At 58.8% G+C, this 56,886-nt stretch carries 50 protein-coding genes, 1 tRNA gene, 1 rRNA gene and 3 pseudogenes (1 of these 55 only partly in view); 33 read left to right on the forward strand and 22 right to left on the reverse strand.

The genetic code is table 11. The annotated features are described in order from the left end of the window. Positions 1-78 (forward strand): 5S ribosomal RNA (rrf, locus tag ACR1XY_RS09645); the annotation flags it as partial. Positions 79-199: 121 nt separating this feature from the next. Continuing rightward, positions 200-276 (forward strand) — tRNA-Met (locus tag ACR1XY_RS09650). 481 nt (positions 277-757) lie between these two features. On the opposite strand, the gene ACR1XY_RS09655 is transcribed toward ACR1XY_RS09650, so the two are convergent. The 3 genes from ACR1XY_RS09655 to ACR1XY_RS09665 all read right to left on the reverse strand — a co-directional run bounded on the left by ACR1XY_RS09655 (position 758) and on the right by ACR1XY_RS09665 (position 6,891). Beyond that, positions 758-2,503 carry an FkbM family methyltransferase gene (locus ACR1XY_RS09655; protein ID WP_480592572.1) on the reverse strand — a complete coding sequence of 582 codons (1,746 nt, stop codon included), beginning with the start codon at positions 2,501-2,503 and terminating at the stop codon, positions 758-760. Positions 2,504-2,881: 378 nt separating this feature from the next. After that, positions 2,882-6,262, reverse strand: coding sequence for an ATP-binding protein (locus tag ACR1XY_RS09660; RefSeq protein ID WP_480592574.1), 3,381 nt, complete (start codon positions 6,260-6,262; stop codon positions 2,882-2,884). A 158-nt stretch (positions 6,263-6,420) separates the two neighbouring features. Then, positions 6,421-6,891, reverse strand: coding sequence for an aminoacyl-tRNA deacylase (locus ACR1XY_RS09665; RefSeq protein WP_480592576.1), 471 nt, complete (start codon positions 6,889-6,891; stop codon positions 6,421-6,423). Positions 6,892-7,093: 202 nt separating this feature from the next. Between ACR1XY_RS09665 and ACR1XY_RS09670 the strand changes: the two are divergent. After that, a pseudogene (locus ACR1XY_RS09670) lies at positions 7,094-7,891 on the forward strand (formylglycine-generating enzyme family protein). Between the two features lie 129 nt (positions 7,892-8,020). Here ACR1XY_RS09670 and ACR1XY_RS09675 read toward each other — a convergent pair. Genes ACR1XY_RS09675 through ACR1XY_RS09695 form a run of 5 tightly spaced genes read right to left on the reverse strand, consistent with a single transcriptional unit; the run spans position 8,021 to position 11,991 of the window. Further along, positions 8,021-8,404 carry a carboxymuconolactone decarboxylase family protein gene (locus tag ACR1XY_RS09675; protein ID WP_480592578.1) on the reverse strand — a complete coding sequence of 128 codons (384 nt, stop codon included), beginning with the start codon at positions 8,402-8,404 and terminating at the stop codon, positions 8,021-8,023. Between the two features lie 17 nt (positions 8,405-8,421). Then, on the reverse strand, positions 8,422-9,162 hold the full coding sequence (locus ACR1XY_RS09680; RefSeq protein ID WP_480592580.1) for a sulfotransferase-like domain-containing protein: 741 nt from the start codon (positions 9,160-9,162) through the stop codon (positions 8,422-8,424). Positions 9,163-9,180: 18 nt separating this feature from the next. Continuing rightward, entirely contained in the window at positions 9,181-9,999 is an 819-nt protein-coding gene (locus tag ACR1XY_RS09685) for an aspartate racemase/maleate isomerase family protein (RefSeq protein ID WP_480592582.1), read from the reverse strand. A 19-nt stretch (positions 10,000-10,018) separates the two neighbouring features. Next, entirely contained in the window at positions 10,019-11,107 is a 1,089-nt protein-coding gene (locus tag ACR1XY_RS09690; protein ID WP_480592584.1) for an aromatic ring-hydroxylating oxygenase subunit alpha, read from the reverse strand. Next, complete coding sequence (locus ACR1XY_RS09695; RefSeq protein WP_480592586.1) at positions 11,104-11,991, reverse strand: MurR/RpiR family transcriptional regulator; 888 nt, start codon at positions 11,989-11,991, stop codon at positions 11,104-11,106. Before ACR1XY_RS09695 ends, ACR1XY_RS09690 begins: the two co-directional genes overlap by 4 nt. Before the next feature lie 68 nt (positions 11,992-12,059). Between ACR1XY_RS09695 and ACR1XY_RS09700 the strand changes: the two genes are divergently transcribed. From ACR1XY_RS09700 to ACR1XY_RS09730, 7 genes are read left to right on the forward strand one after another with little or no spacing between them, the layout of a single operon-like run. Beyond that, the gene (locus ACR1XY_RS09700; protein ID WP_480592588.1) at positions 12,060-14,513 is read left to right on the forward strand and encodes an FAD-dependent oxidoreductase; all 2,454 of its coding nucleotides are present in this window, start codon (positions 12,060-12,062) and stop codon (positions 14,511-14,513) included. Continuing rightward, a complete protein-coding gene (locus tag ACR1XY_RS09705) occupies positions 14,513-15,595 on the forward strand; it encodes an alcohol dehydrogenase family protein (RefSeq protein WP_480592590.1) in 1,083 nt (360 codons plus the stop codon). The genes ACR1XY_RS09700 and ACR1XY_RS09705 overlap by 1 nt, the downstream gene beginning before the upstream one ends. Then, the gene (locus tag ACR1XY_RS09710; protein WP_480592592.1) at positions 15,592-16,170 is read left to right on the forward strand and encodes a dimethylsulfonioproprionate lyase family protein; all 579 of its coding nucleotides are present in this window, start codon (positions 15,592-15,594) and stop codon (positions 16,168-16,170) included. The genes ACR1XY_RS09705 and ACR1XY_RS09710 overlap by 4 nt, the downstream gene beginning before the upstream one ends. Further along, positions 16,167-17,273, forward strand: a complete 1,107-nt coding sequence (locus ACR1XY_RS09715; RefSeq protein WP_480592594.1) for a mandelate racemase/muconate lactonizing enzyme family protein — start codon at positions 16,167-16,169, stop codon at positions 17,271-17,273. The genes ACR1XY_RS09710 and ACR1XY_RS09715 overlap by 4 nt, the downstream gene beginning before the upstream one ends. Continuing rightward, positions 17,270-18,376, forward strand: coding sequence for a mandelate racemase/muconate lactonizing enzyme family protein (locus ACR1XY_RS09720; protein WP_480592596.1), 1,107 nt, complete (start codon positions 17,270-17,272; stop codon positions 18,374-18,376). Before ACR1XY_RS09715 ends, ACR1XY_RS09720 begins: the two co-directional genes overlap by 4 nt. Further along, on the forward strand, positions 18,373-19,476 hold the full coding sequence (locus ACR1XY_RS09725) for a mandelate racemase/muconate lactonizing enzyme family protein (RefSeq protein ID WP_480592598.1): 1,104 nt from the start codon (positions 18,373-18,375) through the stop codon (positions 19,474-19,476). Before ACR1XY_RS09720 ends, ACR1XY_RS09725 begins: the two co-directional genes overlap by 4 nt. Before the next feature lies 1 nt (position 19,477). Further along, positions 19,478-20,755, forward strand: a complete 1,278-nt coding sequence (locus ACR1XY_RS09730) for an aspartate aminotransferase family protein (RefSeq protein WP_480592600.1) — start codon at positions 19,478-19,480, stop codon at positions 20,753-20,755. A gap of 221 nt (positions 20,756-20,976) precedes the next feature. Here the strand turns inward: ACR1XY_RS09730 and hemC are convergent, their stop codons facing one another. Then, positions 20,977-21,936: a hydroxymethylbilane synthase gene (gene hemC / locus ACR1XY_RS09735; protein WP_480592602.1), complete on the reverse strand. Its 960-nt coding sequence runs from the start codon at positions 21,934-21,936 to the stop codon at positions 20,977-20,979. A gap of 107 nt (positions 21,937-22,043) precedes the next feature. Here hemC and hemE point away from each other — a divergent pair, with 107 nt between their 5' ends. After that, entirely contained in the window at positions 22,044-23,078 is a 1,035-nt protein-coding gene (gene hemE, locus ACR1XY_RS09740; RefSeq protein WP_480592604.1) for a uroporphyrinogen decarboxylase, read from the forward strand. A gap of 58 nt (positions 23,079-23,136) precedes the next feature. Here the strand turns inward: hemE and ACR1XY_RS09745 are convergent, their stop codons facing one another. Beyond that, a complete protein-coding gene (locus tag ACR1XY_RS09745) occupies positions 23,137-24,246 on the reverse strand; it encodes a CaiB/BaiF CoA transferase family protein (RefSeq protein WP_480592606.1) in 1,110 nt (369 codons plus the stop codon). A gap of 170 nt (positions 24,247-24,416) precedes the next feature. Between ACR1XY_RS09745 and ACR1XY_RS09750 the strand changes: the two genes are divergently transcribed. From ACR1XY_RS09750 to uvrC, 6 genes and pseudogenes are all read left to right on the forward strand, one after another. Next, complete coding sequence (locus ACR1XY_RS09750; RefSeq protein WP_480592608.1) at positions 24,417-25,346, forward strand: ABC transporter ATP-binding protein; 930 nt, start codon at positions 24,417-24,419, stop codon at positions 25,344-25,346. Continuing rightward, complete coding sequence (locus ACR1XY_RS09755) at positions 25,343-26,104, forward strand: ABC transporter permease (protein WP_475207878.1); 762 nt, start codon at positions 25,343-25,345, stop codon at positions 26,102-26,104. The genes ACR1XY_RS09750 and ACR1XY_RS09755 overlap by 4 nt, the downstream gene beginning before the upstream one ends. A gap of 113 nt (positions 26,105-26,217) precedes the next feature. Continuing rightward, entirely contained in the window at positions 26,218-27,015 is a 798-nt protein-coding gene (locus tag ACR1XY_RS09760) for a S49 family peptidase (RefSeq protein ID WP_480592611.1), read from the forward strand. A gap of 168 nt (positions 27,016-27,183) precedes the next feature. Beyond that, positions 27,184-28,146 carry a calcium/sodium antiporter gene (locus tag ACR1XY_RS09765; protein WP_480592612.1) on the forward strand — a complete coding sequence of 321 codons (963 nt, stop codon included), beginning with the start codon at positions 27,184-27,186 and terminating at the stop codon, positions 28,144-28,146. Positions 28,147-28,161: 15 nt separating this feature from the next. Beyond that, a pseudogene (locus tag ACR1XY_RS09770) lies at positions 28,162-28,947 on the forward strand (SDR family oxidoreductase); the annotation flags it as partial. 290 nt (positions 28,948-29,237) lie between these two features. Beyond that, positions 29,238-31,112, forward strand: a complete 1,875-nt coding sequence (gene uvrC / locus ACR1XY_RS09775; RefSeq protein ID WP_480592617.1) for an excinuclease ABC subunit UvrC — start codon at positions 29,238-29,240, stop codon at positions 31,110-31,112. Here uvrC and ACR1XY_RS09780 read toward each other — a convergent pair. Continuing rightward, positions 31,109-31,993, reverse strand: coding sequence for a DMT family transporter (locus ACR1XY_RS09780; RefSeq protein WP_480592619.1), 885 nt, complete (start codon positions 31,991-31,993; stop codon positions 31,109-31,111). The genes uvrC and ACR1XY_RS09780 overlap by 4 nt on opposite strands. A 183-nt stretch (positions 31,994-32,176) precedes the next feature. On the opposite strand from ACR1XY_RS09780, the gene pgsA reads away from it, so the two are divergent. The 3 genes from pgsA to ACR1XY_RS09795 are packed head-to-tail and all read left to right on the forward strand — an operon-like array spanning position 32,177 to position 33,539. After that, entirely contained in the window at positions 32,177-32,845 is a 669-nt protein-coding gene (gene pgsA / locus ACR1XY_RS09785; protein WP_480592621.1) for a CDP-diacylglycerol--glycerol-3-phosphate 3-phosphatidyltransferase, read from the forward strand. Between the two features lie 3 nt (positions 32,846-32,848). Beyond that, positions 32,849-33,094: a molybdopterin converting factor subunit 1 gene (gene moaD / locus ACR1XY_RS09790; RefSeq protein ID WP_421597323.1), complete on the forward strand. Its 246-nt coding sequence runs from the start codon at positions 32,849-32,851 to the stop codon at positions 33,092-33,094. A 1-nt stretch (position 33,095) separates the two neighbouring features. Next, positions 33,096-33,539 (forward strand): molybdenum cofactor biosynthesis protein MoaE, encoded by a 444-nt coding sequence (locus tag ACR1XY_RS09795; protein ID WP_480592624.1) that lies wholly within the window; start codon positions 33,096-33,098, stop codon positions 33,537-33,539. 3 nt (positions 33,540-33,542) lie between these two features. On the opposite strand, the gene ACR1XY_RS09800 is transcribed toward ACR1XY_RS09795, so the two are convergent. The 3 genes from ACR1XY_RS09800 to ubiA all read right to left on the reverse strand — a co-directional run bounded on the left by ACR1XY_RS09800 (position 33,543) and on the right by ubiA (position 36,808). Further along, the gene (locus tag ACR1XY_RS09800) at positions 33,543-33,863 is read right to left on the reverse strand and encodes a hypothetical protein (RefSeq protein WP_480592626.1); all 321 of its coding nucleotides are present in this window, start codon (positions 33,861-33,863) and stop codon (positions 33,543-33,545) included. Position 33,864: 1 nt separating this feature from the next. Continuing rightward, a complete protein-coding gene (locus ACR1XY_RS09805; RefSeq protein WP_480592628.1) occupies positions 33,865-35,781 on the reverse strand; it encodes an OmpA family protein in 1,917 nt (638 codons plus the stop codon). Between the two features lie 64 nt (positions 35,782-35,845). Then, positions 35,846-36,808: a 4-hydroxybenzoate octaprenyltransferase gene (gene ubiA, locus ACR1XY_RS09810; protein WP_480592630.1), complete on the reverse strand. Its 963-nt coding sequence runs from the start codon at positions 36,806-36,808 to the stop codon at positions 35,846-35,848. Positions 36,809-36,820: 12 nt separating this feature from the next. Here ubiA and ACR1XY_RS09815 point away from each other — a divergent pair, with 12 nt between their 5' ends. The 8 genes from ACR1XY_RS09815 (at position 36,821) to pheT (ending at position 45,155) form a co-directional block, all read left to right on the forward strand. Next, positions 36,821-37,546 (forward strand): 16S rRNA (uracil(1498)-N(3))-methyltransferase, encoded by a 726-nt coding sequence (locus ACR1XY_RS09815; protein ID WP_480592632.1) that lies wholly within the window; start codon positions 36,821-36,823, stop codon positions 37,544-37,546. Next, positions 37,543-38,391, forward strand: a complete 849-nt coding sequence (locus ACR1XY_RS09820; RefSeq protein ID WP_480592634.1) for a GNAT family N-acetyltransferase — start codon at positions 37,543-37,545, stop codon at positions 38,389-38,391. Before ACR1XY_RS09815 ends, ACR1XY_RS09820 begins: the two co-directional genes overlap by 4 nt. Beyond that, positions 38,388-38,915, forward strand: coding sequence for a hypothetical protein (locus ACR1XY_RS09825; RefSeq protein WP_480592636.1), 528 nt, complete (start codon positions 38,388-38,390; stop codon positions 38,913-38,915). Before ACR1XY_RS09820 ends, ACR1XY_RS09825 begins: the two co-directional genes overlap by 4 nt. A 65-nt stretch (positions 38,916-38,980) precedes the next feature. Then, positions 38,981-40,351 (forward strand): glutamate--cysteine ligase, encoded by a 1,371-nt coding sequence (locus ACR1XY_RS09830; RefSeq protein ID WP_480592639.1) that lies wholly within the window; start codon positions 38,981-38,983, stop codon positions 40,349-40,351. 70 nt (positions 40,352-40,421) lie between these two features. Beyond that, positions 40,422-41,495 carry a phenylalanine--tRNA ligase subunit alpha gene (gene pheS / locus ACR1XY_RS09835; protein ID WP_480592642.1) on the forward strand — a complete coding sequence of 358 codons (1,074 nt, stop codon included), beginning with the start codon at positions 40,422-40,424 and terminating at the stop codon, positions 41,493-41,495. Next, on the forward strand, positions 41,496-41,813 hold the full coding sequence (locus ACR1XY_RS09840) for a hypothetical protein (protein ID WP_480592644.1): 318 nt from the start codon (positions 41,496-41,498) through the stop codon (positions 41,811-41,813). A gap of 72 nt (positions 41,814-41,885) precedes the next feature. Beyond that, the gene (locus ACR1XY_RS09845; RefSeq protein WP_480592646.1) at positions 41,886-42,680 is read left to right on the forward strand and encodes a CE1 family esterase; all 795 of its coding nucleotides are present in this window, start codon (positions 41,886-41,888) and stop codon (positions 42,678-42,680) included. Positions 42,681-42,758: 78 nt separating this feature from the next. After that, positions 42,759-45,155, forward strand: coding sequence for a phenylalanine--tRNA ligase subunit beta (gene pheT, locus ACR1XY_RS09850; protein WP_480592648.1), 2,397 nt, complete (start codon positions 42,759-42,761; stop codon positions 45,153-45,155). A 77-nt stretch (positions 45,156-45,232) separates the two neighbouring features. On the opposite strand, the gene ACR1XY_RS09855 is transcribed toward pheT, so the two are convergent. Together ACR1XY_RS09855 and ACR1XY_RS09860 are read right to left on the reverse strand one after the other, a co-directional pair. Further along, positions 45,233-45,502 (reverse strand): hypothetical protein, encoded by a 270-nt coding sequence (locus ACR1XY_RS09855; protein WP_480592650.1) that lies wholly within the window; start codon positions 45,500-45,502, stop codon positions 45,233-45,235. 48 nt (positions 45,503-45,550) lie between these two features. After that, positions 45,551-45,751: a hypothetical protein gene (locus ACR1XY_RS09860; protein WP_480592652.1), complete on the reverse strand. Its 201-nt coding sequence runs from the start codon at positions 45,749-45,751 to the stop codon at positions 45,551-45,553. A gap of 228 nt (positions 45,752-45,979) precedes the next feature. On the opposite strand from ACR1XY_RS09860, the gene ACR1XY_RS09865 reads away from it, so the two are divergent. Together ACR1XY_RS09865 and ACR1XY_RS09870 are read left to right on the forward strand one after the other, a co-directional pair. Further along, positions 45,980-46,429 (forward strand): YtoQ family protein, encoded by a 450-nt coding sequence (locus tag ACR1XY_RS09865; RefSeq protein WP_480592654.1) that lies wholly within the window; start codon positions 45,980-45,982, stop codon positions 46,427-46,429. A gap of 198 nt (positions 46,430-46,627) precedes the next feature. Next, on the forward strand, positions 46,628-47,434 hold the full coding sequence (locus ACR1XY_RS09870; RefSeq protein ID WP_480592656.1) for a mechanosensitive ion channel family protein: 807 nt from the start codon (positions 46,628-46,630) through the stop codon (positions 47,432-47,434). A gap of 133 nt (positions 47,435-47,567) precedes the next feature. On the opposite strand, the pseudogene ald reads toward ACR1XY_RS09870, so the two are convergent. Further along, positions 47,568-48,684: pseudogene (ald, locus tag ACR1XY_RS09875) on the reverse strand (alanine dehydrogenase). 138 nt (positions 48,685-48,822) lie between these two features. Here ald and ACR1XY_RS09880 point away from each other — a divergent pair. Next, entirely contained in the window at positions 48,823-49,281 is a 459-nt protein-coding gene (locus ACR1XY_RS09880) for an Lrp/AsnC family transcriptional regulator (RefSeq protein WP_480429839.1), read from the forward strand. A gap of 3 nt (positions 49,282-49,284) precedes the next feature. Here the strand turns inward: ACR1XY_RS09880 and ACR1XY_RS09885 are convergent, their stop codons facing one another. After that, a complete protein-coding gene (locus tag ACR1XY_RS09885; protein WP_480592661.1) occupies positions 49,285-50,124 on the reverse strand; it encodes a CPBP family intramembrane glutamic endopeptidase in 840 nt (279 codons plus the stop codon). Between the two features lie 283 nt (positions 50,125-50,407). Between ACR1XY_RS09885 and ppk2 the strand changes: the two genes are divergently transcribed. Beyond that, on the forward strand, positions 50,408-51,325 hold the full coding sequence (gene ppk2 / locus ACR1XY_RS09890) for a polyphosphate kinase 2 (protein ID WP_480592663.1): 918 nt from the start codon (positions 50,408-50,410) through the stop codon (positions 51,323-51,325). Between the two features lie 56 nt (positions 51,326-51,381). Here the strand turns inward: ppk2 and ACR1XY_RS09895 are convergent, their stop codons facing one another. The 4 genes from ACR1XY_RS09895 to rpsU form a co-directional block, all read right to left on the reverse strand. After that, positions 51,382-52,578 (reverse strand): CAP domain-containing protein, encoded by a 1,197-nt coding sequence (locus ACR1XY_RS09895; RefSeq protein ID WP_480592665.1) that lies wholly within the window; start codon positions 52,576-52,578, stop codon positions 51,382-51,384. Between the two features lie 203 nt (positions 52,579-52,781). Further along, complete coding sequence (locus tag ACR1XY_RS09900; protein WP_480592667.1) at positions 52,782-53,909, reverse strand: CAP domain-containing protein; 1,128 nt, start codon at positions 53,907-53,909, stop codon at positions 52,782-52,784. Between the two features lie 303 nt (positions 53,910-54,212). Further along, positions 54,213-55,814 (reverse strand): tetratricopeptide repeat protein, encoded by a 1,602-nt coding sequence (locus tag ACR1XY_RS09905; RefSeq protein ID WP_480592669.1) that lies wholly within the window; start codon positions 55,812-55,814, stop codon positions 54,213-54,215. Positions 55,815-56,006: 192 nt separating this feature from the next. After that, the gene (rpsU, locus tag ACR1XY_RS09910; protein WP_005614280.1) at positions 56,007-56,213 is read right to left on the reverse strand and encodes a 30S ribosomal protein S21; all 207 of its coding nucleotides are present in this window, start codon (positions 56,211-56,213) and stop codon (positions 56,007-56,009) included. 111 nt (positions 56,214-56,324) lie between these two features. Between rpsU and ACR1XY_RS09915 the strand changes: the two genes are divergently transcribed. After that, positions 56,325-56,886, forward strand: partial view of a COQ9 family protein gene (locus ACR1XY_RS09915; protein ID WP_480592671.1) — the 5' portion only. The gene runs 131 nt beyond the window's last position; only the first 562 of its 693 coding nucleotides appear in the window; it begins with the start codon at positions 56,325-56,327; the stop codon falls past the right edge of the window.

Below are 56,886 nucleotides of genomic sequence, written 5' to 3' on the forward strand. Positions count from 1 at the left end.
TCCCGAACCCGGAAGTTAAGCACTGCCGCGCCAATGGTACTTGGGCTTAAGCCCCGGGAGAGTAGGTCACCGCCAAACCTAGAAAAAGCCCACATCTCTCTAAACGATCAGCAGAACACGACCCGGCCTCAAGTAGCGTAAGCAACGGGCCAAAAATGGTCTCAAATAGCCGAATAGGCCGTAGACCAAACCAAAGTGTCGCGGGATGGAGCAGCCCGGTAGCTCGTCAGGCTCATAACCTGAAGGTCGCAGGTTCAAATCCTGCTCCCGCAACCAAACTAATCGGTCGGAAAACAAACACTTAGCCTCGCATCACGCGAGGCTTTTTGCTTTGCGCCAATCTCTCTGGAAGCACTGTGGAAGCAAACGGGTGCGAAAAAGCGTAAGCGTTGCATCCGGCCTCCTAGGGTCAGGACTCATAGCCAGTAAGTGACAAGGGCCGCGTCAAACGAGCCGCCTCAGGGCGGCTTTGTTCGTTCTTGGGCAATCCCAACGCAAGCAAAACCTCTTCGGTTTTGAGATTGGGTGCAAGAACTTGCCGAACCCGCACCGTGTTCCAAGTCCCCGACTGCGCTCGATAGGGCTACGGGCTGTCGTCCACCAACCCCGGAAACCGTCGTCCCGATGGTCCAAAAGCCGGTCACGCACCAACCCCTAATTGGACGACTCAGGTGGGCAGATCATGACTTGTTGGATGGCGCATAGAGCATGGCCGACTTGATACTGCACAAAGATTCGGTTGGTTATCGCCCGTCAGTTAACGCCTAACCCCAACTGGCAAAAGAGAGAAGTAGTGTTCACAATCTTTCGCGGCAATTTCTCCCCTGTCCTTAAGCTCCTCTAAACACAGACATGCAATGTCGAAAACCCCCATAACGTTGTCGGCTAAAACACACATTTTGGACAGTTGTTCATTCGTATACGTGTGAAGGAGTCTCAGGTCTCTTACAAAGAAAGCGTCACCGTCGACGACTTGCGAGAAAGCGCGTGGACGAAACTTTTTCCTCAGTGAACGGTTTCCAAGAACTTTATTGAGGGAGTCGAAACTGTGAAAAAGCAACTTCTGTTCGCGGAGTTCCTTTTCCAGATCGCCAAATCCGGGTTCTTTTTCATACAAGGGAAAAAACCGAACTTTGGTTTGCACAACAAGGGCTCGCGAGAGCTTATTGCGTGCATTGCAAATAACGTCCAACTCTCCGCCTTGAATACCTGTCTTCAGAAAATCCACGGGCGGCAAGAAGTCAAGGTCATCCAATCGGTGGGTTTCAATCACCTCTTTCCCTGTTACTTTCATATCCCCTCGGAAGCCGAGGTACTCACCACTTAGTTTGTTTGGCAGAAGCAGGGATGAGAACCCGGAAAGTCGCGTCGAATGAAGGTTCGCTCCGCCACCTCTACCAATTGCAAGACAATGATACTGTTCATTGGGGGCTGTCGATTTCGTCAGTTCTTTAAAGGCAGTTTTGTCGGGCTCAAAACCGATAAGGTTTGACTGCCCGGTTTCCAGCAAATGCGCGTAGTTTGCCTCCCCCTCTATCGGGATAGAACCGACATCGACCACTTCTATCGGATTTAGAGATTTCAACAGATTTATCAAACACCCCAATCTCTCGGTTTTTTCACTTGGGCTATTTGTCTTGGTACTTGGAAAACTTTTGGATCTCTCCCCCGCTCTAACCAAAGCTCTGCCAACGTGATCTGGGGCTTCGCGCATTACGCGTCTAAGCCTGTGTGTTGAGTAATTCTTGTTTCCACTCGATATCCGATCAAACACAGTGGCCACTGTCGCCACCGGGTGAAAAATGCGTTCACTGTCTTGGAAGTTCCGGACGGCCTCATACAAATGCGGGGGATTGGTTGCAAAGCAATTTCTGTCAAAAACCCGTTCGAAATCATACAGGTTCGTGCAGCTTGCACCAGTTGCATATGCGGTGGTGGCCAAAATCGCTTCGTCGTTAACCCGTAGCGACGTATGGTGGTTTTGAACCCGTTTTCTCAGCTTGAACATGTCTTCGATCAAACCCTTTTTTACGCGAGTAAACGGAAAAATGCATCCGTAGTTTGGGTTTTCGCCAATCTCAGCAAGATCTTTTGAGAACCGAGGCGGTTCTTCAAACCGTCGAAGATCAGCGGCCAAAACAGCATCTTCATTTCCTTGCAGAACTGACTTGACCGCCTGAAATCCTTTGCGTCCAAGATAAACATCCGTCTCAATCAAACAAAAGAAGTCAAAGTCGCCAGCTTTTTCTGCTGCCGCATAGTAGCAGTAGTCGCCACAAAACCATCCCCAGTTCCTTTCGTGCCGGGCAAACTTCCAATCGCTGATCACTGTAGGAGAAAGTGAAATCTTGGGCGTATCGGGAATATAGACACTGCCCGCGCTTTCATCGCAAACAACGAAAACGTTCTTGGACATGTGTTTCTTTAGGTCACTCAACAATTCCTGAACGTGCCAGTTGAATTTGTGGGTGCGAACAAGAAAAGCTGTACGGTCAATAGTCATGGGGAAGCTATGCAGTCAAACTTACCGCATCGCAACTTGATAGCAACGATAATCCGTTTGGTGCATCATGCCGAAAACGCCGGCCGATACTCTGAAGTTCGTTCGACTTACCCCAATCCCCGCAAGAGGCGCGAGGAGCCCTTTGTTGTCATTGCTAAGGGAGTTGGACAGCTTCGGCTGCATCAGGTTGGCTGTGGGCATGGAAGACTTTTGCGATTTTCTGGTCACTTGCGAGTTCACCCAAAGCTTAAGAGTTCATGATGCCTGTATCCTTTTTGAGGCATCAATAACTGCTCAGAAAAGCCTTATGAGGTGCAATTAAGGTGATCGGATGCAACGTTTAAGGATTATCTCAACGCAGAAACCAAGATCATACACTTAACTGGCTTTCGATTTTTCGAGGATTACACGGGCATTATTCACGTCGATCGTATCCTCTCCACCTATAACTTTCCGCAAGGCCGCACTTAGATCGGAAATCGCGGCAGGCGCCGACGCGCGTTTTCTGCACTGTCTAAAGCAGTCTACCGCAGTTCGAAGTTCGAACATTTTTGCTTGCTGTCGCCTCGCAGTCCTCAAAGCTTCACGAAACTCTGCTTCGGCGGGGGCGACCCCGGAACGCGCCAGCGCGTAGACCCGGTCCGTTTCGGCTTGTGCCCACCCCTCGTTTGTAAGGCTTTGGTGCTTGCGAGCTTCGGTCAAAAAACCCCTGGCGCCTTCCCGATCACCTGTTTCAAGAGTGAGTTCGGCAATCAAGGTAAGGAAAAACGGCTTGTAGTTCCCCGCTCCGCTGTTCCACCAAGCTTCTGCCGCATTTCGTAATACACGGATCGTTGCCGGGTCGGGCGAGACATAGGCATTCACCCAACTACGCCAGAGAGTTGCAGTCACGGACATGAACGTAAAGGAATGCCGTGCAGCCAGTTCCTCAAGTTGGTCCACAACCTCAACTACCTGTTCGGGTTCCCGGCGCAGAAGATGAAGCATGCACAGGTAGGTAAGTGATTGTGCGATGCTGTGTGCATGCTCAAGCTCTCGCGCGGCGGCAACCGCTTGCATTTGGATTTCCAGTGCTTTGTCCGGGGCTCCGCGCATCCAAACGGCCAAGCTCAAGAAACACGAGGTGATCGCTGCATGGTCCGACCCATAAATAAAAGCCAGATGTCCATCCCGCTTCGGGCTGTAGAGCTCGAATGCCCGTTTCAAGTGTTCGTAAGCTGGACCCAGTTCACCGATGTGAAACAGCACTGCCCCCATTGCACGATGAGCCACCATCTGATGCTGCGTTTCAGCGGTTGTCTCCGCCAGCTTCAGCAATTGTCCGGCAACATTCCTGGCCAGATCATATTCAGCACGCACCAAATGAAACGAATACAAACCGTTCAAAACCGGGAACAAGTGCCCTGTTTCTTCAATGCGTTCACACAGGTCTCGTATTCGTTCGTAAACAGAACCGGTCTCATCTGCGGCTATCCCGGCCGTTGATCGCAGAACACCCGCTCTGAGAACCTGTATCTCAATTTCTTTTCGGTCCCGTTCGTCGCTCTGGCTTTGCTCACGCAACTGCTCGATTGCCAGAGAGAGCTGTGTGTTTGCCTCGATGTTCGCTGAACGCTTAACCGCGTGCTGACCCGCGAGGTAACGGCAGTCGATAGCCTCCTTGCCCATTCCGGCCATCGTGTAGTGATGCGCCAGAATTTCCGGACTGGCATCCCCTATGTGAAGTGCATCTTGATTGAGCGTCTCGGCGACGCGCGCGTGCAGGACGCGTCGCTCGCTTTTCAAAAGACTGTTGTAGGCAGTGTCCCGAATAAGGGCATGACGATAGCTGAAGATTTCCAAACCATCCGATGCGGCCGTTGTAACAATGCCCGCGTCTGCCAAAAGCTCCAAACTAGAACGCAGCGCCTTTTCGCCAAAGCGGGAGACTTCGGCGATCAACGGATAGGAAAACTGAGGTCCGATTACCGCCCCGATCTGAGCCACTTCCTTGGCCGAACTCAGTCGGTCGAGACGTGCCATGAGCGCATCGTGTAATGTGCTGGGCACCGGGCTTGCCGAAGAAGATGCGCCCATTGGATGAGATACGTGGCCCTTGGTCAAAGCGCCTGATTCAAGAAGATCTTTCGTCACCTCTTCGACGTAAAGCGGTACACCATCTGATCTGGCGGCAATCAATTCGTACATTTCATCGGAGATTGTGTGACCTTGAGCAACTTCATCCACAATGCTTTTGACCTGGTGGAAATCCAGTTGCCGCAAAACAACTTTTGTAAGGCTCGATTGTAGCGCCCAGCCCGGATCGAATTCGGGCCTGAATGTCATCACCACCAGCACAGGAAGGTCTTTGATCCGATCCACGATCTGGTCCACCAGCAACTTGGTTGTCGGATCAACCCAATGCGCGTCCTCAAACAAGAGAAGCACCGGTTTTTCCGAAGCCAGAGATGTCAGCTTTTCCAGCAACATCTTCAGCGTCTGATCCATGATTTGCTGCGGTGTCAAATCCAAAGGTCCCAATTGCTCTTCGAATGGAACAGAGAGAAGTGATGCTGCCAACTTCAATACACCGCTGGGTGGATCACCCAGAACCGAGGAAATCTTCTTGAGCTTTGCTTCGTTGGACTCGTCAGACCGTAGTTTTGCGGCACCCTCGAATTGGCGAATGACAGGGTAAAACGCACTCGCGAAATGATAGGGTGAACACTGGTATCGAATTTGAGAATGCGGCACGCCCGAAGTATTTTGACGCAGTTCCTCAACCAGCCTAGATTTGCCAATTCCCGGTTCACCCGACACCAGCACCATCTGACCTTGACCACCACTGGCCAGCTTCCACTTTTCGTTCAGGATCTCATATTCAGCCGCGCGACCAACCAAAGGGTTCAGCAACACATCGTCCAGGGCCATGAAGCGACTAACAGTTTCTCGCGCTCCGGTCACTTGCCAGGCTTCGACCTCTTTTGCAAAACCCTTGAGCTTGAATGCGCCGCGCAAAACATACTCGAAAGCGTCACCGGCCAACTGATGCGTGCTGGGTGCGATAATCATCGTGCCAGGATCTGCCATTGTCTGAAGACGCGCGGCCAGATTAGGCGTCTCGCCCATTGCTGTTCCATCCTCAAACATCTTTTCGCCACGCAAATCACCGACGACTACGAGGCCGGTCGCGATCCCAATTCGGACATTCAGTTTCGCATGGGTCCGGATGGCGGGGATTTCCTTTATGATCCGCAGGCCCGCACGAACCGCACGCTCGGGGTCATCTTCATGGGCATGGGGAAACCCGAAAAAGACCATGATCCCGTCGCCGTAATAGCTTGCGATGTGACCATCAAAGGCGACAACAGATGCAGCACATGTTTCCTTGAAAAGGCGAAGGACTTCGGCCAGATCTTCCGGATCGACGCGCTGGGAAATTTCTGTAGATCCGACCAGATCGATAAACATGACGGTCAGTTGCCGTCGCTCTGCCACAATGGCAGGGCCCAGTGCTGTGTTTTGCGGGTGACGCCCTCCCTCTGCACCGGTACGAACAGCTTTCATAAAACGCCGTCTCGGACCCAGAGGAAGCCCGATCGTGACAAGGTCTTCGTCGGTCAACTCTGTCAGATCACCGAGTTCGATTTCGTGTTCTTCAAAGGCTCTGGCGTATTTGGACAAACCGTGGTTTTCCAGCCAGACCGCGATATCGGACATTATTGATTGTCTTGCTTGCTGCTTCAGCAGAGCCCTTGCCTGCATCCAGCCAGCTCGCATCCCCCTGTTTATTTGGTCTTTCCAGGACCCCCCATAGGTCCCGTCGAAATACGGAGTACTTCTTTCTCAATGAAGTACTCCGATGTGGTTTTGGTCAAGGGGGTCATCACCATTTACTGGGTTGGCCCGGTACCGGCTTGCCAGAATGCACCGGGTTCTTAGTGCATACAGCAGAATGCCCCATGAGGCGCATCTTTCATTAACGTGTCGAAATCCTTGCCGCGCATCTCGACCAGGGTTTTGTGGTCCCCTGCCTCGAACCAGATTTTGTCCAGCCCGGTCAGGCTGTCGTCGACAACAGTCGGCAAATCATAGGCTTCGCCCACAGGCGGCACCGCGCCCAGCGCGCAATCATCGAACAGACCATCCATTTCGGATTCCGGCGCCAAGCCAAGACGCCGGTTCATCATCGATTGCAGTGCGGTCAGGTCAACCCGGTGATTGCTGGGCAGAACAGCAAGCAGAGGTCCTTCCTCCATGTGGATCAGAACCGATTTGGCGAGGTGGTCACCGGGGACATGCGCCGCTTCGGCGCATTCGGCGGCGGTCGCGGCATAGGGATGGGGAACGATGTCAAACGGAAGCCCTTGGGCATCCAGATGATGTTTCAGACGAGTCGCAATGGTCATTTAGCCCTCCGTATCATCGAAGGCGTCCCGGTCGCGAAACGTGTGGCGGTGCGCAACTAGGGCGCAAGTGTGTGTGAGCCTTTATTGTGCGCCGATTGGCTGGATCGGGCAAGGGGGTAGGATGTGCGGTCGGCTGGAAGGGACTGGAATAGATCAGGTTTTAATCTGTCCAAATACACCTGACGACGGAGAACTTATGTAAATGGGTGGTCCTCCGGGTGAATCCAAGCAGAATGTCAAATTTGATGACGCTGGAAACTGGATACTTGTCACCCCGGATGATCCTTACATAGCGTTTCATGAGGGACCGGTTCACTCTGTCAAGATTGACTTGCCTGTCGCAATGGGACGCAACGAAGTCACCTATGATCAGTGGATGGCCTGCGTGGATGATGGCGGCTGCGGTGGGCACGAGCCGGAGGATTTCATTCGGTTACCAAAATTGCAGCGCGCGAAGGTCATTGGGAAAAACCCGGTCATCACTGTCTCTAACCTGGACGCGGCTTTGTACACAGATTGGTTGAACAGCAAGGTGGGGGCGGGTGTTTATCGCCTGCCAACCGAAGTCGAATGGGAATACACTGCCCGCGCCGGAACACAAACTCCTTTTGCCTAGGGCGAAGAGGTGACACCCGATCAGGTGAGCTTTCTGGGCATCTCGACCGAGATCATGTTGGGCGAAGAATTCCCAGACCTTGTCTCGCGCGGGAAACCTGTGCCGGTAGACACGCTTGATGCAGCCAATGCTTCGGGTCTGCGGCACATGTCCGGCAATGTCGTGGAAAGAACAATGTCCTGCTGGACCGACACGTATGCGGGGTGGGAGACGTCCAGCCTCTACTTGGAAAAGGCCCGCGAACCAAACTGTGAAAGACGCGTAACAAGGGGTGGGGCGTATCCGGCGGGCATGGATCACTCACGTGTTGCAGGACGGGGCAGCGGGTCGGAAGACACCCGAACAAGTGTGTCGGGGTTCCGTGTTTTGAGAGAGCTGAAGTGAGTGTTCTTGCCCGCCGGTGATGGGTACAGATAGGCTATCCTGCTACCTGACTGGAACGACAGAGGTGTGGGCAAGTACACGCAATCAGGCTTTCTGGTTTTCAGGATTGCCCGCAGAAGACGGGCGCAGTCACGTGTTCTCCAAAACCCGCCGCGCAACCCGAAAGCACTCCAGCGCCTGGGGTACGCCGCAGTAGATACCGATCACGTGGATGATGGCGCGAATCTCTTCTTTGGTCACGCCGTTGTTCAGCGCACCTTTGCAGTGAACCTCCCACTCGTGCATCTTTCCCAGTGCGCCGATCATCGAAAGATTCATCATCGACCGAGTTTTGGCGTCGATCACGTCGTCCCCCCAGCCAAAGCCCCAGCACCAGGCGGTCATCGCCTCTTGAAACGGACGGGTGAAATCATCCGCAGCCGCGAGGTTCTTTTCCACGTATTCCGCGCCTAGGGTGCCTTTGCGTTGTTCCAACCCTTTGAGGAAAAGGTCTTCGTCGAAAATATCTGCCATGTGAGGTCTCCGGTGCTTCAGCGCGTCAGGCGGTGTTTGTAGAGGTGATCATAATGCGGTTTCATCCGGCGATGCACCTGTTTCACCCGGTCCGGCGCGACGTCGATTTCAACATACTTGCGGGTCTGCGGCGCAAGACCGGTCGAGTTCGCAAGGTTGGCGTGGAAAGATCCCCCATCCCACCAACTGTGGGCCGAAGGGTCGCCGCCGGCCTCCCAACTCAGAGCGTCTTCGATGAAAGGAATGCCCACGGCGTCGCAGAACCTTTGCGTCATGGTGTGCGGGTCTTCCAGCAGGTCGTCGCTGTCGATCACTGGCGGCGGGGTGCCGTTCAACGCCGTCAACAAGTCAAACAGGGCGCGTTGTTCGGGAAAGCCGACCTCACCCTCGGCGAAGTCCGGCCAGCGTTTGTACATCGAAGTGATGGTTTTCGCCGGATCGCGGATCAGGAAGGCATGGTTGAAATGGGACAGGAACTCTGCATCCCACATGTGATTGATGTAATGCGGAAAGTCCTTGAGGAAGACCGGCCTCTTGTGGGCACGCGCCTGAATGTCCTGCCATACACTGTCCAATGTCAGGCCGGGCGTTGTCAAATCACCCGTCTTGAACCGGTGCCACAGCGGGTCTTCGCCCTGATACCAGGCCTCACCGAAAGGCTCGTGCAGACAATCCAGATCGCCACGTTGCCGCATCATCCATTCAAAGGCCGTAGAAGTGGACCGGGGCACCGCCCAAAGCGCGAGGATTTTGTGCATCTGTCTAGGACCTCCGGGCTAGAGCCGTTTCAAAAGCTGGCCATGCGGCGTTTCCGGCGACAGGCCAAGCGATTTGAATATGCGCCAATAGAGTGCGATGTCGTGGCCGATCACCGGCTTGCCAAGGGCCGTTTCCAGCTTATCCGCCAGATGCAGCGGGCGCTGTGGCAAACCGTTCGGGCCAGTTCGGAAATTGCACATCCCGTTGATAAGAATCGCATCGGCGTGCGGTGCCTGCTCGGCGACGTATTCGAAACTCTTGAGCGCCAAGTCACTGTCAAAGACCCAGCGATAGCTGTTTACTTCTTCCTGACTGGCGAACCACCCCTGATCGTGAAAATTGCCGGCATAGAGCACGTCGAACCCGGCCTCACGCAGGAAACCCACCGTGCCTTGCCACCATTCCGGCCAGTGATAGGCCGCGTTCAGCGCGACCTTTTCGACATTCATTTCTCGCAACGCCTCGACCATGGCGTAACCGGCCATGTGAAACTGCGTGCCGAATTTGTCGGACAGATCCGCGCAATGCTGACGGACGCCCTCAACCCCCAGCCCACAGGCATGGACCCAGTTGGACCCGATCTGCCCGCAGACATCGACACCATTGCGGGACATGCAATGGACGAAATCCTCGAGCATTCCGAAGTTCTGCTTTCGCTGGTCCAGCCCGTGCACATAGTCCGGCACATGCAGCATCCACCCATGCACCCCGACCGTTTCAGGGCACATGCGCAGGAAATCCGACGGTGCCGCGTCAAAATCGAATGGTGGGCAGGTGAAGCCGACCTGATGCGGGAACAGCTTGTGTTCCGGGCTCCACTCTTCGGGCATCAGCATGGGCGGATCGCCAAGATCATTAGTCTACCGCCTCTCGCATCCATTGCTGCAGCCTAGCGATCGAATGCTCCGACATCACCCCGCAACCGGGGTCCAGCACCAGCGGGCCGGGGCGGTAGCCTCGGGATTTGAGGCCGCGGTGGACGGATTCGACAAGGCGGATGTCTTCCTCGACCGTGGTCTCGCGGTCCTGCACAGCCAATTGCCGGATCACGGCGCTCTCAGACCCGCCTTCGGTGAACCAGCCGCGCCAGACAGTGCAGTGATCGGAATCGCTGGCACGCCAGTGATAGGTGTTCAACACATTGCCCGGGTAGCACTGGAAAGAGAACATCGGCCACAGGAACCAAGACTGATAGTCGCCCGCATGGGGTATCGACAGGTCGATCGGGTAGGTCATCTTGTCGAGGCTCTGACACTCGGTCGTATGGCGGAGGACATATCCGCCGCTGGCGTCAGGCTGGATGTCATAGGTCTCGGGCTTGACCACGCCTTCGGCAAAGGTCGGGTGGTTGGTCGGGCAGTGGTAGCATTCCGAGTAGTTCTCGATACTGACCTTCCAGTTGCAGTTTTCCGGGATCTCGACCCATTCAAGCGGTTCCAGATCATTGATATGCGGAACAAAGGCACCGATTTCCTCGCGCACGCCGGGGTACCATTCGTCCATCGGGGCTGCATCATCGTCGAGGTTGACGAAGATGAAGCCGTTGAACACTTCGGTGCGGACCGAGGTCAGGCAGATCGCGCTGCGGTCGAAGCCGGGAACAGATTTGATGTTCGGGCCGGCGCGCAACTGGCCGGACAACTCGTAGGTCCAGGCGTGATAGGGGCAGACCACGACCCGGGTGTTGCCTGCACCAGTGACCATCTCATGCGCGCGGTGCTGGCAGACGTTGTAGAAGGTGCGGATTTCTCCGTCGCGGCCGCGAATGCAGAACAGGCTCTGCCCGGCGATCTCAAACGCGAAGTAGTCGCCGGTTTCCCGCACCTGCGCCACATGGCCCGCGAATTGCCACGTTTGGGACAGAAGCCCCTGCATTTCCTGCCGAAAAACCGCAGGATCGGTGTAATAGCGCGCGTCCAGTGAATGGGTCAGGGGTGCGTTCATTCGGGCTCCTCCGCGTAGAGGCCAAGTTGGTGTCTGCGTTGGTGAAACCGCTCCACCCGTTCGACGATTTCGTCACTGGAAACCGCAATCACGAAGGACAGCAGCGTTTCCAGCAACGCGATGGTCGAGACGGAGGACGGGAAGAATTGCGGTGTGTCGGCGGCAACGACAAAGCCGTGCTGCGCGTTCAGGATGACCGGGCTGGCCGGGCTGTCCGAAATGCCGACAACAGTCAGACCCTGCAGGCGGGCCAGTTTGATCGCCTCGATCACCTCGGTCCGGTAGGGGCGGCAGGTGATCGCGATCAGCACGTCCTGCTCATCGGCCCAGGCCAGATCATCGACCGGAGTCGAGCCAGGACGGGGGATGGCGTGGAACTGCTTCATCCCGGTCGAGGCCAGATAGGTGAAATTGCGTGCGTTGGCATTGTTGACACCAACACCCAGCGTGAAAATCTGGCGGCAATTCCAGATATCTTCGGCGGCGGATTTCAGACTGGCGGCGTCGATTCCGGCAAAGGTTTCCTCAATGTTGCGGATCGCGGCACCGACCATATCGGCATAGAGCCCGCCCAGTTCCCCCGACTTGCCAATGTCCTGCAACCAGCGGGCGCGGTCAGGAAACGACACGCTGCCCTTGCGAATCGCATCGCGGAAGGGCGCGCGGAAATCCTCGTACCCATCGAAGCCGACCTGGCGTGCCATGCGGACAAAGGTGTTGGGCTTCACTTTCGCCGCTTCGGCGATCTCGCGCACGGTCGAGACCCCAACGTCGCTTGGGTTTTCCAGCACGTAACGCGCAGCTTTCTGGGCCTCGGGGGTGAGGGCGTCCCATTCCTGGCTGAGGCGATCGAGTACGGTTGATGATACATTTGTGTCATTCATGATTGACGATGGTACATTTGTGGAATTAGCCTGTCGAGCAGAAACGCGACTCGGGAAGAGGAAAAATCATGTCCGAGAAGAATCTGCCCACCTACGCCCGTGTGGTCATCGTCGGAGGTGGTGTCATGGGGGTCGGTCTGGCCTATCATCTGGCGCATGAAGGCTGGGGCGATGACACCGTCCTGCTGGAAAAGGCCGAGCTGACCAGCGGCAGTACATGGCACGCGGCTGGGCAGATCACGCATTCGACCTCAAGCTTCGGGCTGGGCAAATGCGTCGATTACAACATCGGTCTATATTCCGGTCAGTTGGAGGCCGAAACCGGCCAGCCGGTAACATGGCATGGCTGCGGCTCGTTCCGTCTGGCCTATACCGAGGATGAGATGGACTGGCTGCGCCACACGCTGTCGGTGGGCAGGTCGCTGGGCTTCAATATCGAACTTGTCGGGCCGTCGAGGGTGGCCGAGCTGCACCCGTTCTACAATCTCGAAGGCGTATTGGGTGCGCTGCATACGCCGGATGACGGCCACGTGGACCCGACCAACGTCACCATGGCGATGGCTGCTGGCGCACGTCAGAAGGGCGTGCGTATCTTCCGCAGCTGCCGGGCGACAAACATCACGCAGGCCGAGAATGGCGAGTGGGTGGTCGAGACCGAAATGGGCACCATCACCTGCGAGCATGTAGTGAATGCGGGCGGCACCTATGCGCGGCAAATGGGTGAGTGGTCGGGGCTGCAACTGCCGATGACCTCGATGACCCACCATTACTTCGTGACCGAGCCGGTGCCTGAGTTCCAAAACCTAGACAAGGAACTGCCGGTGATCCGCGATGACCGCAAGGTCTCGGGCTATATCCGGATGGAGCAGCAGCGCGGCCTGATCGGGATTTATGAGAAAGAGAACCCGAACTCGGTCTGGCATGATCATTGCCCGTGGGAATACGAAAACTGGCTGTTTGATGCGGATTACGACCGGGTGATGCCGTGGCTTGAGGAAAGCCTGAACCGGATGCCGATCTTTGCCGAGCTGGGCATTCAGCGCGACGTGCATGGGGCGATCTCGCACCCGCCGGACGGCAACCCTCTGATCGGACCAGCGCCCGGCGTGCGGAATTACTGGTGCTGCTGCGGCACGCAGATCGGCATCGGCTGGGGGCCGGGCCTGACCCGCGAACTGGCGCGCTGGATGGTTCACGGGGCCGCCGACATCTCGATGAGGGAATTCGATCCGCGCCGGTTTGGCAACTACGCCACAAAGGACTGGCAGGTGATCAAGGCCGAGGAAGATTACTGCCTGCGCCACGAAATCCCGTTTCCGCATTTCAATCGTCTGGAGGGACGTCCAATCAAGCCGTCGCCGCTGTACGACCTTCTGCAATCTAAGGGCGCGGTGCATGAGGAAGTTTACGGCTTTGAGCGCCCCCGTTGGTTCGCGCGCGACGGTGTTGAGCAGCGCGACCACTATTCCTTCCGCCGGACGCCCGCCGACGACATGGTCGCAGCGGAGGTCAAAGCAGTGCGTGAGAGCGTCGGCATCATGGACGTTACCGCTTTCACCAAGGTCGAGGTTTCGGGACCGGACGCCTATGCCCTGCTGGACCGGTTGACCGCCAACCGGATGCCGCAGAAGGTCGGCTCGATCACGCTGACGCACATGCTGAACCGGCGTGGGCGGATCGAGTTGGAGACAACGATCGTCCGCATGGCCGAAGATCGGTTCTATCTGGTCTGCGCAGCCTTCTTCGAACAGCGCCTGCTGGATCATCTGGCGCATCAGCGCGTGGGTGAGGACGTTCAGATCACGGCTCTGTCGGCGGATTGGTCAGCCCTGTCGCTGAACGGCCCCCGCTCGCGAGATGTATTGGCCCGCTGCACCGATGCCGATCTGACCAATGCCGGGTTCCGCTGGCTCTCGGCGCAAGAGATCACCATCGCAGGTCACAACGTCTGGGCCTTCCGGATGTCCTATGCCGGTGAATTGGGCTGGGAACTGCACATGCCCAACGCCGCCTGCCTCGATGTCTACAACGCGCTTTGGGCAGCGGGTGAGCCGCTCGGCATCACCGACTATGGCAGCTTTGCGATGAACGTGATGCGGATGGAGAAGGGCTTCAAAGGTGCGGGCGAGTTGACCAACGAGGTCACTCTGGCCGAGGCTGACGTGCTGCGCTTTGCCCGCACTGACAAGGACTATCTGGGCAAGGATAAAACGCTGAACACCGACCTGCCGTGGATCTGCGCCTATCTGGAGATCGAACCGGATGGCGAGATCGACGGCCATGGTGGCGAAGCGGTGATGCTGGACGGCCGTGTCGTAGGATCTACCGCTTCGGTGGTCTACGGGCATACGGTCGGCAAAATCCTCGCCTTTGCCTATATCAAGCCCGAGGCGGCAACGCCCGGAACCGTCCTGCAGGTCGTGATCCATGGCACACCCCGCGCGGCCTGCGTGCTGGCTGAGGCGGCCTATGATCCACAAAGCCTGCTACCGCGCACCGACGCGGCATTGGAGACCATGTGATGACCCTGCCCAATACAATGAAAGCCATGGTCACGATGGGCCATGGCGGTCTGGATCAGATGGTGCTGCACAAAGACTGGCTGCGCCCCAGCCCCGCGCCCGGAGAGGTGCTGATCAAGGTCGCCGCCTGTGGTCTGAACAACACCGACGTGAACACGCGCTCGGGCTGGTATTCCAAGACTGTCACCGACGCGACGACCGGTGGCGCGTTTGACAAGGTTGGAGAGGATGACCCCACATGGGGCGGCGCGCCAATCACGTTCCCCCGCATTCAAGGGGCCGATATCTGCGGTGAAATCGTGGCCGTGGGAGAGGGCGTGGACAGCGGACGTATCGGCGAACGTGTCATCACTGATGGCTGGCTGCGCGATCCGGGGGACCCCGGCAACATGGACAAGACCGGGTATTTTGGCTCGGAACGGGACGGAGGGTTCGCCGAATACGCCACGACGCTGGCCGCAAACGCGGTGCCGATCACCTCGGACCTGTCGGACGCGGAACTGGCTACCTTCTCCTGTTCCTACTCCACCGCCGAAGGGATGCTGACCCGCGCCAACGTGACCAACGCCGACACGGTTCTGATCCCCGGAGCCTCGGGCGGTGTCGGCGGCGCGCTGGTGCAACTGGCCAAACGGCGTGGCGCGCGGGTGATCGCGATGGCGTCCGAAGCAAAACACGCGGATGTAGCGGAACTGGGGCCGGACGTGATCCTGCCGCGCGCGCCCGAAAACCTGCGCGCGAAACTGGGCGGTGAAGAGATCACCGTGGTGGCCGATGTGGTGGGTGGGCCGTACTGGCCGAAACTGATCGACATTCTGGAACGCGGCGGGCGCTATACCTGTTCCGGCGCCATTGCCGGGCCGATGGTGAATTTCGACCTGCGCACCTTTTACCTGCGCGACCTGACTTTCACCGGTTCGACCGTGATCGACCCGCAGGTCATGGGGAACCTCGTGAAATACATCGAGGCCGGTGAGATCAAGCCTGCCCTCGCCGCAACCTATCCGCTGGAGGAGCTGCGCGAGGCGCAAGCTGCTTTCATCGCGAAACAGCACACCGGGAATATTGTGGTGATCCCATGACTCTGGACGACGTATTAGAGGCCGCACGGCAGCTGCATCAGGCGCATCCCGATCTTTCAGCGTTCGGGCCATGGCCCACGGACCTGACCGCAACCCAACTACAGTCGTGCCGTATTCCCGCAGTCGATCTGGTGCACAATTTCGATGCAGGCGGCAGCAAAACTACCAAAGCCTTGTCCGACGCGATCAAGGCCACCGCGCATCTGGCCCATTGGAAACTGACCTATACCGAGGATGAAGTCGGTGCAGATTTCCTTAATCGCTATGGGTATTACGAACTGTTCGGCCCGACCGGCCATTTTCACTCGACCCAGTTGCGGGGCTACGTGGCCTACTGGGGGACGGGCCTGCACTATGACTGGCACAGCCATCAGGCCGAGGAACTGTATCTTACGCTGGCAGGCGGGGCTGTGTTCCGAGTCGCGGGCAATGACAGCTTTGTCGGGCCGAACCAGACACGCCATCATGACAGCTGGCAAAGCCACGCGATGACTACGACCGACCAACCGATCCTGACCTTTGTCCTCTGGCGGGGTGAAGGCATGGGCGATCTGCCTCGGATGGATGCCGCATGAAGATCAACCGCATCCGCATCTACCAGACTGATCTACCTTATGTAGGCGGAGCCTATGTCTGGGGCGCGGGCAATGCGATTGAAACGGCCACCGCCTCGGTCGTTGTCATCGACACCGATGCCGGAATGCAGGGCTGCGGCGAATTCACGCCCTGCGGCGAGAACTACATGGTTGCCCATTCCGAAGGCGTGACGGCGTTGGCGCGTCTGGTTGCTCCAATACTGTTGGGGGAAGACCCCCGGCAGGTGGCGCGGATAGAGCAGTTGATGGATCATCTGGTGCAGGGGCACGGATACGCCAAGGCTCCGTTCGACGCAGCCTGCTGGGACATTCTGGGGCAGGCCTGCGATCAGCCTGTCTGGATGTTGCTGGGTGGCAAACTGACCGATGGTGCCCCGATGTACCGGGTCGCACCGCAGAAGGCGGTGGATGAGACGGTGGCCGAGATGAACGCCTACCGCAAACAGGGCTATCGCCAGTTCCAGATTAAGGTCGGTGGCGACTGGGTTACTGATATTGACCGCATTCGCGCCACCGTGCCTTTGTTGCAACCGGGTGAAAAAGCGATGGCCGATGCCAATCAAGGCTGGCGCGTGGACAACGCAATCCGGGTGGCGCGGGCAACGCGCGATCTGGACTTCATTCTGGAACAGCCCTGCCGCACCTATGAGGAATGCCAACAGGTGAGGCATGTCGCCGAGCAGCCGATGAAGCTGGACGAATGCGTCACCGACATACATATGGCCCAACGGATTGTCGCCGATCGTGGGGCCGAAGTCTGCTGTCTGAAAATCTCGAACCTCGGCGGCCTCAGCAAGGCGCGGCGGGTGCGGGACTATCTGGTAGAGAACCGCATTCCGGTGGTCAGCGAAGATACATGGGGCGGAGAGATCACCACGTCGGTCGTCGCGCATTTCGCGGCATCAACCCCCGAAGATTTCCTGCAGAACACCACCGACCTGATGAATTATAACACCCGATCCACTGGAATCGGCGGGCCAGTTGCGCGGGATGGCAGGCTCTATGCCTCTGATACGCCCGGGCTGGGCGTGACCCCCGATTTCGAAAGCCTCGGCGCGCCAGTGGCGGAGTATGCCCTATGAAGATCAAGACCATCACTGTTTACCAGGTCGATTTGCCGCTGGAGCATCCCTATTGGCTGTCCGGTGGACGGCTGAAGTTCGAAACGCTCGACGCGACGCTGGTGAAGATCGAAACCGACACCGGTCTGACCGGCTGGGGCGAGGGCACCCCCTGGGGCCATACCTATGTGCCTGCGCACGGGCCGGGTATCCGCGCCGGGATTGAAACGATGGCGCCGGTCATCCTTGGTCTCGATCCGCGCAAGGTTCTTGAGGTGGAGCGCGCAATGGATATGGCATTGCCTGGACACCTTTATGCCAAAAGCCCGATCGATATGGCCTGCTGGGATATCGCCGGTCAGGCAGCGGGCCTGCCGATTGCAGATCTGATGGGGGGCGGGTCACGCACGCCGCGCCCGATTGCCTCCTCGGTCGGCGCCAAGACCATCGAAGAAACCCGCGAGGTCCTGGAACGCTATCGCAGCCGTGGCTACATTGCGCATTCAGTGAAAATCGGCGGCAACGTGGAACGCGATATTGCCCGCGTCCGCGATGTGGAAAGCACCCGGCAACCGGGAGAGATCATACTCTATGACGTTAACCGTGGCTGGACCCGGCAACAGGCCCTGCGGGTTATGAGCGCCTGCGAGGACTTGAACGTGATGTTCGAACAACCCGGAGAGACACTGGACGACGTCGCCGCGATCTCGGGCCGTCATGCCTCGCCCGTGTCGGTGGATGAAAGCCTCGTCACCCTGCAGGACGCCGCTCGTGTTGCCCGCAACGGGCTGGCCGAGATCTTCGGGATCAAACTGAACCGTGTGGGTGGTCTGACCAAGGCCGCTCGAATGCGGGACATCGCGCTGGCGCATGGTATCGACATGTTCGTGATGGCGACCGGAGGCTCGGTTCTTGCCGATGCCGAGGCGTTGCATCTGGCCGCTACCATCCCGGATGACAATTGCCTCGCCGTTTGGGCCTGTCAGGACATGATCACTGTCGATATCGCAGGCGGTCGCGGCCCCCGCAACATCGACGGCCACTTGCATCTGCCGGAGACGCCGGGCCTGGGCGTGCATCCGGACGAAGATGCGTTGAGCGGTCCGATTGGAGTATATCAATGAAGATCAGCAAAATAACGCTCTGGTCAATCGACCTGACCAGCCATGAGACCTATCACATGGCCGACGGCAAGACCTGCGCAACCGTGACTTCTCATATACTGCGTCTCGAAACGGATACCGGCCTGAAGGGATGGGGCGAGGTCTGCCCGATTCCGCACTACCTGCCCGCCTATGCGGAGGGTGTGCCGGGTGCAATCACCGATATGGGGCCTGAAATCCTGGGCATTTCACCGTTTGGTGTCGACGCGCCCATGCGCAAACTGGACGGGTTCCTACAGGGTCACGCCTACGCCAAGTCTATCGTTGATATCGCCCTGTGGGATTTGTTCGGGCAGGCCACCGGCCAGCCGGTCTATGCACTGTTGGGTGGACGGACGCGCGGGGACATGCCGCTTTACCATTCGATCACCTGCATCGCCCCGGATGAGATGGCCCGCATCGCCCTGACCGCTTATCAGACCGGCATCCGGCAGTTTCAGGTCAAGCTGGGCGTGGAAGGTGACTGGCAGGCCGATGCCGAACGCCTGATCAAAGTGCGTGAGGCCGTGGGGCCGGGGCCGTTGGTCTATGGCGATTGGAACTGCGGCGCGTCGCGCCTGCAGGCCACGCGGACGGGTCGCGCTGTGGCACATCTGGATGTGATGCTTGAACAGCCCTGCAAGACGCTGGAAGATTGCGCGGCCGTCCGGCAGGCCACCGGCTTGCCAATGAAGATCGACGAGAACGCCCATGATCTGGCCTCGCTGCTGCGCGCGCATGAACTGGGCTGCATGGATGCGGTGGCGCTGAAACTGTCCAAGTTCGGTGGATTGTCGGCGATGCGCCGGGCACGGGACCTGACGGTGCATCTGGGGGCCGAGATTTGCGCCGAATGCACCTGGGGGTCGGATATCGTCACCGCCGCTTCGTTGCACTTTGCAGCTTCGACCCCGCACGGTTCGTTGCTGAACACCTGCGACCTGTCGTCTTATGTGGCCCCGCGCGTCTGCCCGAACGCACCAAACCGTGAAGATGGCCGAATTGCCCCGCCCGAAGGTCCGGGGTTAGGTGTTGTGCCAGACCCCGAAATCCTTGGTTCCCCGATATTGGAGATCTTGTGAGATGCTGAAGATCAATACTCAATCCGAATGGATCACCCGCGCGAATAATGTTCTGCCTGCCGGGGGATTTGGCAATTTCGACCCCGGTATCATCATCGCCCGTGGCCAAGGCAGCCGGGTCTGGGATGAGGATGGCACTGAGTATATCGACTATCTGATCGGCTCCGGGCCCATGCTGCTGGGCCATGGCCACCCCGAGGTGATGGAGGCCGTGCTGGCGCAACTGCCCAAGGGCATGACCTTCTTTGCCAATAACTCCAAAGGCATCGAACTGGCTGAGGCCATCGTCGAGGCCGTGCCCTGCTGCGAACAGGTGCGTTTTGTCGCTTCGGGCGGTGAGGCGGATATGTACGCCATCCGTTTGGCCCGCGCCTATACCGGACGCAACAAGATCCTGAAATTCGAGGGCGGCTACCACGGTATGAGCGCCGAGGCGCAGATGAGCCTAGCCCCCAGCCGACGGGTCAATTTCCCGCAGGCGGTGCCGGACAGTGCCGGTATTCCAGACAGCGTGGCCGAGCAGATGCTGATCGCGCCCTTTAACGATCTTGAGGCCGTCGCGGCCTTGCTGGGCGAGCATGACGACATCGCCGCGATAATGGTCGAGCCGCTGCAACGGATCGTCCCGCCCCTGCCCGGATACCTGCAGGGTCTGCGCGATCTGTGCGACAAGTACAACGTCTTGCTGATTTTCGATGAGATCGTCACCGGATTCCGGCTGGCCTATGGCGGCGCGCAGGAACGATATGGGGTTACGCCAGATATCTGCACGCTGGGCAAAATCATTGGCGGTGGCTTTCCTCTGGCCGCGCTGGGCGCAAGTGCGGAGATTATGAAGCATTTCGACAAGGCGCAGGTTGGCGAAGAGGGGTGGCTGATGCAGTTGGGTACCTTGTCCGGGAACCCTGTCGCCTCAGTCGCGGGTCTTAAGACGATGGAGATTTTGCGGCGTGAAGGCACCTTTGACCAGTTGCGCGCAACCGGGGCCGCGTTGCAACAGATACAAGTGGATGCTCTGAACAAAGCGGGTATTCCCCATCGTGTTGTCGGCGATGAAACGCTGTTCGATATCTATTTTACAAATGCAGCCTGCCGGGATTACCGCAGTGCCAAACATGACGACCCGCGCCGGAATGTCGTTTACAACGATACGTTGCGTGCGCACGGTATATTCAAATCGCCCGGCAAGCTTTACCCGTCATTGGCTGTAACCAAGGCTGATCTGGATCAGACCCGTGCGGCTGTTGAAAAGGCGGTAGAAGCTATCAGCGCTTCCTGACGTTCGGTACAAAAAGAATTAGGCCGCTGTCGAAATATGACAGCGGCCCTAACCGATCAGTGATTTGGTACAGTCTCGCCCCCTCGAATACCACTTAAGCGAAAAAACTGAAAAAACTTTCGACTTTATCGAGATTGTTCCTTCATCTCATCGGTGTGACACCTTAATGCCAGATCGGGATGCAACCTACAGTGAAGTAATTCACATTACTCAAATTTTTTTCAATTTCTCCAGTCGAAGAAGCCTGGACCAGCTTTTTTTAACAGTGAATGTGCCATTGCGCGGCCCATTTCGGCACCGTCGGCAACCGCGCCGGTGATGTCTTCCGAGATCGACTCGGACCCGTCAGGACGCAGCACTTCACCGCGTAGGCGCAGCTGGTTGCCCTGCATTTCAGCCAGCCCGGCGATCGGGGTTTCGCACGAGCCATCCAGCGCGGCCAGCAGGGCACGTTCGGCAGCGAGGCGCTTGCCGGTTTCGACGTGATGGATTGCCTCAAGCATACCCGCAGCGCGGGAATCGTCGCTGCGACGCTCGATGCCGATCGTGCCCTGCGCGATGGCAGGCAGCATGTCCTCGGGCGCGATGGCGGTGGCTGGAACCTCGTCCATGTTCAGGCGGCGGATGCCGGCCATGGCCAGAAAAGTACAGTCGGCCACGCCGTCGGCCAGCTTTTTCAGCCGGGTTTGCACGTTGCCGCGGAACTCGACCACATTCAGGTCGGGCCGCCGGTTCAGCAGTTGCGCCCGGCGGCGCAGCGACGACGTGCCGACCACCGCGCCCTGTGACAGATCGTGGATCGAGCTCAGGCTGGGTGAGATGAACGCATCGCGCACATCTTCGCGCGGCAGGAAGGTGTCCAGCACCAAACCCTCGGGCTGTTCCACCGGCATGTCCTTGGTGGAATGCACCGCGATGTCGATGTCGCCCCTCAGCATCGCCTCTTCGATTTCCTTGGTGAACAGCCCCTTGTTGCCGATCTCTTTCAGCGGGCGATCCGCGTCGATCATGGCGCGGTTGTCGCCGGTGGTCTTGATCACCACGATTTCGAACGCCTCTTCCGGCAGGTCGAATGCCGTGCCCAGCCGTTGCCGGGTTTCATAGGCTTGTGCCAGCGCCAGGGGCGAGCCACGGGTGCCGATCTTGAGCGGTGAGGCGGGTGTGGGCAGGTTCAGTGTCATGCGCACAGCTTTAGTCGCGTCACATTGCCCTGACAATGGGGGCATGGCTTGACAAATTGCCGCCGAAGGCAGACCCGTTGCGACAAACCGGATGATTGGGGGCAAAGATGGCCGAGACAAAGACACTGCTGCGGGCGCTGGCGGGCGAGGTACAGGATGTACCGCCGATCTGGATGATGCGTCAGGCCGGGCGGTATCTGCCGGAGTACCGGGCGACACGTGCGCAGGCGGGGGATTTCCTTTCACTGTGCTACAACCCGGAACTGGCGGCCGAGGTGACCCTGCAGCCGATCCGACGCTACGGGTTCGACGCGGCGATCCTGTTTGCCGACATCCTGCTGGTGCCGCAGGCACTGGGCGCGGATCTGTGGTTCGTCACCGGGGAAGGCCCGCGTCTGTCGACCATCACGCAGCAATCGGAATTTGATGCTTTGAAACCGGTTGAGGACATCCACGAGACCCTGTCACCGGTGTATGAAACTGTCCGCATCCTGTCGCGGGAATTGCCGTCCGAGACGACTCTGATCGGGTTTGCGGGCGCGCCATGGACGGTGGCCACCTATATGATCGCCGGACGTGGCACGCCGGATCAGGGTCCGGCCCATGCGCTGCGCGAAGAAAACACCGCCCTGTTTGAAGCGCTGTTGGAGCGGATCACGCTGGCGACGATCGAATACCTTTCGGCGCAGATCGAGGCAGGGGCCGAGGTGGTCAAGATCTTTGACAGTTGGGCAGGGTCCCTGAAGGGTGAGGCGTTCCGGAAATACGCGGTTGAGCCGTGCCGCGTGATTACGCAGGCCATCAAGGAGCGCCATCCCGGTATCCCGGTGATCGGTTTCCCGCGTGAGGCTGGCGATGGGTATGTTGGATTCGCCAACGCGACCGGAGTGGATTGTGTGGCGCTGGACAACTCGGTATCGCCGGAATGGGCCGCCGAACATGTGCAGGTCGATGGTTGCGTGCAGGGCAATCTGGCCTCGTCGCATATGGTGACCGGAGGCCAGGCGCTGGTGGATGAGACGCGCCGGATCGTCGAGGCGTTCTCGAAAGGGCCGCATATTTTCAACCTCGGTCACGGAATCACGCCGGATGCGAATCCGGAAAACGTACAACTGATGATCGACGCGGTGCGCGGCCGGTAAAAAGCTAAGGAGGCCACCCCCTTCCTGGCCTATGGCCGATTCATCCTCCGGGTTGTTTTCAGCCAGATGAAGAAACGGGCGTTTGCTGCGCGTTCAACTCGTTCAGAATGCTCTTGCGGTGTTCTCCGCGCGTGGGGCTGGGTTTGGCCTGCCATGCAAAGGTAGAGAATCTGGGGGCGGCGGCGGCTTGCAGGGCGTCATCGGGTGCGTGCCACGCCTGGCGCGCGATATTCATCGGATGGACCTGTGCTTCGGTTGGGCTGAGGACTGGTGCAACGCAGGCATCAGTGCCTTCGAACAGGTCTGCCCAATGATCCCGGGGTTTGCTGGCGAAGACTTCGGTTAGGCGTTGGGTGAGTGCAGGCCAGGTCGCGGGATCGTACTGCTGTTGGAACTCAGGATCGTCCGACAGTCCCAGCTTTTGCAGAAACAGGGCGTAGAACTTGGGTTCAAGGCATTGGACCGTCACGAAGCCGCCATCGGCGCAGGTGTAGGTACGGCTCCAGTGTGGGCCGTCCAGCAGGCTTTGGCCGCGCGTCTCGGACAGATTGCCGGATTGGCCCAAACTCATCAGCAGGTTCATCATATGGGCCGAGCCATCGTAAATGGCGGCATCGACCACCGTGCCTGTGCCGGTTCTCTGCGCGTTCAGCAGCCCGGCCAGAAGGCCCGCGACCAGATACATGGCACCGCCGCCAATGTCACCGACAAGTGTGGCCGGGGTTTGTGGTGGTTGGCCAGGGGCGGAGCCGTACCAGAGCGCTCCGGACAAGGCGATATAGTTCAGGTCATGACCGGCCGTATTTGACAAGGGGCTTTTCTGACCCCAGCCGGTCATCCGGCCGTAGACCAGTTTGGGGTTCAGCTCATGGAATGTGGCGGGGCCGAGGCCGAGTTTTTCCATCACGCCCGGACGGAAGCCTTCGATAAGCGCATCGGCCGAGGTGATCAGGCGTTTGGCAACCTGCAGATCGCTCTCGTTTTTCAGGTTCAGATCAATCGATCGTTTGCCGCGATCCAGAATCGAACGCTCAGGCATTCCTGGTGTTACGGCCTGCCCTTTGCGGTGAATGGTAATCACATCCGCGCCCATATCCGCCAGCAGCATTGCTGCAAAGGGAGCGGGGCCCAGCCCCTCGATTTCAATTATTCGAATACCGTTCAGCATCGCGCCCCTCCGTTTCGCCGCAGGGTTTCGGGATCGCTGCCGAATTGCAAGGCCCAAGACGGTTGAGGCGGTGCGTTAACCACCCGCAAAAAAGCGCAGGGTCCTGTGCGAAATTGGCCTGTTCTGCGCTGGGCGGGCGGGGTAGGGTCGCCCCAGAACAGGGAACATGCATGACAGCCATTCTTTCCATTAAGGATCTGCGCAAATCCTATGCCGATGGGTTCGAGGCGTTGAAAGGTGTCTCGCTGGATATCGAGCAGGGGGAAATCCTGGCGCTGCTCGGGCCCAACGGGGCGGGGAAGACGACACTGATCTCGACCATCTGCGGCATCACCACACCGACGTCGGGCAAGGTGACGGTGGGCGGTCACGATATACAGACGGATTTCCGCGCCGCACGTCGGATGATCGGTCTGGTGCCGCAGGAGATTGCGCTGGAGCCTTTCGAGAAGGTCTGGAACACGGTGCGCCTGTCGCGAGGCCTGTTCGGTCTGGGCCGCGATGATGCCAAGATCGAAGACATTCTGCGCAAGCTGTCCCTGTGGGACAAGCGCAAGAACGCGATCAAGGAGCTGTCCGGAGGTATGAAACGCCGGGTTCTGATCGCCAAGGCGCTGTCGCACGAGCCGCGGGTGCTGTTTCTGGATGAACCCACCGCCGGAGTAGATGTCGAGTTGCGCAAGGATATGTGGGAGATCGTCGCCGAATTGAAACGGGCCGGCGTAACCATCATCCTGACGACCCATTATATCGAAGAGGCCGAAGCCATCGCCGACCGTGTCGGCGTCATTGACAAGGGTGAACTTCTGCTTGTGCAGGAAAAAGAAATGTTGATGTCGCAGATGGGTAAAAAGCAGCTTGAGGTGATGCTGACCGAGCCGATCCAGACCATCCCGGACAGTTTGGCGGCGCATAACCTGGCGCTGAACGGCAATGGTGATGCGCTGGTCTATACCTACGATACCCATGCGGACCGTACCGGCATCACCACCTTGTTGAATGACGTGGCGCAGGCGGGGCTGGTGTTGCGCGATGTGCAAACCCGCCAGTCGAGTCTGGAAGAGATATTCGTCAATCTGGTGTCCGGAGAGCCCGCATGAACTGGTCCGCCATCGCCGCAATCTACCGCTTTGAAATGGCCCGGTTCTTTCGCACTCTGGCGCAGAGCTTTCTGTCGCCGGTCCTGTCGACCTCGCTGTATTTCGTGGTTTTCGGCACCGCCATAGGCAGCCGTATTCAAGAAGTCGAGGGCGTTTCCTATGGCGCGTTCATCGTGCCGGGGCTGATCATGCTGTCGGTGGTCATGTTGGCGATCTCCAACGCGTCCTTCGGGATATACTTTCCCAAGTTCCTGGGCACGATTTACGAGCTGCTGTCAGCGCCCGTGAACTTTATCGAGATTGTAATCGGCTATGTTGGGGCTGCGGCGACCAAGTCGTTGTTCGTGGGGTTGGTCATCCTCGTAACAGCCTCATTCTTTGTGGATTTACGCATCGAACACCCGTTTGCAATGGCGGCTTTTCTGATCCTGTCTTGCCTCAGCTTTTCGCTGCTGGGATTCATCATCGGCATCTGGGCCAGCAACTTTGAACAGATGTCGCTGGTACCGCAACTTGTAGTGACACCGCTGATCTTTCTGGGGGGCACGTTCTATTCCATCTCTATGCTGCCGCCGCTGTGGCAGACCATTACCCTGTTCAATCCGGTGGTCTATCTGATCTCGGGGTTCCGGTGGTCATTCTATGGGCTGGCGGATGTGCCGATCGGGTTCAGCTTGTTGGCTATTGTCGCGTTTACCGGCCTGTGTCTGGGCATTATCTGGTGGATTTTCAAAACCGGCTGGCGCATTCGCAGCTAGGTTGTATCGGGCGTTGCATTTTTGCCCACCGGTCCCGGGAAATGTGTTCACGTCACGTCTATCGGCCAAGCGGTCCCTTGTTTACCGGATGGGTGCACTCTACATCGGCATCCATGAAACTCAGCCTGCCGTTTCTCAAAAAGCAACCCTGCGTGGCCGTTGTGCGCCTGTCCGGTGCCATCGGGATGGCCGGGCGTGGGTCGATGTCCGACACCGCGCTGGCCCCGGTACTCGAGAAAGCCTTTCGTAAGGGCAAACCCGCTACTGTCGCGCTAGAGATCAACTCGCCCGGTGGCTCGCCGGTGCAAAGCTCGTTGATTGGCGCGCGAATCCGGCGTCTGTCCGATGAACTGAATGTCCCCGTCATCGCGTTTGTCGAGGATGTGGCGGCCTCGGGTGGTTACTGGTTGGCTGCTGCGGCGGACGAGATTTATGCCGATGACAGTTCGGTATTGGGGTCAATCGGGGTGATTTCGTCCGGCTTTGGTGCCCATGTCCTGCTGAAACGGCAGGGAATCGAGCGACGTGTGCATACGGCGGGGCAGTCGAAATCCATGCTCGACCCGTTTGCGCCGGAAAAGAAAGAGGATGTCGCGCGGCTGGAAACCATGTTGGCCGACATCCACGAGAATTTCATCACCCATGTTAAAACCCGCCGTGGCAGCAAGCTGGACGAAAGTCAGGACCTGTTCACCGGGGAAATCTGGCTGGCACGGCGGGCGCAGGAACTGGGCTTGATCGATGGCATCGCGCATCTGAAACCGAAGATGCAGGAACGCTTTGGCGACAAGGTCAAGTTTCGCCGCTATGGGCTGCGCAAACCGATCTGGTCGCGGTTCGGCACCTCGCTGGCGCAGGACGCCATCGCCGGGCTTGAGGAGCGTGCTGCCTACGCGCGTTTCGGTTTGTGACGTGATTATCAAGATTGTCACCCTGTTTCTGATTGCCATGGGTGTATTGGCGATGTTCGGCAAGCTGCGCTTTCCGGGGCAGAAAAGGTTGCAATCCTCAAGATGCCCGCGCTGCAGACGGTTCAGGATCGGCAAAGGCCCCTGCGCCTGCGAAAAAGGAGGCCGTACATGACGGCATGGCTGTTATCCGGCCTTGGATTGTTGATCCTGTTGCTGGCGGGTGACGCACTGGTGCGCGGTGCAGTGAACCTGAGCCTGCGTCTTGGCGTGCCCGCGCTGATCGTCAGCCTGACGATCGTGGCCTTTGGCACCTCGGCGCCCGAGCTTTTGATCGCCATCAGCGCGATCAAGGAAAACGCGCCGGGGATCGCCCTTGGTAACGTGGTCGGGTCGAATACGGCGAATATCCTCTTGGTTTTGGGTGTGCCGGCCTTGCTGTCGACACTGCACACCAGCGAATGCAACAGCCGCAGGAACTATGTTTTCATGCTGTTGGCTTCGGTGCTGTTCATCGGTCTGGCCTTTTGCGGTGTGTTCACTCTGGTCAGTGGGGCGATCCTGCTCGCGGCATTGGGTCTGGTTCTGTGGAACGCCTTCCGCGAGGCGCATGCGCACCGCAAAGCCTGTGGTCAGGCCTGCGCCGAAGATGAAGATCTGGACGGTCTGGAAGAGGCCGACCCCAACATGGCCTACTGGAAGATTTCGATATATCTGGTGCTGGGCCTGATTGGCCTGCCGATGGGGGCGCATCTGTTGGTCGAATATGCCACGGTCATCGCTCTCACCTACGGCGTAAGCGAAACGGTGATTGGCTTGACGCTGGTTGCGGTCGGGACATCTCTGCCGGAACTGGCGACAACAGTGATGGCGGCGCTGCGGCGGCAGGCGGATGTGGCGCTCGGCAATGTGATCGGGTCGAACATGTTCAACCTGCTGGCCATTGTCGGGATTGCCACGCTGGTAGGACCGATTCCTGTTGATCCGGAATTCCTGCGGTTCGACCTGTGGGTCATGCTGGGTGCCTCTCTGCTGCTGGCCCCGTTCGTGTTTTTCAAACAGGACATCACACGCACCTGGGGTTTCGTGTTGACCCTGCTATATGCAGTCTACGTCGTCGTGTTGCTGGTGTGATTAGATCAAGAGGAAACGTCCATGACCCGAGCGTTAGTGACCGGTGCCGGAATTCGTCTTGGTCGGGCCATGTCCCTGTATCTTGCGCGTCGCGGCTATGACGTTGCCGTGCATTTCGCCACTTCGGAACAGCCCGCGCAGGAAACGGTGGCCGAAGTTCAGGCCCTAGGCCGTAAGGCGGTGGCTTTGCAGGCCGATGTACTGGACGAGGCACAGGTCAGCGCGCTGCTGCCCCGTGCGGCCGAGGCGCTGGGCGGACCGATCACCTGTCTGGTCAACAATGCCTCGATCTTTGAATACGACAATATCAGCACGGCCACCCGGCAAAGCTGGGACCGGCATATGGACAGTAATCTGCGTGCACCTTTTGTGTTGACTCAGGCGATGGCAGAACAGGGGCTGACGCCAGACACGGATGAGGCGGGCGAACCCGTCGCCACCGGGCTGATAGTGAACATGGTCGATATGCGGGTACGCAAGCTAACGCCCGAGTTCATGTCCTATACCATCGCCAAGATGGGCCTGTGGGCGCTGACCCGCACCGCCGCTCAGGCGCTGACCCCTGCGATCCGCGTCAACGCCATCGGCCCCGGACCGACGATTCAGGGGCATCGGCAATCCGCAGATCACTTTAAGGCACAGCGTGCCAACACGGTGCTGGAGCGCGGGGCGAACGCCGCGGATATCACCGCAGCGCTGGGGTATTTTCTGGATGCACATGCCGTTACCGGACAGCTTTTATGCGTGGATGGCGGACAGCATCTGGGCTGGCAAACGCCGGATGTTCTGGGGGTAGAATAGGTAATTCTGTTGCAAGTTTTGCACCGCTCGCATTCCTGTTACCTGCTCGTTACAAAAATGTCTTGTTTTTCATGTACTTGCCTTGTGCACAAAAAAATATAACATAAAAACAATAAGTTACACATGTGCCTATTTTTTGTGCAAATTGGGAAATACGCAAGTAAACAAGGGAAATTCGCCGTCCCCGGAAACTTATCTGCACAGTTATCCACAGAAACCGTGGATTTGTTTTCTCTTGATCTGCGGCCCTCAAGATTGCAGCCGCGGTCAGGGAATCATATCTCAGGCCCATGACGACCCAGGACGAATCGAATCCGGACATTCAGCCCACCGGCTATGCTTGTATCCAGCGCTATGTGAAAACGCTGGACAGCTCGCCCGGTGTGTACCGGATGCTGGATGCCGACAGCCGGGTTCTGTACGTAGGTAAGGCGCGGAATCTGAAGGCGCGGGTGTCGAACTATACGCGCCCGGGTCATTCGGGGCGGATCGAAAAGATGATCGCTTCGACCGCTTCGATGATGTTCCTGACCACGCGGACCGAGACCGAGGCGCTGCTGCTTGAGCAGAACTTGATCAAGCAGCTCAAACCCAAATACAATGTGCTGTTGCGGGACGATAAAAGCTTTCCCAATATTTTGGTCGCCAAGGAACACGCCTTTCCGCAGATCAAAAAGCATCGTGGTGCAAAGAAAGAGAAAGGCGCTTATTTCGGTCCCTTCGCCAGTGCCGGCGCGGTGAACCGGACCCTGAACCAGCTGCAAAAGGCGTTCCTGCTGCGCAATTGCTCAGATTCCATGTTCGACAGCCGTACGCGGCCCTGTCTGCTCTATCAGATCAAGCGCTGTTCGGGGCCGTGTGTCGGGCTGATCTCGGAGGTGGATTACCGTGAGAGCGTCAAGGATGCCGAACGTTTCCTGTCGGGCCGCTCGACCAAAGTGCAGGAAGAGCTGGCCGAGCAGATGATGGCCGCGTCCGAGGCGATGGAGTTCGAACGCGCCGCCGGTCTGCGAGACCGTATCCGGGCGCTGACCCAGGTACAGACCTCTCAGGGTATCAACCCGCGCGGCGTAGCCGAGGCGGACATAATCGGGCTCTATATGGATAGCGGGCAGGCGTGCGTTCAGGTGTTCTTTATCCGCGCTAACCAGAATTGGGGGAACAAGGATTTCTACCCCCGGGTCGGGGCGGATGTGTCCCCGGCTGAGGTGATGGAAGCGTTCCTCGGCCAGTTCTACGACAACAAGGAACCGCCGCGGCAGTTGATCCTGTCGGATGGGATCGAAAACGCCGACCTGATGCAGGAGGCTTTGTCTGAAAAGGCGGACCGCAAGGTGGAAATCCTTGTTCCTCAACGCGGCGAGAAACAGGAACTGGTTGCCGGAGCCCTGCGCAATGCGCGTGAGTCTCTGGCCCGCCGCATGTCAGAAAGCGCGACGCAGGCCAAGCTGCTGCGCGGTGTGGCCGAGGCGTTTGATCTGGATAACCCGCCGAGCCGGATCGAGGTCTACGATAACAGCCACATTCAGGGCACAAATGCGGTGGGCGGCATGATCGTCGCGGGCCCCGAGGGGTTTATGAAGAACGCCTATCGCAAGTTCAATATCCGTGGTGATGACCTGACCCCGGGCGATGACTTCGGCATGATGAAAGAGGTTCTGACCCGCCGCTTTACCCGTCTGCAGAAAGAAGATCCGGATCGTGACAAGGGCATGTGGCCCGACCTTCTGCTGATTGACGGCGGGGCCGGGCAGGTTAGTGCGGTGCATGAGATCATGCAGGCCCATGGGGTTGAGGATATTCCGATGGTCGGGGTTGCCAAGGGCGTAGACCGCGACCATGGCAAGGAAGAGTTCCATCGCATCGGTCAGCGACCCTTCGCGCTTAAACGCAATGACCCGGTCTTGTACTTCGTCCAGCGCCTGCGAGATGAGGCGCACCGCTTTGCCATTGGTACCCACCGCGCCAAACGGGCCAAGGCTGTGGGCGCAACGCCTTTGGACGAAATCCCCGGAGTGGGGGCTGCACGGAAACGGGCGCTATTGGCGCATTTTGGCAGCGCTAAGGCGGTAAGCCGCGCGAACTTGGCAGATTTGAAGGCGGTCGACGGGATTTCGGCCGGGTTGGCGCAGAAGGTCTATGACTTCTTTCACGACAAGGGCTAGGTCTTTCGTCCGCGCCACAGGATATAAAGCCCCGAGGCCACGATCAGCGCGCTGCCAATCCACATAGTCTGATCCAGTTGCTCACCAAACATGACCACGCCCAAGCCGACACCGAACAGCAGGCGGGAATAGCGGAAGGGCGTGACAGCCGAGACTTCACCCGTCCGCATGGCTTTCATCAGCGCGGAGTAAGCTGCCGTGCCCATCAGAATCGCGCCGCCCACATGCAGGCTGGTGTGCAGGTCCAGCGGTGCCATCGGTACACCCTCCCAGAACCGATAGGCCAGCCCGGCGACGATGATGCAAAGAAAGCCGTAGAAGCCCAGCACCTCGGTCCCCAGCGTTGCCGGCGCGGCACGGCTGGCCAGATCACGCCCGGCAAAGCCCAGCATGCCCAGCACCGCAAGGATGGAGAGGGCCGAGAAACTGTTACCGGTCGGCTGGATGATCACAACCACACCGATGAGGCCGATCAGAATGGCGCTCCACCGGCGCCAGCCGACAGTTTCGCCAAAGAACAACGCGGCCCCTGCGACCACGACCAGCGGAGTGGCCTGCAGGATCACCGTGGCCGCGGACAAAGGCGTCAGCGTGATGGCCAGTACATAGAACAGCCGCCCGAGGATTTCGAACAGCACTCGCACTTTCATGGGGCGGGATAACACATCAGGGTGAAACAATGATGTTCCGCGCAGCACGGCTGTAACCGCAAAGATCACCGACCCGCCCGCACCGAACAGCAGCAGGATTTGCCAGATAGGAAGGGCCGCGGATGCACCCTTCAACAGCGCATCCTCCAGCGCGAATAACGCCATTCCGGCGATCATCCACGCGCTGCCGATCAGGTTGGATCGGGGGTCGGTTTGAATATGTGCAGTCACGACGTGCCTTTGCTCCTGAACCGTCCGCCAATCTGACTGCAAAGACGCTGCGCGCCAAGCGGTATCTGACTGAGAGTTCCCGGTTGCGACCCTTTGCCTTTTAGCCCTGCAACCGCCTGTGATCGGGTCAGTTTTTTGCCTGCCCGTCTTTTCTGTCCCGAACCGGCAATGTAGTGTCGAACCATGAAGTGGAACCTGCCCAATATTCTGACAGTGCTGCGCCTTCTTGCAGCTCCCGGTCTGGCCGTGATGTTTCTATATTTCAGCCGCCCTTACGCAGACTGGTTCGCGCTGATCCTGTTCATGACAGCGGCGATCACCGACTGGTTCGATGGCTACCTGGCCCGTGCGTGGAAACAGGAAACCAAGATCGGCGCAATGATGGATCCGATTGCTGACAAGGCGATGGTGGTGATCGCGCTGATGATCCTTGTGGGTTATTCGACCGAGCACTGGACACCATGGCTGGTGCTGCCCGCCACCATGATCCTGTTCCGCGAGGTGTTTGTCTCGGGCCTGCGTGAATACCTGGGCGATACGGCGGGCACGCTGAAAGTGACCAAGCTGGCCAAGTGGAAGACGACGGCGCAGATGGTTGCCATTGCGGTTCTGTTCTCGCAGGGGATATTCGAGCATAATTTCGTCATGGCCACCTTCGGTATGGACGCCGTGACGATGGATCAGGTTCTGACGGGACAAGTCGAGGACCTGAACCACATCCGCTGGCATCTGGAAGGGATGTTCTGGTCCGGCCGTATCGGTTTGTGGCTGCTGTGGATTGCCGCCACACTGACATTGATCACCGGCTATGACTACCTACGTAAAGCCATGCCCCATCTGAAGGAGAGCTAACCGATGGACGTGCTGTATTTCGCCTGGGTGCGCGAACGCATCGGCCTGCCGAAAGAAAAGGTCGAAACACAGGCCGCAACAGTCTCTGATCTGGTGGTCGAACTCAGCGCGCGCGAAGACCGGTATGCGGCGGCCTTCGCCGATCTGTCTGCGCTGCGGGTCGCACTGGATCAGGAGCTTTCGGATTTTGACGCCTCGCTGGCAGGCGTGCGCGAGGTCGCGTTTTTTCCGCCGATGACCGGTGGCTAGGATGCGTATTGCGGTTCAGGAAGAAGCGTTCGATCTGGGGGCTGAAGCCAACGCATTTGCGTCGGGCAACGCAGCCAACGGGGCGATTGTGACCTTTACCGGTGTCGTGCGTGATCTGGCCTCGGGCGATCTGGATGTGATGGAGATCGAGCATTACCCCGGCATGACCGAACGCGCCCTTGCAAAGATCGCCGAAGAGGCGCGATCACGTTGGTCGCTGGGTGATGTGCTGGTGATCCACCGCCACGGGCGACTGGCGCCGGGGGATCGGATCATGATGGTTGCCACGGCCGCCCGGCATCGCAAGGACGCGTTCGAGGCAGCAGAGTACCTGATGGACTACCTGAAATCCCGTGCGCCGTTCTGGAAGAAGGAAATCACCAAAACCGGTGAAGAATGGGTTGCCGCGAAGGAAGAAGACGAGGATGCGCTGACCCGCTGGTAGGGTTTAATCCGCGTTGTTTAAGCGGCCGCGCATTTCTTCGGCCTCTTGTCGGGCGGCCCGCAGGCCGTCCATGGCGGCGGCCAGTTCGGCCTCGGTCTGGGTCAGTTGGTTGGTCAGTTCGGCCTCGCGCTGTTGCAGGTAAGTGATCGCCTGATCGCGGGTTTCTTCGGCCTCATGCAACTCCTGGCTCATGCGGTCCAGATCGGCCACATCGCTTTGGCGGACGCGGGACAGGCGGTGCGCCAGCCAGTTGGCGAACCAGCCCATGCAGAAGGCCGCGAACAGGATGATGGCGGTGGCGATGATAAATTCGATTCTGTTCACTTTACTGGTCCCCTGCATCCGCGTCTGAGGCGGTGCTGTCCGTCTGTTCGGCCTCGATCGTTTCCGCCTCGATCGCGTCCAGACCGGTTTCCGTGTTTTCCACCGGCTCTGGGCGGATCAGGCGGAACTCGATCCGGCGGTTTTCCTCGCGGCCATCTTCTGTGTCATTGTCGGCGATTGGTTGCGATTCCCCATAGCCCATGGCGGTATAGCTGGCAGTGGGCACGCGGCGCCCGCGCAGCTCGTTCAGGATGGATTGTGCCCGCGCCTGGCTGAGCTGTTGGTTCATTTCCTCGCGGCCCTGGCTGTCGGTATGGCCCTGAATCTCCAACCGGATGGGGCCGCATTTGCGCAGGATGTCGGCAATCTGGTTCACCGTATCGCGCGAGTCGGCGGCGACAGTGGCCGAGCCCGGCTCGAAGGCGATCTTGGTGCCGGCCTGAACCTCGGCGATGCGCTCTTCACACACCTCGGGGTCGGGCAGTTTGTCCTCGGGCTCGGGCGGTTCCTGATAAGTGATCGACAGGGTGAATTCCTGCGCGTCACCCAACTTTTCTGACAGCAGACCCGCTATCTGCGCTTTCGTATCTGGGTTGTGGCTGATGCCGTTCAGGACCAGATCATCCGGCGTGATCGTCAAAGCACCGTTGTGCAACTGTGCCAGCGCTTCCAGCCCGGTCAGAATACGAACCGGCCAGCCCATCGGCAAACTGTCCGGGGCAATGCGGGTCGCGGTGTAGACCATTTCCGAGCCAAAGGCGGCGCGGGCATAGCTGTCCACCATGTCGCGCTGTGTCTCGTCGCCCAGACGTCCGCGCATCTGCACCAACCCTTCGGGGCTGCGCGTGGCATTGAATTCAGGCGGGCCTTCCTCACCTTCGGTATCGAGGGGGGGCAGAATGGCGTGTAGGGCAAAGACCGGGGGCAGGGCGTTCTCAAGCTCGCCCACCACGCGGTCGAACGCCCCGGCTTCGGTGCCTTCTGCTGCAGCCAGTGTGATATCCGCATCCGACATGGTCACAGAACCGCCGCCCAACTCGGCCAGCGCGTTGATACTCAGCACTGCGGCTTCGGACCAGCGAGGCGACGGCACGCCCAGCCCAATGGTGCAACTATAAGGGCCGGTCATGCCCGCCTCTTGTGCGGCGGTGATGATCGCGTCGCGGGCCTTTTCGTCCTGGGCCGAGCAGGCATCGAACTGGCCGCCATTCGCGTCGATCAGAAAGCGCAGGGTAAAGGGAGTGATCACCGGGCGCGGGGCCGAGATCGACAGTCCGATCCGCAAGCTTGGCGGTGCGGTGCGGGTCAGATCCTGTTCCAGCTTTTCCTTTTCCCGCTGGCTGTCGGCAATTGCGGTGATTTTGACCAACCCTGGGCTGGCCGAGATTTTGGCGCGCGGCAGGCGCGTTAACGCGTCAACGGCATAGGTGATCGCGGCATCCCACCCTTTGGGCTTGGGATAGTCGGCGGTTTCCATCAGGTCCGAAACCGGGGCGCCACCGTCCAGATTGCTTAATCGCTCCATCAACGCCTCGCGGTCCTCGCTGGCAGGGATCAGGCCGATCACCGAAATGCCGCTGTCATTGCGCAGGATCTCGGCAGAGAACCGGGGGGCGGCCAGTTCTGTCGTCGGGGCCACCTGCATTTCGTCGATTACCCGCGAGGTATCGACCTCGGTTCCCGCCGCGGTCAGCGCGTTGAACCGGGTGGCCTCGTCCGTGGCAGTCCCCGTCAGCACCACGCGCAAACCGTCTGAATGCACCTCGGCCCAGTCATGCCCTTTCAGGTCCAGCGCCCGGCGCACGGCAAATTCTGAGGATTCTTCGACCTTGGTTACCGCAAAACTGGCGGCCAGCAGGCACAGGCCCGCCGACGCGAGGAAGATAAGACCTACGGCAAAGAAATAGGGCAAACGCATGTGCGGGTTATCGACTCCTCAAGCGAATGTGCGAACTCTTACCTAGCCCCGCGCCAAGGTGCAATCAGAGCAACAGCGCGACGCAGAGGAAGATCAGCGGAATAAGGCCGGTATCCCGGTTGGCACGGAACAATTGCAGCAGTTTCGCGTTGTCTTCAATATCCAGACCGCGCAGTTGCCACGACATGTGCCAGCCCATCGCCCAGGGCCCGCCCAAGGCAACGGCCAGCGCCAGTACCGAGGCCTGTGCCAACACGCCGTCGATGATCGCCAGCCCCATCAGAAAGACCGTGGCCACAAGAAAGTACTTCAGCCAGCGCGCAGTGTCGGTGCCAAACAGCCGGGCGGTCGACTTGATGCCGATCAGTTCGTCATCTTCGGCGTCCTGATGGGCATAGATCGTGTCATAAAACAGCGTCCAGGCGATGCCCGCCAGATAGAGCGTGATCGCGGGCAGGCCGACCGTGCCCGTATGCGCCGCCCAAGCCAGCAAGATGCCCCAGTTGAAGGCCAGCCCCAAAAACACCTGCGGCCACCACGTGAACCGCTTGGCATAGGGGTAGATTGTCACCGGCAACAGAGACAGCACGCCCATTGCAATAGCGGCCTGGTTGAAGCTCAGCAGTATCCCCAGTGCCAGCAGACATTGCAGGCCCATCCAGAGCACCGCCTGACGCACGCTGACCTGACCAGAGGGAATCGGGCGCGATCGTGTGCGCTCGACCTGACCGTCGAATTTGCGGTCTGTGATGTCGTTCCAGGTGCAGCCCGCGCCGCGCATCAGGAAGGCGCCGATGGCACAACCGATTGCGATCCACAGATCCTCCCACCGTGGATTGCCATCGCTGAGGATCGCCAGCGCCAGACCCCACCAGCAGGGAATCAGCAGCAGCCACGTGCCGATGGGCCGGTCCGCGCGGCTGAGGCGCAGGTAGGGGCGGGCGAAAGCGGGCGCGTGGGTGTCGACCCAGTTGCCACTGACCGCATCTGCGACCTGACCGTCTGGTGTTGGGGCGTTGCCTTGCATATGTAACGTCTCATGAGTGCAAAGATCAGACTGTATGTAGAGCACCCTCTGGGTCAGGGGCAATCGGTAGATTTGACGCGCGAACAGGCCCATTACCTGTTCGGCGTCATGCGTCTGACCGCAGGGGGGCAGGTGGCCCTGTTCAACGGCAAGGACGGAGAGTGGCTGGCCGAGGTGGCCGAGGCGGGCAAGCGCGGTGGCGTTCTGACTTGTGTGGAACAGACCAAACCGCTGCAACTGCCGCCCGACCTGTGGTTCCTGTTCGCGCCGATCAAAAAGGCGCGTACCGATTTCATCGTCGAAAAGGCGGCGGAAATGGGCGCGGCGCGTATCCTGCCGGTGCAGACCGAGTTCACCAATTCCGAGCGCATTCGTCAGGACCGTCTGCAGGCCCATGCCGTAGAGGCCGCCGAGCAATGCGGCGGGACGTTCGTGCCCGAGGTCGCCGATCTGCAACGGTTGGGTCGCGTTCTGGACGCGTGGCCCGAAGGCCGACAGCTGATGTTCTGCAACGAGGCTGAGGTCGGCTCGGCCCTGCGTCTGGCAGCAAACGAAAAGGGCCTGCCCTGGGCGATTCTGATCGGCCCCGAGGGCGGTTTCTCGGATCGTGAGCGCGCGCGTCTGACCGATTTGCCCTATGCCCATGTGGTCAGCCTTGGCCCGCGCATTCTGCGGGCAGACACGGCGGCGGTGGCATCGCTGACCATGTGGCAGCAGGCGCTGGGGGATTGGTCTTGAATTGGAGACTCGCGACGGATGCGGACGTGCCAAAGATCGATGCGTTCCTGTCGCAGCACATCCAGACCTCGATGTTTCCATTGGCCAATCTGCGCGATTTCGGCCTGCGCGGCGATGATCCGCGATCCCTGAACATCTGGGTGTTGGGCGATTGCCCGCGCGCTATTTTTGCCATTACCAACGAAGGCATGGTTTTGGCACAATGCCCCGATTGCTCGGATGCCGAGCTTGCCGCAGCAATTTCCCTGATCCGGGGCCACAAGCTGTTTGGAGTCGCATCCGAGGCGACACAAGCCCGCCGGATCATGCAACTGGCGGGCTGGGGAAGTCGGCCTGCGACGCTGAACAGTGATGAGCCCGGCTTTACCCTGCAATTGGATGACCTTGTCCTGCCGGACACGTCAGGGGCAACGTTGGTTCCATTGGGTGATGTGGAACGTTCCATTCCCGAAACCTGGCGCGAAAACTATCTGGTCGAGGCCATGGATTTCATCCCCGAACGCGCGCAGGTGCAGGCGAAAAAGGACATCGCAAATTATGTTGAGCGGAATTCGCACCGGGTTCTGTTGATCGACGACCTACCCGTCGCCATGACAGGTTTCAACGCCCGCCTACCCGAAGTTGTGCAGATCGGAGGGGTCTATACTCCGCCCGACCTGCGCGGCCGTGGCTTTGCCCGGCTGGCCGTCGCGCTGCATCTGGTTGAGGCCCGCAACGGCGGGGCGTCCCGCGCGGTTCTGTTCGCGGCTTCTGATTCCGCGGCGCGTGCCTATATGGGTATTGGATTCAAACCCGCAGGGCAGTTTTCTCTGATCCTGTTCACCAACCCCGAGGACCCGGCATGAGTTTCATCCGACCCGAAGCCAAACTGACCCTGTGGCGCTGGCGCGAAGTGCTGGTGGCGGGGCTTGTGCTGCTGGTCGGTCTCAGCTGGATCAGCGGCCCCGGCGGGCTGCTGGGATGGCTGGGTTGGGTGCTAGTGGCAGTATCGGTGGCGCTGGCCGTGATCGGAATTCAGCGTGCCCGTTTTCGTACGGGCGTCGGCGGCCCCGGTGTGGTGACCATCGACGAAGGCCAGATCATATATCTTGGCCCGCTGGACGGCGGCATGGTTGCCGCGCGGGAAATCGAACGGCTGGCGCTGGACCCGACCGCGTCTCCGGCGCATTGGGTGCTGGAACAGCCGGGTCAACCAGTGCTTCACATTCCTGTGAATGCCGAAGGGGCCGAGGCGCTGTTCGATGTTTTCTCGGCCCTGCCGGGGTTGAAAACCGAACAAATGCTGGCCGAACTGAACAGCGGGGCGGCGCATCCGGTGGTGATTTGGGAACGCACACCATCCCGTCCTGCCCACCTTAGGCTGCATTGACACTGACGCGGTTTGCCCCCACGACTGACCAACTAAACAGACACATCAGGATCGGAGCGCAATTCATGTCCATCCCCCAATCCGGCGGCGGGCCGATCGAACGTCATGAGCAACTGGCCGAATACCTGGAATCGGGCTGCAAGCCCAAGCAGGATTGGCGCATCGGGACCGAGCACGAGAAGTTCGGCTATTGCAAAGACACCCTGAAACCGCTGCCGTTTGAAGGAACGCGATCCATTGTTGCCGTCCTTGAAGGTCTGCGGGACCGTCATGGCTGGGCCGAAGTGCGCGAAAGCGACAAACTGATCGGTCTGGAAAAGGACGGCGCCAACGTCAGCCTCGAACCCGGTGGCGCGCTGGAACTGTCGGGGGCTCCGCTGGAGACGATCCACGAGACCTGCGATGAGGTGAATACCCACCTGCGCGAGGTGAAGGACATCGCCGACGAGATCGGCGTTGGTTTCATCGGTCTGGGTGCCGCTCCGATCTGGACCCATGACGAGATGCCTTTGATGCCCAAAGGGCGTTATCGGCTGATGAACGACTACATGGAGAAAGTTGGCACCATGGGCCGCGCCATGATGCGGCGCACCTGTACGGTGCAGGTCAATATCGACTTCGGATCCGAGGCCGACATGGTGCAGAAACTGCGCGTGGCGCTGGCCCTGCAGCCGGTGGCGACGGCGCTGTTTGCAAATTCTCCTTTCTTTGAAGGCAAGGTCAACGGCCAGAAAAGCTGGCGCAGCTATATCTGGCGGCATCTGGACGATGCGCGCACCGGGATGCTGCCCTTCGTGTTCGAAGAGGGCTTCGGGTTTGAGCGCTACGTGCAATACGCGCTCGATGTGCCGATGTACTTCGTCTATCGCGATGGCCAGTATGTCGACGCGCTGGGCATGTCCTTCCGCGACTTTCTGCAGGGCAAACTGCCCGCGCTGCCGGGTGAGACGCCGACCCTGTCCGATTGGGCCGATCATCTTACCACTGCCTTCCCGGAAGCGCGGATCAAGAAATTCATGGAGATGCGCGGGGCCGACGGCGGCCCGTGGCGTCGTCTTTGTGCGCTACCCGCATTCTGGGTTGGCCTGACCTATGACCAAAGCGCGCTGGATGCGGCATGGGATCTGGTCAAAGGCTGGGATGCCGAAACCCGTGAAGCCTTGCGCATTGAGGCTGCCAAAGACGGGCTGCAAGCTCAGGTCGGCAAAATCAACATGCACGACCTGGCGCGCGAGGTGGTTGCGATCTCTGAGGCTGGTCTGAAATCCCGCGCCTTCCCCGGTGCAGGCGGCTTGGTGCCCGATGAAACGCATTTCCTGAACGCGCTGAAAGACAGCCTTGAGACCGGCAAGGTTCCGGCCGATGAGTTGCTGGAACACTACAATGGCGACTGGAATGGCGATCTGACACAGGTGTTCCCGGAATACAGCTACTGATCCGTTCAGTCCGGCTTGCATTCGCGGGGCTGGCCCGATAGCAGGTTACCGACCAAATTCAGAGGGCGTCATGGACGATCTTAAGGCAAAATATCTGGGCCAAATCACTGAGGCAGCCGACGAGAACGCGCTTGAGGCGATCCGCGTCGCCGCCGTGGGCAAAAAAGGCGAGGTCGCGCTGAAGATGCGCGAGCTGGGCAAAATGACCCCCGAAGAGCGTCAGGTCGCAGGCCCCGCGCTGAACGCCCTGAAGGATGAGATCAATTCGGCCCTGTCCGCCAAGAAAGCCGCTCTGGCCGATGCCGCGCTGGATGAGCGTCTGCGCACCGAATGGCTGGACGTCACCCTGCCGACCCGCGCGCACCGTCAGGGCTCGATCCACCCGATCAGCCAGGCGACCGAGGAACTGACCGCGATCTTTGCCGAACTGGGCTTCTCGGTGGCCGAAGGGCCGCGGATCGAAGACGACTGGTACAATTTCGACGCCCTGAACATCCCCGGCCACCATCCTGCGCGGGCCGAGATGGATACGTTCTACATGCACCGCGCCGAGGGCGATAATCGCCCGCCGCATGTACTGCGGACGCACACGTCTCCGGTGCAGATTCGCTCGATGGAGAAACAGGGCGCGCCGATCCGCGTGATCTGTCCGGGCGGCGTGTACCGCGCCGACTATGACCAGACCCACACCCCGATGTTCCATCAGGTCGAAGGGCTGGCCATCGACAAGGACATCTCGATGGCGAACCTGAAATGGGTTCTGGAAGAGTTCGTGAAGGCGTTCTTCGAGGTCGACGATGTTGAGTTGCGCTTCCGCGCCTCGCACTTCCCCTTCACCGAGCCATCGGCCGAGGTCGATATCCGCTGTTCCTGGGATAACGGCCAGCTGAAGATCGGCGAGGGCGACGACTGGATGGAGATTCTGGGCTCGGGCATGGTCCACCCCAAGGTGATCGCCGCCGGTGGCATCGACCCCGAGGTTTATCAGGGCTTTGCCTTTGGCATCGGCATCGACCGTCTGGCGATGCTGAAATACGGCATCCCCGACCTGCGGGCGTTCTTTGACAGCGACCTGCGCTGGCTGCGCCACTATGGATTTGCAGCGCTGGATATGCCGAACCTGCATGGTGGTCTGAGCCGGTAAATGTATCCGCTGGGTGTATATCTGGCGCGCTATGTTGATTGGTGGCACCGCAGAGTAGCTAAGTTTCCATTTTTGTGGCTTGTCGGATTTGGTGTTGCGATTGGCGTTCTTCAGTTGTTGGTAGAACGTTCGTTTGGGTATTTCTTTGCTTGGGTTTTGTTGTTCGCGGTTGTCGCGTTGTTTCCGGGAGTGTGGGCGGCTCTTTTGGCGACACGAAACGGTTTCTTAAAGAAAGTGAATCCACGGAAAGAAACGGAAGACCGAAAAGCCATGTCCAAGAAGTTCATTGATGAATTCGCGAAAAGGCGGTCGAAATAGCAGCGCGCCTCGTTACGCTTGCCCACGGGGTTGTTAAGTGACAGCGGGCATGGGGGCAGTAGGCTCCGGGCTATGATGTGCCGACTGATTTGTTTTCTGATGCTGATGGCCTCTCCGGCGCTGGCCGCGCGGGAGTGTCATGGGGATGCCGCCTGCCCGTTGGGCGACCGTTCGTATCATGTGCTGGAACCCGATGGCTGGGACGGGCAAAGCCCTCTGCCCGTGTTGCTGCATTTCCACGGCTGGTCCCGGCAGGGCACGGTGGTGGTGAACCACGAACGGATCGCCGGGGCGACCAAGCTGCGCGGCGTGTTGTTGGTGGCCCCGAACGGGCTGGGCAAAAGCTGGAATTTCTGGTCGGCGGATACCGGGGATGTGCCTTTTGCCGACCGGGTACTGGAGGATGTCGCCAAACGCTATCCGATTGACCCCGAGCGCATCTATGTCTCGGGCTATTCCTTTGGCGGCGCGATGGCGTGGCGCTATGTCTGCCAGTCCGGCAATGACACGGCGGCGCTGTTGGCCGTTGCGGGCAGCATCCGCCAGACCGAAGCCTGCCCCGAAGCCCCGCGCGAGGTGCGCCATGTGCACGGTCTTAGCGATACGGTGATGGATTTCCCCTATGGCGCGGGTGGTGACACGACCTATCCGGTGACGCTATGGCGCGAGAAGTACAACTGCAACGGTGCTATCCCGCGCGGGGATTGGAGCGTGAAACCGTTCCTGACGCTCAGCCGTGTGGAATGGACCGATTGCGCGCAGGGGCAGGTGGTGCTGGACACCCATCCCGGCGGGCATTTCATCCCCCATGGCTGGATCGGCTGGCAATTGGACGAGCTTTTGGGCCGCACCCCCACCTATCCGTGACGCGCAGCGCTTGCACCCCGGCGCAATCTTTGCCATTGCCTGTGCCGACTGGATGTTTGCCAAAAAAGGCCCCGTGCAATGAAATTCACTCTGTCCTGGCTGAAAGACCACCTCGACACTGACGCCTCGGTTGATGAGATCGCCGAAGCGCTGACCGATCTCGGGCTTGAGGTCGAAGAGATTGTGAACCCGGCGGACCGGCTGGCAGGCTTTACGCTGGGCTATGTGAAACATGCCGAGAAACACCCCGACGCCGACAAGCTGCGCGTCTGCAAGGTGGTCACGGATGAAGGTGAGCTGCAGATCATCTGCGGAGCGCCCAACGCGCGTGAGGGCATCACCGTCGTGGTTTGCAAACCGGGCATGTATATCCCCGGTCTGGACCTGACCATCAGCGTCGGCAAGATCCGTGGCGTCGAGAGCTTTGGCATGATGGCGTCCGAGCGTGAGCTGGAGCTGTCGGATGAACATGACGGCATCATCGAGCTGCCCTCGGGCGAGGTAGGTGACAAGTTCATCGACTGGCTGGCCGAGAATGATCCCTCGAAGGTTGACCCGATGATCGAGATCGCGATCACGCCGAACCGCCCCGATGCGCTGGGCGTGACGGGCATCGCACGCGATCTGGCGGCGCGGGGTGTGGGTACGTTGAAAGAGCGTGACTATGTGCCGGTGCCGGGCGATTTCGAAAGCCCGATCAAGGTGACCATCGACGAGGATACTCTGGACGGGGCGCCGCATTTCACCGGTCGTCTGATCAAGGGCGTCAAGAACGGCCCCAGCCCGCAATGGCTGCAGGATCAGCTGAAGGCAATCGGTCTGCGTCCGATCTCGGCTTTGGTGGATATCACCAACTACATGACCTTCGACCAAAACCGCCCGCTGCACGTCTTTGATGCGGACAAGGTGCAGGGCAACCTGCGCGTTCACCGCGCCAAGGGAGGCGAGACGCTGGTAGCGCTGGATGAGAAAGAATACACCCTGCAGCCCGGCATGATGGTGATTTCGGACGACAAAGGCGCGGAATCCATCGCCGGTATCATGGGCGGCGAGAAAACCGGTTGTACCGAGGACACGGTGAACGTGTTCCTCGAAAGCGCGTTCTGGGATCATGTGCAGATCGCGCTGACCGGTCGTGCGCTGAAGATCAACTCGGACGCGCGGTACCGGTTCGAGCGCGGTGTGGACCCTGAATACACCCTGGAAGGGTTGGAGCAGGCGACACAGATGATCCTGGATATCTGCGGTGGCGAGGTGTCTAAGGTGGTCGAGGCCGGCAAAGCCCCGAACCACGCGCGCGCTTATAAGCTGGATGCCGAGCGGGTTCAGTCTCTGGTCGGTATGGACATCCCCGAGAGCGAGCAGCGCCAGACCCTGACCCGTCTGGGTTTCCGTCTGGAAGGTGAGATGGCCCATGTCCCCAGCTGGCGCCCCGATATCATGGGCGAGGCCGATCTGGTGGAAGAGGTCGCGCGGATTGCCTCGCTGACCAAGCTGCAGGGCAAACCTCTGCCGCGTATTTCCGAGGGTATCCCGAAACCGGTGATGACCCCGACGCAGCGCCGTCAATCCATGGCACGGCGCACCTGTGCGGCGCTGGGGTACAACGAATGTGTGTCCTATACGTTCATCGATCAGGCCTCGGCGGCGCTGTTCGGTGGTGGGGACGCGGCGACTCAGCTGGAAAACCCTATCTCGTCCGAGATGAGCCATATGCGCCCTGATCTGCTGCCCGGCCTGCTGCAGGCTGCCGCCCGCAATCAGGCGCGCGGCTATGCTGACGTGGCGCTGTTCGAGGTCGGCCCCGTCTTCCACGATGGAGAGCCCGGCGACCAGAAAACCCAAATCACCGGCCTGCTGGTTGGCCGCAACGGTCCCAAGGACGTGCATGGCGCCTCGCGCCCGGTCGATGTTTTCGACGCCAAGGCCGATGCCGAGGCCGTGCTGGCCGCTATCGGTGCGCCCGCCAAGGTGCAGATCCTGCGCGAAGGTGATGCCTGGTGGCATCCGGGCCGTCACGGTAGGATTTGTCTGGGCCCAAAAAAGGTGTTGGGCGTGTTCGGTGAACTGCACCCGCGTATCCTGCAGGCGATGGATATCAAAGGCCCGGCAATGGCCTTCACCATCTGGCCGGACGAGGTGCCTCTGCCCCGGAAATCCGGTGCGACCCGGGCGGCGTTGGAACTGCGTGACCTGCAAGCGGTCGAGCGTGACTTTGCCTTCGTCGTCGATGAAGGTGTCGAAGCGCTGACACTGGTGAACGCCGCAGCCGGAGCCGACAAGGCACTGATCGAGGATGTGCGCGTCTTTGACGAATTCATCGGCGGCAGCCTGGGTGAGGGCAAGAAATCTCTGGCCATCACTGTGCGCCTGCAGCCGACGGATGCGACGCTGAAGGAAAAAGACATCGAAGCGGTGGCCGAGAAAATCATCGCCAAGGTCACTAAGGCCACCGGCGGGGTTCTGCGCGGGTAAGCCGACTGGTTGTATGACCATTCCAAGAAGAAGGGCCTCCTAAATCGGAGCCCCTTTTTAGTTTTGTAGACGCCTGTTCAGTACGAGATATTTTCGTGCAGAAAGTCTTTCCAGCTAACAATGTGGATCCACTTTTTCGCGAAGCGCTCGACAAACTTTTTGGCGAACGCATCGATGTAAGCGTGATCCGCTGGCGACATTGCTTCCCCTTTGCGATCACCCGACGGAATGCGCAATGTGTCAGGGTCTTTGTAAGCCGGTAGACGTGCTGGGTTGTTGGTTCCGTTGTCTCGGCAGATTTGATCCAGCAACAACATTAAGTAGTGAGTTTGGGTTTCGTCCGCCAAGCGATGGCATTCTCTTTTTTAGATGCTGTATCTCAAGTCCAAGACTTCTTATTGAAGTCTGAATATCTCTTCCCGAAGCTCCTCATTCGTCGCTGCTTTCTGTTCGGCTTTGATCTTCTGCGCGACTGCGGCGCCCAGCATATGGGCCATATCTTCCATATCGCGGTTTTGCTGACGGCTACGCTTGTCCTGTACCTGAGTTTTCTTCGTCAGCCCGGCGCGATCGAACCCGTCCAAAAACTTGCTCATATTCTTGCCTCTTCTGTCCCAACCGTTTCTTCTCTGGTCGAACCGTGGTCGTCGGAAACTGTTTAAAATCATCGCCTTACTCGCACACCGTCGAATTTGCGAGAGTGGTCAACAACCTTTCAGCTCCTGCGGGTGCAGGGGAAAAAACCGCTCCCTTTGCCCGATCCCTCTCTTGGGTTGTCGCAGCAATAGCACTAGGGTCGCCGCAAAAGGTTTAAGGAGACACCCATGGGACTGAACGTTTACCTCTCTGGCGAAATCCATACTGACTGGCGCGAACAGATCATCGACGGAGCACAGGGATTGGACATCACCTTCAACAGCCCCGTCACCGATCACGACGCCAGTGATGATTGCGGTGTCGCCATTCTGGGGGCCGAACCGAACAAGTACTGGCACGACCACAAGGGCGCAATGGTCAATGCGATCCGCACCCGCAAGGGTATTGCGGATGCCGATGTGGTCGTTGTCCGGTTTGGCGAGCAGTACAAACAATGGAACGCAGCCTTTGACGCGGGCTATGCGGCGGCGCTGGGCAAGTCATTGATCGTGCTACACGGCCCCGATCACCAGCACGCGCTGAAGGAGGTTGACGCCGCTGCGCTGGCCGTGGCCGAGCAGCCCTCTCAGGTTGTTGAGGTGTTGCGCTACGTTCTGACCGGGAGGCTGCCGGGCTAAGCAGCCAGCAACAAGGGCTGTGCTCAGCCCGTGCGATCTGCAGCCGTCTTGTTGGCCCTGTCAACTGGTGGACGTTCGTCGGTCAATAACGGGGAAAACCGGGGAAACTGGCACCTAGACCCAACCGCTTTTTTTGCTAAAACTTTGGCGAATCCCGCGCGACAGACGCGGGTTTCCTACTGTTGAAAGGAGAGTCGCGTGGATGAGGTCGTAACACAGGTGGGTGCGTTTGCCCCGCTGATCATAAACGCGGTCAAAGCGCTGATCGTTCTGATCCTGGGCTGGATCGTGGCAGGTGCGATTGCAGGAATGGTGCGTCGGCGGATCAACGCGACGCCGCAGATTGACCCGACCTTGGGCAATTTCGTCGCCAGTCTGGTCAAATGGGTCATCCTTGCGATGGTTCTGGTCGCCGTTCTGGGGATTTTCGGGATCGAGGCCACCAGCATCGTTGCCATTCTGGGTGCCGCGTCGCTGGCAATTGGTCTGGCGCTTCAGGGGACACTCAGCGATTTGGCGGCTGGTGTCATGCTGGTGGTTTTCCGCCCGTACAAGTTGGGCCAATATGTTGATATTGGCGGCACTGCGGGAACGGTGAAGGACCTGAACCTGTTCACCACCGAACTGGTGACGCCGGACAATGTGCAGATCATCGTGCCCAACGGGCAAAGCTGGGGTTCGATCATCACCAACTACTCGGCGCATGACACGCGGCGTGTCGATCTGGTGTTTGGCATCGACTATGGCGACAGCGCGGACGAGGCGATGAAGATCATTCTGGATGTCGCCAAGGCAGACGAGCGGATTCACAGCGATCCTGAGCCCTGGGTGCGGGTGACCAACTTGGGCGACAGCTCGGTCGATCTGACCGCGCGCCTGTGGTGTGCCGCAGCGGATTACTGGGATGTGAAATTCGAAGTCACCAAGGCGGTGAAAGAGGCGTTCGATGCCAAGGGCGTTTCGATCCCGTATCCGCATTCGGTGGAGATCCACAAAGAGGCGTAAGCCTTCCGCTCGTCGATCGGGCATTGAAATGCCCTCGTCCGGTTGGGCCGGGCGCCGCACGTTTGGCACGTCGCCCATCCCAAGTCTGTAAAGCGCCCTTTGGAAAAGGACGCTTTCAGAGGCAGGAGTGCTCTTAGTTTAGTAGAGTTGTAGGATCGACAACGTCGATGCTGAGGGCAGTGCCGACAGCTTCGTAGGTCAACTTACCGGCGTGGACGTTCAGACCTGCCAACAGGTGCTCGTCGTCCTTGCAGGCCTGTTTCCAGCCCTTGCCTGCCAGCGACAACATGAACGGCATGGTCGCGTTGCCCAGTGCGATGGTGGACGTACGGGCAACCGCGCCGGGCATGTTGGCGACGCAGTAGTGCATGATGCCGTCTACGTCGTAGATCGGGTCTGCGTGAGTGGTGGCTTTCGACGTCTCAAAGCAGCCACCTTGGTCGATGGCCACGTCCACCAGAGCCGCGCCGGGTTTCATGGTCGACAGTTGTTCGCGGCTGATCAGCTTCGGAGCAGCAGCACCCGGGATCAGAACCGCGCCGATGACCAGGTCGGCATCCTGGATCAGTTCGGCGGTTGCACCGGCTGTCGAGTATTGGTTCTTGAAAGTACCCACCGAAAACATCATCCAGATAGCGCAGGCGCGGCAGCGAGCGGTCCAGAACGGTGACATCTGCACCCATCCCGGCGGCAATCTTGGCTGCGTGAGTACCAACAACACCGCCGCCGATCACGATGACTTTGGCCGGACCAACACCCGGAACGCCGCCCATCAGAACACCACGGCCGCCATTGGCTTTTTGCAGAGTCCACGATCCGACCTGCGGTGCCAGACGGCCCGCAACTTCGGACATCGGCGCCAGCAGCGGCAGGCCACCTTTGGAGTCGGTCACGGTTTCATATGCGATTGCGGTACAACCCGATTCCAACAGATCATGGGTCTGATCCGGGTCCGGTGCCAGATGCAGATAGGTGAACAACAGTTGACCTTCGCGCAGCATCTTGCGCTCGACCGCTTGTGGTTCCTTGACCTTGACGATCATGTCGGCGGTGGCAAACACCTCTTCTGCGGTGTCCAGGATCTGGGCGCCAGCGGCGATGTAGGAGTCGTTGTCAAATCCCGAACCGATTCCGGCACCGGTCTCGATTACAACTTCGTGGCCGCGTGCGACGGCCTCTTGCGCCGCGTTAGGCGTTATGCCGACGCGAAACTCCTGTGGTTTGATTTCCTTGGGGCAACCGATCTTCATTTCTCGCTCCTCCATTCATAAACTGCATAAATAATGGGCGTTTCGGAGCGCAATTTCTGTGAAACTCTGCCTGCGATTGGGGTTTTTTTCGGGAGAATCTTCTGTATTCTAACGGAAACTTGCAATGGACTTGCGCCGATGAGCCTGGATACGACGGATAGAAAGATTTTGGCGGCCCTTCAGCGTGACGGTCGTATGTCGAATGCTGAACTGTCCGAGCAGGTGAATCTGTCTCCGTCGGCCTGTCATCGACGGGTGCAGAGGCTGGAGGCGGACGGGTATATCCGCAATTACGTGGCACTGCTGGATGCGCGCAAGATGAATGTGCCGACGACGGTGTTTGTCGAAATCACCTTGCAGGGGCAGGCCGAAGAGCTTCTGGACGCGTTCGAAAAGGCCGTGGCACGCATTCCCGATGTGCTTGAATGTCATCTGATGGCTGGCACGGCGGATTACATTCTGAAGGTCGTCGCCGAAAACACCGAGGATTTTGCCCGCATCCACCGCCAATACCTGTCGCGCTTGCCGGGGGTGGCGCAGATGCAAAGCTCATTCGCATTGCGCACAGTCTTCAAGACCACCGCCCTGCCGGTGTGACGATCAGACCGGGCCGGGATAGGTGAACAGGGTCAGATGCAGGGCGTTAAACCCGAAATGCATCAAAACCGGAACCCAGAGCCGCCCGGTTGCATGGTAGCCCAACCCGCAGGCCGCCCCGAGGATCGATGCGAACGCCACCAGCGCCAGCCCTCCGCTCGCGTGGACCAGACCGAACAGCAGGCTGGCAACTGCAATACCCAAGGTGGTCCCGGTTTTCGAGATGAGGAGCGATTGCAAATAGCCGCGGAAAAAGGCCTCTTCCGTCAGGCAGGTCAGAAACAGGTTCGACAACGCGAAAACCATCCACCAATGGGGCAGGCCGACCTCCAGCCGGACCGCGCCTGTGGTGAGCCCCAACAGGAAAAGCGCAGGCAGCAGCAGCAGGCCACCCACCAGCGGTTTGGCTTTGGTCGGTTTCGCACCTTGGATCATTCCGGGCCACGCCAGCAGGACGGCAAACAAAACCAGCGGCTTGTCCAGATTCAGGTACATGGTGAAGTCGGTACTGTCTGGCCCGGCCTGTACCCGGTCCAGCACCAGCAGGTTGTGAAACCCGGGAAACAGATGGGCCCCCAACCCAAGGTACCACAGGATCAGTGCCAGATGCCCGGCCAAAGCCACAGGCCCGTAAAGCAGCCGCAGCCCCGCCGCGCTCAGCATCCCAAGGCCCGCAACCCCCACCGCCAGTGGTGTGACCAGACCAAGCGCCAGCGCGATGCAGCCGAGCAAGGCCAGCAGGGTCAGGCCCAGTCCCTGTCGACCCGACACGGCGCTTGTTTGCGCGGCAATCAGGATGAACCAGGGCCAAATAGCGGGCAGAAGGGACAGAAATTGCGCCACGGTCGTCTCATGCTTTGACAGGCCGTTTTTGCCGTTGGATTGTGGTCCGTGGCAAGGGCGTAAACGGCAGTTTTATGCCAACCCGTTGGCAATGCGGCAATTCTGACGCTTGTGTCCCGTCGCTAGCGGGTTCAAATAGGGAAAGGCCGAACGCCCGCCTGCGTTGCATGTATCAGCGTCCGCAGCGCATACTTGGCGAGGGTTTCATCAATTTCTCTGATGACATCAGGCGGTTACACACGCCCTGTACGGTCCGGACCCGATAGACGATAAGGATGTGACCTTGGCTTACGAAAACGAATACGCCCCCAAAGACTGGCTGGAAGCCGAGTTGGAAGACACGCTGGACGAAGATTTTGAGATTGAATTCAGCGAGCCTATGCTCTCGATGGAAATCCGAAAGATCTACAAGGACCAGCACCCCAACATGTTGGACCGCAAGGTCTACTTCCGCAACCTGCTGCGCCTACAGGCCGAACTGATCAAGGTTCAGGACTGGGTACAGCATACCGGGGCCAAGGTTTGCATCCTGTTCGAAGGCCGGGACAGTGCCGGCAAAGGGGGTGTAATCAAGCGGATTACCCAGCGCCTGAACCCGCGGGTTGCCCGCGTTGTCGCCCTGCCTGCGCCCAGCCGACGCGAGCAGAGTCAGTGGTATTTCCAGCGCTACGTTCCGCACCTGCCTGCGGCGGGCGAGATCGTTCTGTTCGACCGCTCCTGGTACAACCGCGCCGGGGTCGAGCGGGTGATGGGTTTTGCCAGCGAAGATCAGGTTGAGCAGTTCTTTCAGGACGTTCCCGAATTCGAACGAATGCTGGTGCGGTCCGGAATAATCCTGCTGAAATACTGGTTCTCGATCACCGATGAAGAACAGCAGCTGCGATTCCTCATGCGTATCCACGACCCGATGAAACAGTGGAAACTGTCACCGATGGATCTGGAATCCCGCATCCGCTGGGAGGCCTATACCAAGGCCAAAGAGGACATGTTGTTCCGCACCAATATCCCCGAGGCACCGTGGTACATTGTCGAAGGAAATGACAAGAAACGCGAACGCCTGAACTGTATCGAGCATCTGCTGACCAAGGTTCCCTACACCGATGTGCCGCAGGAAAAGGTCAATCTGCCAGACAGACGCTACAACCCGGAATACGAACGCCGCGTCCTGCCGGATGAGTTGCACGTACCCAAAATCTATTGATCACGAAAAAACGCCCCAGAAACCGGGGGCGTTTTCAGATTGGACTGTCGGGAACATCAGAACAGGAAATACTCCTGTGCCAGGTCTGACACCTGCGTGTTCGCCAGAATCAGGCTGTTGCCGTTGCCGTCGTCGATGACTACGTCGCTGCCGGACTGCGAAACGTGATTGTTCATCAGATCGCTGTACCCGGTGATCGAGGCCGGGCCTCTGAGGTCTATGTAATCGTCGCTGGAGAAGTCCAAAACGGTGTCCTTCCCGGTGGTGAACACGAACAGGTCTGAACCGGACCCGCCGGTCAGGTTGTCGTCGTCGCGGCCACCGTACAGAATGTCTTTTCCCGCTCCGCCAAAAAGGTCATCTTCGCCACGTTCACCCCGCAAGACGTCATTGCCGTTGCCGGATTGCAGCCGGTCGTTTTCGGTGCCGCCCAGCATCAGGTCATTGCCGTTACCGCCATGCAGCCTGTCGTTGCCCCGGCTGCCCTGGATAAAGTCGTTTCCGTCCGCGCCTCTCAGAAGGTCCGTTCCCTGACCGCCGATGAGGGCATCATTGCCGCCATAGCCGATCAACGTGTCATTGCCCGTACCGCCGTGAAGAAAATCGCCGCCGTTTGCGCCGGTAAGCGTGTCGTTACCGCCGCGTCCTTCCAGTGCCCCGGCCTGGTCGAGTTTCAGGGCGAACCAGTTATCCCCACTGTCTCCGATTGTGCCGGCGTTTACATATTCAGGACCCGGCTCAACTGGTGCGGGTGCAGGCGCGGGGACGGGCGTGGGTGCGGGTGTCGAGCCACCGGTATCCAGTTGAACCGTGCCTGTGGTCCGGGCAAAGTTCTGTGTCACGATGATCGCATTGTAGCCGCTGAAATTGCCGACCTCGATGCCGATCCCAACCAGGGTGACGTTCGGGTCAAGGATGTTCGCCTTGTGGCCCGGGCTGTTCATCAGGCTGTTGTGCAGGTTCACAACGTCGTCGGACAGGCCAGGCTCGCCGCGAACGCTCTGCCAGGCGATGTTTTCGGTTGCGCGCCAGTTGCCCGCGAAATTGAACCCGGCATCTTCCATCCGGTCCCAAGGTTGCGAACCACCGACACCAGTATGGTCGAACCGATTGGTGTTCAACATCCATTGACTGTGGTCTTCGGCGGCCTCGTTCAGGTTGAGTTCAAGCTGGACGGGGGCCAGCCCCGCCCGCGCGCGCTCTGCATTGATCAATGCAAGCATCTGCCGTTCTAGATCGCTAGCGGTTGACATGATTCTGCCTCCAGTGGATTGCGTTATTTTGGCGGGACATTAATGGCGAGACTTTGGCGGGATAAGGTCGCAAACTGGACGCCCCGGCCTTCTGAGCGAATTGTCACCGCCGGTTTTGCCTCATTTGTGCAAAAAATCGCGCAGAATACCTCTTCGTATCGGAACGGGGCACCAAACAGGTGCCCCACAGGCCGTTTCTGAGGTTAGGCGAAGTCCATCATGCAGAAATTATCGATGGAGATGAAGGTGAAGAAATCGTCCTGCATGTCCGCGCCCATGTCCGGCGTGACATCGGTTTCGGCCGGAGCGTCATCACACATGTCCGAGGTCAGCATGAAGTCATCCTCAACCGCCGCTGTATCGGTGGCCGGCGAATCGTTCAGCCTGAAGTCATCGACCAGAACCAGAAGGTCGTTGACGAAACCTTCGATCGCCGCAAGGAACTCTTCCACGTCAAAGCAATCGCTCGCCGGGGCTTCAGTGACATCGGTGTCGGGCGTTTCGTCTTCCGGTTCCTCGGTCTCGGTGACATCGGTGTCTGGCGTTTCGCCTTCCGGTTCCTCGGTCTCGGTGACGTCGGTGTCGGGCGTTTCGTCTTCCGGTTCCTCGGTTTCGGTGACATCGGTGTCGGGCGTTTCGTCTTCCGGTTCCTCGGTTTCGGTGACATCGGTGTCGGGCGTTTCGTCTTCCGGTTCCTCGGTCTCGGTGACGTCGATGTCGGGCGTTTCGTCTTCCGGTTCCTCGGTTTCGGTGACATCGGTGTCGGGCGTTTCGTCTGCCGGCTCTTCAGTCTCGGTGACGTCCGTGTCGGGCTCTTCCGCCACGGGCTCTTCCGCAACAGGCTCTTCAACCGGCGGGGTCGGCGCAGCGCCGTTGTCCAGCACGACGGTGCCATCGGTGGTGGCAAAGTTCTGGGTCACCATGACGGCGTCCCAACCGTTATAGTCGCCTTCCTCGATACCGATACCGATATATTCGTAGTCAGGGTTCAGAATATTGGCGCGGTGGCCGGAGCTGTTCATCAGGCTCTGGTGCAGTTGTTCGACATCGTCACTGATACCCTCGGCGCCGCGTTCCGATTGCCAGGCGATGTTTTCACCCGACCTCCAGCTGCCGGAAAAGTCGAACCCGGCGTCCCGCATCCGCTCGGTCGCGCTGGAACCGTTCGATCCGGTGTGGCTGAATGTATCGGCGTTCAGCATCCAGGTGCTGTGATCCTCGGCCGAGTCATTCAGACGGGTTTCCAGCTTCAGCGGGTTCAGCCCGCGGGATGTGCGCTCATCATTAATAAGCGCCAGCATTTCTTGCTCGAATGTACTTGCAGTAGACATGGTAGCCTCCGTTTGTGTGGTCGTCTGTTCAGACCGGGCCAGTTACAGCGGGCACCGAACGGACGGACAGAGGAGGTGGAGATTCAGGCGAAATCCGGCAGGGCCGTGCTACCGGAACGAGATTCGCTGCGCTGCAACATGCCGGTCCAAATGGGCTTGGTGTGGCTCGGCGGATTACCGCAATTGCTGCCGTGGCAAATGGCAAGAACCAACCGACAAAAACGGTCGGTTTAAACCTGCTGAGGTAAATGAGATGATTTGATGTGGTTTGTGACGGCGCTGATGCGTGTTGGGATGATTGCCCTACACATCGGGATCGACGCAGCGAATATCTGAGGCGCAAAGGTGCATCGCGTCTTTGGTCGCCCCGTCATTGGTACCGTTTAACGGGCCTTCGTAATGACCGGCTTCCTGCATTCTGAGTTGAAAAGCTTCGACAAACGCGCTGTCACCCAATTTGAGAGCCCTGTCGAAATCCAACCGTGTTTGGTCCGCCCGATGATGCGACTGATGAAGCGAAGCGCGATAGTCATACGTGTCCGCATAGCCATTTTCCGAATTTGATCTGTCGCCTTCTTCGGTTTCGATCAATCGAATGGCCTGGTCATAAGCTGCAAGAGCATCGCTCGGGCGCCCAAGCTCTTCCAAAACGATACCCCGTTTTCGCAAATGATCGACGTCGTCAGGATCGTCCTTGATCATCAGGTCCAGAGTTGCCAAGGTCGACGTCCAATCGCTAGCCTCAGCATGAATGATCATCCTTTGATTCAACGCAAATCTGTACAGCACCATCAGGTCGAAGTCCCTTGAAACCATATCTTTTGTGAGACATCGCTTCCCAGCCTTTACCAGTTCTTCGATTTCCTGAGTCGACTGGCGAAGGAATTCCATGCGCGTATCTTCTTTGTTAATCAGCATGCTCAAATCCGCCAGCGCCAGATCGTTTTGCCCGAGCGCCTTGTACACGCTTGCACGAACATAGATCGACGAGTCAGGATAGCCTTCGACTTCAATCAGCCGGTTGATATCCTGCAGGGCGGTTTCAAATTCCTCGGCGTGTGTGCTCGCCCGGAATCCGAGATGCAGAAGTCTGAGGTTTTCGGGACGCTCGGCAAGGATGTCATCAACGATGCACTGCGTTTGCAAAGGTTGGGACTCGCCCATCTCCAATATCGTTTCGATGTCTGCAAATGCGCCGTCGAGGTTGTAGAGATAACCATTTGCCCTGGCGCGTGCTTTCCATAGGGGGATTACGTCACTGTTTTGAGGAAGCCTTGCGATCGCATCGTCCAGCATTGCCAGAGCATCAGCGTGATTTTCCTGTTCGGACAGAATATCTGCTTTCGTCTTGATGGCGTCGATACTGTCGGGGTCGTAACCCAAGACCGCATCCACATCGGCCATAGCCTCACTAAACTTGTCCTGAATTTTCAATACCCGCGCGCGTCGCAAGTAAACGTCGAAGAACTTGTCAGCGTTTTTCTGATTAATATGGCCAATGACGGTCGTAAAACCTGCAATGGCCAAATCGTATTCTCTGGCATTTCGATACAGCTCTCCGCAGTTCAGAAAGGCAGACAAGTTGTCCGGCGTCAGTGATATTGACTGAGTATAGAGGTCGATGGCCCGTTCCGCGTCATCATAGGCGACTGCCCGTGCAAGGTAAAACGCGGCATCACCCCGCTCGCGGTCGTGCAGGTCGTCCAATTCTAGGGCTTTGGTGCAGGTTTCAATTCTGGTCGGCTTGTCCTTGGCGTCGATGCAAGTCGTCAAAACAGGGTTGTCGGTTCCACCATTCACAGGATTGAACTGAAAAAGGCCTGCCGCGCATGCGAGTACCATGACGGAAAGCACTCTGACTTTATATTGGCCGTCATCGGGGAATAATCTTTGAAAACTGGCCAACGAATGATGCGCTAAGCATTTCAGTTTCTATGCTAGGCGAATGTGGCCAAGTTGAGGACGCGCTGAATACAAGCTGCGTCTTTATTGCGTGTCGAGTTCGACCTGCGAAGTGATTGTATAGAAACGACAAACCCCCGGGCGGGGCCTCGGGGGTCGTCAAATAGTGTCATCCAAAGCTGGACGAGGAAAGTCTTAGAGCAGACCTTCGCGCTGGGCTTTCTTACGTGCCAGTTTACGGGCACGGCGGATCGCTTCAGCTTTCTCTCGCGCTTTTTTCTCGGACGGTTTCTCGAAATGTTGCTTCAGCTTCATTTCACGGAACACGCCTTCGCGCTGCAGCTTTTTCTTCAGGGCACGAAGCGCCTGATCGACGTTATTGTCGCGAACACTAACCTGCATGTGGTTGTCACCACCTTTCTAGATAGAGTTGCAAGGAAATTGCAGGAGTTGGCCGTATAGCAAAGCCGGTCTATCTTGTCTAGTACTGGCCCCGAGAACCGGAGAACCGCCATGACCGTTACCTATGAAGATGCAAAACAACAGCTTTTGGACGCGATTCTGATCCATGTGCCGTTTGATGGCTGGTCCGAGGCCAGCTTTCGCGCCGCGATCAACGATTGCGATCTGGATGACGGTTTGGCCCGGGCGATCTGCCCCCGTGGTGCGGTCGATCTGGCGCTGGCGTTCCACGCGCGGGGCGATGCGGCCATGGTGGAACGCCTGAAATCCACGGACCTGAGCGAGATGAAGTTCCGCGACCGCGTGGCCGCCGGCGTCCGGTTCCGGCTTGAGGCTGTGCCCGACAAGGAACTGGTGCGCCGGGGCATGACGCTGTTTTCCCTGCCGACCCATGCGACGGACGGGGCCAAGGCGCTGTGGCAGACCTGCGATCTGATCTGGGACACGCTGGGCGATACCTCGGACGATGTGAACTGGTACACCAAGCGCGCGACCTTGTCGGGGGTGTATTCCTCGACCCTGTTGTTCTGGCTGGGCGATGATTCTCCGGATCATCAAAAAACGTGGGAGTTTCTGGATCGCCGCATCGACAACGTCATGCAGTTCGAAAAGC

It is taken from the genome of Ruegeria sp. AD11(2025) (genome assembly GCF_056542405.1).

Excerpts from the sequence above, each read along its gene's own strand:
- ACR1XY_RS09655 (WP_480592572.1), bottom strand. The coding sequence starts at position 2,503 with ATGACTATTGACCGTACAGCTTTTCTTGTTCGCACCCACAAATTCAAC.
- ACR1XY_RS09660 (WP_480592574.1), bottom strand. The coding sequence starts at position 6,262 with ATGCGAGCTGGCTGGATGCAGGCAAGGGCTCTGCTGAAGCAGCAAGCA.
- ACR1XY_RS09665 (WP_480592576.1), bottom strand. The coding sequence starts at position 6,891 with ATGACCATTGCGACTCGTCTGAAACATCATCTGGATGCCCAAGGGCTT.
- ACR1XY_RS09675 (WP_480592578.1), bottom strand. The coding sequence starts at position 8,404 with ATGGCAGATATTTTCGACGAAGACCTTTTCCTCAAAGGGTTGGAACAA.
- ACR1XY_RS09680 (WP_480592580.1), bottom strand. The coding sequence starts at position 9,162 with ATGCACAAAATCCTCGCGCTTTGGGCGGTGCCCCGGTCCACTTCTACG.
- ACR1XY_RS09685 (WP_480592582.1), bottom strand. The coding sequence starts at position 9,999 with ATGCTGATGCCCGAAGAGTGGAGCCCGGAACACAAGCTGTTCCCGCAT.
- ACR1XY_RS09690 (WP_480592584.1), bottom strand. The coding sequence starts at position 11,107 with ATGAACGCACCCCTGACCCATTCACTGGACGCGCGCTATTACACCGAT.
- ACR1XY_RS09695 (WP_480592586.1), bottom strand. The coding sequence starts at position 11,991 with ATGAATGACACAAATGTATCATCAACCGTACTCGATCGCCTCAGCCAG.
- ACR1XY_RS09700 (WP_480592588.1), top strand. The coding sequence starts at position 12,060 with ATGTCCGAGAAGAATCTGCCCACCTACGCCCGTGTGGTCATCGTCGGA.
- ACR1XY_RS09705 (WP_480592590.1), top strand. The coding sequence starts at position 14,513 with ATGACCCTGCCCAATACAATGAAAGCCATGGTCACGATGGGCCATGGC.
- ACR1XY_RS09710 (WP_480592592.1), top strand. The coding sequence starts at position 15,592 with ATGACTCTGGACGACGTATTAGAGGCCGCACGGCAGCTGCATCAGGCG.
- ACR1XY_RS09715 (WP_480592594.1), top strand. The coding sequence starts at position 16,167 with ATGAAGATCAACCGCATCCGCATCTACCAGACTGATCTACCTTATGTA.
- ACR1XY_RS09720 (WP_480592596.1), top strand. The coding sequence starts at position 17,270 with ATGAAGATCAAGACCATCACTGTTTACCAGGTCGATTTGCCGCTGGAG.
- ACR1XY_RS09725 (WP_480592598.1), top strand. The coding sequence starts at position 18,373 with ATGAAGATCAGCAAAATAACGCTCTGGTCAATCGACCTGACCAGCCAT.
- ACR1XY_RS09730 (WP_480592600.1), top strand. The coding sequence starts at position 19,478 with ATGCTGAAGATCAATACTCAATCCGAATGGATCACCCGCGCGAATAAT.
- hemC (WP_480592602.1), bottom strand. The coding sequence starts at position 21,936 with ATGACACTGAACCTGCCCACACCCGCCTCACCGCTCAAGATCGGCACC.
- hemE (WP_480592604.1), top strand. The coding sequence starts at position 22,044 with ATGGCCGAGACAAAGACACTGCTGCGGGCGCTGGCGGGCGAGGTACAG.
- ACR1XY_RS09745 (WP_480592606.1), bottom strand. The coding sequence starts at position 24,246 with ATGCTGAACGGTATTCGAATAATTGAAATCGAGGGGCTGGGCCCCGCT.
- ACR1XY_RS09750 (WP_480592608.1), top strand. The coding sequence starts at position 24,417 with ATGACAGCCATTCTTTCCATTAAGGATCTGCGCAAATCCTATGCCGAT.
- ACR1XY_RS09755 (WP_475207878.1), top strand. The coding sequence starts at position 25,343 with ATGAACTGGTCCGCCATCGCCGCAATCTACCGCTTTGAAATGGCCCGG.
- ACR1XY_RS09760 (WP_480592611.1), top strand. The coding sequence starts at position 26,218 with ATGAAACTCAGCCTGCCGTTTCTCAAAAAGCAACCCTGCGTGGCCGTT.
- ACR1XY_RS09765 (WP_480592612.1), top strand. The coding sequence starts at position 27,184 with ATGACGGCATGGCTGTTATCCGGCCTTGGATTGTTGATCCTGTTGCTG.
- uvrC (WP_480592617.1), top strand. The coding sequence starts at position 29,238 with ATGACGACCCAGGACGAATCGAATCCGGACATTCAGCCCACCGGCTAT.
- pgsA (WP_480592621.1), top strand. The coding sequence starts at position 32,177 with ATGAAGTGGAACCTGCCCAATATTCTGACAGTGCTGCGCCTTCTTGCA.
- moaD (WP_421597323.1), top strand. The coding sequence starts at position 32,849 with ATGGACGTGCTGTATTTCGCCTGGGTGCGCGAACGCATCGGCCTGCCG.
- ACR1XY_RS09795 (WP_480592624.1), top strand. The coding sequence starts at position 33,096 with ATGCGTATTGCGGTTCAGGAAGAAGCGTTCGATCTGGGGGCTGAAGCC.
- ACR1XY_RS09805 (WP_480592628.1), bottom strand. The coding sequence starts at position 35,781 with ATGCGTTTGCCCTATTTCTTTGCCGTAGGTCTTATCTTCCTCGCGTCG.
- ubiA (WP_480592630.1), bottom strand. The coding sequence starts at position 36,808 with ATGCAAGGCAACGCCCCAACACCAGACGGTCAGGTCGCAGATGCGGTC.
- ACR1XY_RS09815 (WP_480592632.1), top strand. The coding sequence starts at position 36,821 with ATGAGTGCAAAGATCAGACTGTATGTAGAGCACCCTCTGGGTCAGGGG.
- ACR1XY_RS09825 (WP_480592636.1), top strand. The coding sequence starts at position 38,388 with ATGAGTTTCATCCGACCCGAAGCCAAACTGACCCTGTGGCGCTGGCGC.
- ACR1XY_RS09830 (WP_480592639.1), top strand. The coding sequence starts at position 38,981 with ATGTCCATCCCCCAATCCGGCGGCGGGCCGATCGAACGTCATGAGCAA.
- pheS (WP_480592642.1), top strand. The coding sequence starts at position 40,422 with ATGGACGATCTTAAGGCAAAATATCTGGGCCAAATCACTGAGGCAGCC.
- ACR1XY_RS09840 (WP_480592644.1), top strand. The coding sequence starts at position 41,496 with ATGTATCCGCTGGGTGTATATCTGGCGCGCTATGTTGATTGGTGGCAC.
- ACR1XY_RS09845 (WP_480592646.1), top strand. The coding sequence starts at position 41,886 with ATGATGTGCCGACTGATTTGTTTTCTGATGCTGATGGCCTCTCCGGCG.
- pheT (WP_480592648.1), top strand. The coding sequence starts at position 42,759 with ATGAAATTCACTCTGTCCTGGCTGAAAGACCACCTCGACACTGACGCC.
- ACR1XY_RS09860 (WP_480592652.1), bottom strand. The coding sequence starts at position 45,751 with ATGAGCAAGTTTTTGGACGGGTTCGATCGCGCCGGGCTGACGAAGAAA.
- ACR1XY_RS09865 (WP_480592654.1), top strand. The coding sequence starts at position 45,980 with ATGGGACTGAACGTTTACCTCTCTGGCGAAATCCATACTGACTGGCGC.
- ACR1XY_RS09880 (WP_480429839.1), top strand. The coding sequence starts at position 48,823 with ATGAGCCTGGATACGACGGATAGAAAGATTTTGGCGGCCCTTCAGCGT.
- ACR1XY_RS09895 (WP_480592665.1), bottom strand. The coding sequence starts at position 52,578 with ATGTCAACCGCTAGCGATCTAGAACGGCAGATGCTTGCATTGATCAAT.
- ACR1XY_RS09900 (WP_480592667.1), bottom strand. The coding sequence starts at position 53,909 with ATGTCTACTGCAAGTACATTCGAGCAAGAAATGCTGGCGCTTATTAAT.
- rpsU (WP_005614280.1), bottom strand. The coding sequence starts at position 56,213 with ATGCAGGTTAGTGTTCGCGACAATAACGTCGATCAGGCGCTTCGTGCC.